This is a genomic window from Allobosea rubneri (assembly GCF_032464875.1).
GTDB classification, from domain to species: Bacteria; Pseudomonadota; Alphaproteobacteria; order Rhizobiales; family Beijerinckiaceae; genus Allobosea; species Allobosea rubneri.
Genome location: NZ_JAWDID010000038.1, coordinates 1 through 53,961 on the forward strand (window position 1 = coordinate 1; position 53,961 = coordinate 53,961).

The 53,961-nt window shown below is 66.4% G+C and carries 51 protein-coding genes and 1 pseudogene; 28 read left to right on the top strand and 24 right to left on the bottom strand.

Translation table 11 applies throughout. The features are described 5' to 3' along the window. Together RKE40_RS20670 and RKE40_RS20675 are read right to left on the bottom strand one after the other, a co-directional pair. Positions 1–1,440, bottom strand: a 1,440-nt coding sequence (locus RKE40_RS20670) for an ABC transporter permease (RefSeq protein WP_316020103.1), incomplete at its 3' end; no start/stop codon positions are given. Then, a complete protein-coding gene (locus RKE40_RS20675) occupies positions 1,437–2,450 on the bottom strand; it encodes an extracellular solute-binding protein (protein WP_316020104.1) in 1,014 nt (337 codons plus the stop codon). The genes RKE40_RS20670 and RKE40_RS20675, both read right to left, overlap by 4 nt. A gap of 530 nt (positions 2,451–2,980) precedes the next feature. On the opposite strand from RKE40_RS20675, the gene ilvD reads away from it, so the two are divergent. Continuing rightward, the gene (gene ilvD / locus RKE40_RS20680; RefSeq protein ID WP_316020105.1) at positions 2,981–4,711 is read left to right on the top strand and encodes a dihydroxy-acid dehydratase; all 1,731 of its coding nucleotides are present in this window, start codon (positions 2,981–2,983) and stop codon (positions 4,709–4,711) included. Then, the gene (locus RKE40_RS20685; protein ID WP_316020106.1) at positions 4,698–5,657 is read left to right on the top strand and encodes a tetratricopeptide repeat protein; all 960 of its coding nucleotides are present in this window, start codon (positions 4,698–4,700) and stop codon (positions 5,655–5,657) included. Before ilvD ends, RKE40_RS20685 begins: the two co-directional genes overlap by 14 nt. 168 nt (positions 5,658–5,825) lie before the next feature. Here RKE40_RS20685 and xth read toward each other — a convergent pair whose 3' ends face one another. Continuing rightward, positions 5,826–6,605: an exodeoxyribonuclease III gene (xth, locus tag RKE40_RS20690; RefSeq protein ID WP_316020107.1), complete on the bottom strand. Its 780-nt coding sequence runs from the start codon at positions 6,603–6,605 to the stop codon at positions 5,826–5,828. A gap of 154 nt (positions 6,606–6,759) precedes the next feature. On the opposite strand from xth, the gene RKE40_RS20695 reads away from it, so the two are divergent. Further along, the gene (locus RKE40_RS20695) at positions 6,760–7,596 is read left to right on the top strand and encodes a nucleotidyltransferase domain-containing protein (protein WP_316020108.1); all 837 of its coding nucleotides are present in this window, start codon (positions 6,760–6,762) and stop codon (positions 7,594–7,596) included. Positions 7,597–8,010: 414 nt separating this feature from the next. Then, positions 8,011–8,166, top strand: coding sequence for a hypothetical protein (locus tag RKE40_RS20700; protein ID WP_316020109.1), 156 nt, complete (start codon positions 8,011–8,013; stop codon positions 8,164–8,166). Between the two features lie 171 nt (positions 8,167–8,337). On the opposite strand, the gene RKE40_RS20705 is transcribed toward RKE40_RS20700, so the two are convergent. Next, on the bottom strand, positions 8,338–8,781 hold the full coding sequence (locus tag RKE40_RS20705; RefSeq protein ID WP_316020110.1) for a BA14K family protein: 444 nt from the start codon (positions 8,779–8,781) through the stop codon (positions 8,338–8,340). 232 nt (positions 8,782–9,013) lie between these two features. Between RKE40_RS20705 and RKE40_RS20710 the strand changes: the two genes are divergently transcribed. Beyond that, a complete protein-coding gene (locus tag RKE40_RS20710) occupies positions 9,014–9,586 on the top strand; it encodes a TIGR00645 family protein (protein WP_316020111.1) in 573 nt (190 codons plus the stop codon). 79 nt (positions 9,587–9,665) lie between these two features. Here RKE40_RS20710 and RKE40_RS20715 read toward each other — a convergent pair whose 3' ends face one another. From RKE40_RS20715 to RKE40_RS20730, 4 genes are all read right to left on the bottom strand, one after another. Then, the gene (locus tag RKE40_RS20715; RefSeq protein ID WP_316020112.1) at positions 9,666–11,174 is read right to left on the bottom strand and encodes a helicase HerA domain-containing protein; all 1,509 of its coding nucleotides are present in this window, start codon (positions 11,172–11,174) and stop codon (positions 9,666–9,668) included. A gap of 263 nt (positions 11,175–11,437) precedes the next feature. Continuing rightward, positions 11,438–11,728 carry an Atu4866 domain-containing protein gene (locus tag RKE40_RS20720; protein WP_066470207.1) on the bottom strand — a complete coding sequence of 97 codons (291 nt, stop codon included), beginning with the start codon at positions 11,726–11,728 and terminating at the stop codon, positions 11,438–11,440. 74 nt (positions 11,729–11,802) lie between these two features. Beyond that, positions 11,803–12,264 carry a carboxymuconolactone decarboxylase family protein gene (locus tag RKE40_RS20725; RefSeq protein ID WP_316020113.1) on the bottom strand — a complete coding sequence of 154 codons (462 nt, stop codon included), beginning with the start codon at positions 12,262–12,264 and terminating at the stop codon, positions 11,803–11,805. Between the two features lie 10 nt (positions 12,265–12,274). Next, complete coding sequence (locus RKE40_RS20730) at positions 12,275–13,000, bottom strand: SDR family oxidoreductase (protein WP_316020114.1); 726 nt, start codon at positions 12,998–13,000, stop codon at positions 12,275–12,277. 117 nt (positions 13,001–13,117) lie between these two features. Here RKE40_RS20730 and RKE40_RS20735 point away from each other — a divergent pair, with 117 nt between their 5' ends. The 3 genes from RKE40_RS20735 (at position 13,118) to RKE40_RS20745 (ending at position 15,515) form a co-directional block, all read left to right on the top strand. Further along, a complete protein-coding gene (locus tag RKE40_RS20735) occupies positions 13,118–14,032 on the top strand; it encodes a LysR substrate-binding domain-containing protein (protein WP_316020115.1) in 915 nt (304 codons plus the stop codon). A 159-nt stretch (positions 14,033–14,191) separates the two neighbouring features. Continuing rightward, positions 14,192–14,905, top strand: coding sequence for a DNA helicase (locus tag RKE40_RS20740; RefSeq protein WP_316020116.1), 714 nt, complete (start codon positions 14,192–14,194; stop codon positions 14,903–14,905). 61 nt (positions 14,906–14,966) lie between these two features. Then, positions 14,967–15,515 (top strand): AAA family ATPase, encoded by a 549-nt coding sequence (locus tag RKE40_RS20745; protein WP_316020117.1) that lies wholly within the window; start codon positions 14,967–14,969, stop codon positions 15,513–15,515. On the opposite strand, the gene RKE40_RS20750 is transcribed toward RKE40_RS20745, so the two are convergent. Beyond that, positions 15,512–15,793, bottom strand: coding sequence for a YARHG domain-containing protein (locus RKE40_RS20750; RefSeq protein WP_316020118.1), 282 nt, complete (start codon positions 15,791–15,793; stop codon positions 15,512–15,514). The genes RKE40_RS20745 and RKE40_RS20750 overlap by 4 nt on opposite strands. A 193-nt stretch (positions 15,794–15,986) precedes the next feature. On the opposite strand from RKE40_RS20750, the gene RKE40_RS20755 reads away from it, so the two are divergent. The 7 genes from RKE40_RS20755 (at position 15,987) to RKE40_RS20785 (ending at position 22,551) form a co-directional block, all read left to right on the top strand. Then, positions 15,987–17,420, top strand: coding sequence for a M48 family metalloprotease (locus RKE40_RS20755; protein ID WP_316020119.1), 1,434 nt, complete (start codon positions 15,987–15,989; stop codon positions 17,418–17,420). 36 nt (positions 17,421–17,456) lie between these two features. After that, entirely contained in the window at positions 17,457–18,245 is a 789-nt protein-coding gene (locus RKE40_RS20760; RefSeq protein WP_316020120.1) for a DsbA family protein, read from the top strand. Positions 18,246–18,495: 250 nt separating this feature from the next. After that, entirely contained in the window at positions 18,496–18,957 is a 462-nt protein-coding gene (accB, locus tag RKE40_RS20765) for an acetyl-CoA carboxylase biotin carboxyl carrier protein (RefSeq protein WP_066469695.1), read from the top strand. A 29-nt stretch (positions 18,958–18,986) separates the two neighbouring features. Then, positions 18,987–20,351 carry an acetyl-CoA carboxylase biotin carboxylase subunit gene (gene accC, locus RKE40_RS20770; RefSeq protein WP_316020121.1) on the top strand — a complete coding sequence of 455 codons (1,365 nt, stop codon included), beginning with the start codon at positions 18,987–18,989 and terminating at the stop codon, positions 20,349–20,351. A 197-nt stretch (positions 20,352–20,548) separates the two neighbouring features. Then, complete coding sequence (aat, locus tag RKE40_RS20775) at positions 20,549–21,241, top strand: leucyl/phenylalanyl-tRNA--protein transferase (RefSeq protein WP_316020122.1); 693 nt, start codon at positions 20,549–20,551, stop codon at positions 21,239–21,241. Between the two features lie 83 nt (positions 21,242–21,324). Next, positions 21,325–21,786, top strand: a complete 462-nt coding sequence (locus RKE40_RS20780) for an Rrf2 family transcriptional regulator (protein ID WP_316020123.1) — start codon at positions 21,325–21,327, stop codon at positions 21,784–21,786. Between the two features lie 81 nt (positions 21,787–21,867). Continuing rightward, positions 21,868–22,551, top strand: a complete 684-nt coding sequence (locus RKE40_RS20785; protein ID WP_316020124.1) for a class I SAM-dependent methyltransferase — start codon at positions 21,868–21,870, stop codon at positions 22,549–22,551. On the opposite strand, the gene RKE40_RS20790 is transcribed toward RKE40_RS20785, so the two are convergent. Together RKE40_RS20790 and RKE40_RS20795 are read right to left on the bottom strand one after the other, a co-directional pair. Then, entirely contained in the window at positions 22,542–22,928 is a 387-nt protein-coding gene (locus RKE40_RS20790; protein WP_316020125.1) for a VOC family protein, read from the bottom strand. The genes RKE40_RS20785 and RKE40_RS20790 overlap by 10 nt on opposite strands. A 3-nt stretch (positions 22,929–22,931) precedes the next feature. Next, complete coding sequence (locus tag RKE40_RS20795) at positions 22,932–23,546, bottom strand: DUF2155 domain-containing protein (protein WP_316020126.1); 615 nt, start codon at positions 23,544–23,546, stop codon at positions 22,932–22,934. Between the two features lie 182 nt (positions 23,547–23,728). Here RKE40_RS20795 and RKE40_RS20800 point away from each other — a divergent pair, with 182 nt between their 5' ends. After that, positions 23,729–25,075, top strand: a complete 1,347-nt coding sequence (locus RKE40_RS20800; RefSeq protein ID WP_316020127.1) for an Nramp family divalent metal transporter — start codon at positions 23,729–23,731, stop codon at positions 25,073–25,075. A 40-nt stretch (positions 25,076–25,115) separates the two neighbouring features. Here the strand turns inward: RKE40_RS20800 and RKE40_RS20805 are convergent, their stop codons facing one another. Continuing rightward, a complete protein-coding gene (locus RKE40_RS20805; RefSeq protein WP_316020128.1) occupies positions 25,116–25,706 on the bottom strand; it encodes a CGNR zinc finger domain-containing protein in 591 nt (196 codons plus the stop codon). A 165-nt stretch (positions 25,707–25,871) separates the two neighbouring features. On the opposite strand from RKE40_RS20805, the gene RKE40_RS20810 reads away from it, so the two are divergent. Then, positions 25,872–26,765: an alpha/beta fold hydrolase gene (locus RKE40_RS20810; RefSeq protein ID WP_316020129.1), complete on the top strand. Its 894-nt coding sequence runs from the start codon at positions 25,872–25,874 to the stop codon at positions 26,763–26,765. Positions 26,766–26,893: 128 nt separating this feature from the next. On the opposite strand, the gene RKE40_RS20815 is transcribed toward RKE40_RS20810, so the two are convergent. The 3 genes from RKE40_RS20815 to RKE40_RS20825 form a co-directional block, all read right to left on the bottom strand. After that, positions 26,894–27,304: an NADH:ubiquinone oxidoreductase subunit NDUFA12 gene (locus RKE40_RS20815; protein ID WP_066469679.1), complete on the bottom strand. Its 411-nt coding sequence runs from the start codon at positions 27,302–27,304 to the stop codon at positions 26,894–26,896. A gap of 34 nt (positions 27,305–27,338) precedes the next feature. After that, the gene (locus RKE40_RS20820; RefSeq protein ID WP_316020130.1) at positions 27,339–28,403 is read right to left on the bottom strand and encodes a serine hydrolase domain-containing protein; all 1,065 of its coding nucleotides are present in this window, start codon (positions 28,401–28,403) and stop codon (positions 27,339–27,341) included. 79 nt (positions 28,404–28,482) lie between these two features. Continuing rightward, positions 28,483–29,178: an NIPSNAP family protein gene (locus RKE40_RS20825; protein ID WP_316020131.1), complete on the bottom strand. Its 696-nt coding sequence runs from the start codon at positions 29,176–29,178 to the stop codon at positions 28,483–28,485. Positions 29,179–29,892: 714 nt separating this feature from the next. Here RKE40_RS20825 and RKE40_RS20830 point away from each other — a divergent pair. After that, entirely contained in the window at positions 29,893–33,621 is a 3,729-nt protein-coding gene (locus RKE40_RS20830; RefSeq protein WP_316020132.1) for a vitamin B12-dependent ribonucleotide reductase, read from the top strand. Positions 33,622–35,188: 1,567 nt separating this feature from the next. Here the strand turns inward: RKE40_RS20830 and RKE40_RS20835 are convergent. After that, the gene (locus RKE40_RS20835; protein WP_316020133.1) at positions 35,189–36,307 is read right to left on the bottom strand and encodes an AraC family transcriptional regulator; all 1,119 of its coding nucleotides are present in this window, start codon (positions 36,305–36,307) and stop codon (positions 35,189–35,191) included. Between the two features lie 194 nt (positions 36,308–36,501). Between RKE40_RS20835 and RKE40_RS20840 the strand changes: the two genes are divergently transcribed. The 6 genes and pseudogenes from RKE40_RS20840 to RKE40_RS20865 form a co-directional block, all read left to right on the top strand. Next, positions 36,502–37,815 (top strand): hypothetical protein, encoded by a 1,314-nt coding sequence (locus tag RKE40_RS20840; RefSeq protein WP_316020134.1) that lies wholly within the window; start codon positions 36,502–36,504, stop codon positions 37,813–37,815. An 89-nt stretch (positions 37,816–37,904) separates the two neighbouring features. After that, a complete protein-coding gene (locus RKE40_RS20845; protein WP_316020135.1) occupies positions 37,905–39,449 on the top strand; it encodes a serine hydrolase domain-containing protein in 1,545 nt (514 codons plus the stop codon). A gap of 36 nt (positions 39,450–39,485) precedes the next feature. Continuing rightward, complete coding sequence (locus RKE40_RS20850; RefSeq protein ID WP_316020136.1) at positions 39,486–39,833, top strand: hypothetical protein; 348 nt, start codon at positions 39,486–39,488, stop codon at positions 39,831–39,833. 14 nt (positions 39,834–39,847) lie between these two features. Further along, positions 39,848–41,425, top strand: coding sequence for a D-alanyl-D-alanine carboxypeptidase/D-alanyl-D-alanine endopeptidase (gene dacB, locus RKE40_RS20855; RefSeq protein ID WP_316020137.1), 1,578 nt, complete (start codon positions 39,848–39,850; stop codon positions 41,423–41,425). Positions 41,426–41,442: 17 nt separating this feature from the next. Further along, positions 41,443–42,402 carry an alpha/beta fold hydrolase gene (locus RKE40_RS20860; RefSeq protein ID WP_316020138.1) on the top strand — a complete coding sequence of 320 codons (960 nt, stop codon included), beginning with the start codon at positions 41,443–41,445 and terminating at the stop codon, positions 42,400–42,402. Between the two features lie 49 nt (positions 42,403–42,451). Then, positions 42,452–42,721, top strand: a pseudogene (locus tag RKE40_RS20865) (tyrosine-type recombinase/integrase); the annotation flags it as partial. Between the two features lie 137 nt (positions 42,722–42,858). Here RKE40_RS20865 and RKE40_RS20870 read toward each other — a convergent pair. Then, the gene (locus tag RKE40_RS20870) at positions 42,859–43,770 is read right to left on the bottom strand and encodes a LysR family transcriptional regulator (protein ID WP_316020139.1); all 912 of its coding nucleotides are present in this window, start codon (positions 43,768–43,770) and stop codon (positions 42,859–42,861) included. A gap of 104 nt (positions 43,771–43,874) precedes the next feature. Between RKE40_RS20870 and RKE40_RS20875 the strand changes: the two genes are divergently transcribed. From RKE40_RS20875 to RKE40_RS20885, 3 genes are all read left to right on the top strand, one after another. After that, on the top strand, positions 43,875–44,534 hold the full coding sequence (locus RKE40_RS20875) for a L,D-transpeptidase (protein WP_316020140.1): 660 nt from the start codon (positions 43,875–43,877) through the stop codon (positions 44,532–44,534). Positions 44,535–44,648: 114 nt separating this feature from the next. Continuing rightward, positions 44,649–44,795, top strand: coding sequence for a hypothetical protein (locus tag RKE40_RS20880; RefSeq protein ID WP_316020141.1), 147 nt, complete (start codon positions 44,649–44,651; stop codon positions 44,793–44,795). A gap of 55 nt (positions 44,796–44,850) precedes the next feature. Beyond that, the gene (locus tag RKE40_RS20885) at positions 44,851–45,246 is read left to right on the top strand and encodes a RidA family protein (protein ID WP_316020142.1); all 396 of its coding nucleotides are present in this window, start codon (positions 44,851–44,853) and stop codon (positions 45,244–45,246) included. A 149-nt stretch (positions 45,247–45,395) separates the two neighbouring features. Here the strand turns inward: RKE40_RS20885 and RKE40_RS20890 are convergent, their stop codons facing one another. The 7 genes from RKE40_RS20890 to psrA form a co-directional block, all read right to left on the bottom strand. After that, positions 45,396–46,136, bottom strand: coding sequence for a metallophosphoesterase family protein (locus tag RKE40_RS20890; protein ID WP_316020143.1), 741 nt, complete (start codon positions 46,134–46,136; stop codon positions 45,396–45,398). Between the two features lie 116 nt (positions 46,137–46,252). Then, positions 46,253–47,704, bottom strand: coding sequence for a phosphonoacetaldehyde dehydrogenase (gene phnY / locus RKE40_RS20895; RefSeq protein ID WP_316020144.1), 1,452 nt, complete (start codon positions 47,702–47,704; stop codon positions 46,253–46,255). A gap of 3 nt (positions 47,705–47,707) precedes the next feature. Continuing rightward, complete coding sequence (phnA, locus tag RKE40_RS20900; protein WP_316020145.1) at positions 47,708–48,961, bottom strand: phosphonoacetate hydrolase; 1,254 nt, start codon at positions 48,959–48,961, stop codon at positions 47,708–47,710. A 25-nt stretch (positions 48,962–48,986) separates the two neighbouring features. Beyond that, the gene (phnE, locus tag RKE40_RS20905) at positions 48,987–49,790 is read right to left on the bottom strand and encodes a phosphonate ABC transporter, permease protein PhnE (protein WP_316020146.1); all 804 of its coding nucleotides are present in this window, start codon (positions 49,788–49,790) and stop codon (positions 48,987–48,989) included. 19 nt (positions 49,791–49,809) lie between these two features. Further along, a complete protein-coding gene (phnC, locus tag RKE40_RS20910) occupies positions 49,810–50,625 on the bottom strand; it encodes a phosphonate ABC transporter ATP-binding protein (protein WP_316020147.1) in 816 nt (271 codons plus the stop codon). A gap of 29 nt (positions 50,626–50,654) precedes the next feature. Further along, on the bottom strand, positions 50,655–51,533 hold the full coding sequence (gene phnD / locus RKE40_RS20915) for a phosphonate ABC transporter substrate-binding protein (RefSeq protein WP_316020148.1): 879 nt from the start codon (positions 51,531–51,533) through the stop codon (positions 50,655–50,657). Positions 51,534–51,611: 78 nt separating this feature from the next. Beyond that, complete coding sequence (gene psrA, locus RKE40_RS20920) at positions 51,612–52,700, bottom strand: iron-containing alcohol dehydrogenase PsrA (protein WP_316020149.1); 1,089 nt, start codon at positions 52,698–52,700, stop codon at positions 51,612–51,614. A 107-nt stretch (positions 52,701–52,807) separates the two neighbouring features. Between psrA and RKE40_RS20925 the strand changes: the two genes are divergently transcribed. After that, on the top strand, positions 52,808–53,734 hold the full coding sequence (locus tag RKE40_RS20925) for a LysR substrate-binding domain-containing protein (RefSeq protein ID WP_316020150.1): 927 nt from the start codon (positions 52,808–52,810) through the stop codon (positions 53,732–53,734). Positions 53,735–53,961 lie beyond the last annotated feature (227 nt).

Genomic DNA, 53,961 nt, shown 5'->3' on the forward strand with positions numbered 1-53,961 from the left:
TCGACGATGCCGCCCGCTCGCTCGGCGCCCGGCGCCGAGCGAGCGGGCGGCATCGTCGATGCGCGGCGAGATGCGCGCGAGGCCGCTCTGGGTGCCCGCCAGTGCGATCGACAGGAAGCGGACGAGATAGGCGATGATCAGCGCCGCGCCCGAGCCGAGCAGGATCAAGCCAGGGCTGACGCCAAAGGCAGCGCGGCTGGCATCGGCGACGAGATTGTCGAAGGCGGCGAGGGGGACGAGAAGCCCCAGGGCCAGCACGGTGCCGGGCAGGGCGTAGCCGAGCGAGGCCACTCTTGCGACAGTCGGCAGCCAGGGCTCGCGCCCGAGCCTGACCGCCGCCGCGACGCCGAGGCCGACGGCGACGACGAGCGCGGTGGCGACGGCCGAGATCGCGAGCGTGTTGGCGAGCGAGCGCAGCATCGCCGCATCCAACTGTGCGATGAGGTCGCGGCGCAGGAACTCGCCGAAGAGAAAGGCGAGGGGCAGGAGCGCTCCGAGCAGGACCGGCAGAGCGCAGGCGACAGTCGCCGCGAGGGCCCAGCCGCGCGGCAGCTTGCTGCGCCCGACCGGCCGAAGCCGCTTGACTGGCAGGGCGAAGCGGCGGGAGCCGCGGGTGCGGATTTCAGCGACGATCAGGCCGACCACGACCAGCAGCATCACGCAGGCGATCTGTGCCGCGCCCGGAAGTGAGGAGCGGTTGAGCCAGGTGGTGTAGACCGAGAGGGTCAGCGAGCGGACGCCGAGATACTCGCTGGCACCGATGTCGTTGAGGGTCTCGAGCAGCGCGAGCGTCAGGCCGGCGACCAGGGCCGGGCGGGCCATGGGCAGGCCGACGCGGCGGAACAGCGTCCAGCGCGAGGCGCCGAGCGTGCGCGCGGATTCGACGATCGCGGCGCTCTGCATGCCGAACAGCGCCCGGACGCTGAGATAGACGTAAGGATAGAGCACGAGGCCGAGGATCAGGATGGCGCCGGTGAGGTTGCGCGGATCGGGGAACCAGTAGTCGCGCAGCGTGCGCCAGCCGGTCAGCGCCCGCAGGGCGCTCTGCAGCGGTCCCTGGAAGCCGAGGATCTCGACATAGACATAGGCCGTTATGTAGGTCGGCATCGCCAGCGGTAGCACGAGCAGCCATTCCAGGCTCTGCCTGCCGGGGAAATCGTGCTGGGTCACCAACCAGGCGGTGCCGACGCCGACGATACCGCAGAAGACGGCGACGCCAGCGAGCAGCAGCAGGGTGTCGCCGAGCGCAGCCGGCAGGACATTGGCGGTGAGATGCGGCCAGACCGCCAGAGCCTCGCGCGAGAGCGCGGTGAAGCCGAGCGAGAGGACTGGCAGGGCAACGAGCCCGGCCGCGAGCGCGGCGAGCCAGGCAAGACGCGTCGACGGCCGCCACGCGAGTGACGGCCGCCGGTCAAGGGTGCTGAAGGCACCCGAGCTCAATTGTCGAAGCCGACCTTGTCGACCAGCTCGGAAGCGGCCTTACGGTTCTTGGCGACGTCGCCGAGCGGGGTCGTGTCGGGGGTGAGGGCGCCGAGCAGCTTGACCGAGGCGGCTTCCTTCACGTCGGCGTTGACCGGGTACTCGAAATTGCCGTCGGCATAGAGATGCTGGGCCTTCTCGCCGAGCATGTACTCGACCAGCTTGACGGCGTTCTCCTTGTTCGGCGCGTTCTTGGCGATCGCCGCAGCCGAGACGTTCACATGGGTGCCGCCGCCGGCAAAGCTGCTCTTCAGCGGCTTGATCGCGTCGTACCAGCCCTTCTGCTCGTTCTTCGCCTGGCTCATCAGTCCGATGTAGTAGGTGTTGATCACGGCGATGTCGCACTGGCCGGAGAGAATGTCACGCGCCACCTCGCGGTCGCCGCCGCCCGGCTTGCGGGCGGTATTGGCCTTGAGGGCCTTCAGGTACGCCTCGGTCTTCTCGGCACCGTTGCGGGCGAGATAGGCGGCGAAGAAGGCGTTGTTGTAGGGGTGCTGGCCGGCGCGGATGCAGAACTTGCCCTTCCACGTGGGATCGGCGAGCTCCTCATAGGTGATCGCGTCCTGCTGCACCCGGTCCTTCGAGGCGACGACGATGCGGGCGCGCTGGGTCAGCGTGACCCAGTTGTTGCCGGGGCCGCGCAGCGCGGCGGGGACGGTCTTGTCGACGAGCGCCGACTGGATCGGCTGGGTGATGCCGGCATCGGCGGCCTCGTTGATCTGGCCGACATCGACCAGCAGCATCACGTCGGCGGGGCTGTTGGCGCCCTCGGCCTTGATACGCTCCTGCAGGCCGTCCTTCAGGAAGACGGCGTTGACCTTGATGCCGGTGTCCTTGGTGAAGGCCTCGATCACCGGGTTGAGCAGGGCCGGTTCGCGCGTGGTGTAGAGATTGACGCTCTGTGCGAAAGCCGGGCCGGCGAGCAGGCAGGAGGTCAGCGCTGCGGCATAGAGGCGGGACTTTACGGACATTGCTCACTCCTGGAACGGTCCCCGAACAAGGTCGGGTGTCCGCTCGGGGTAGTCCGCGGAAGGCGCCTGGTCAAGGAAATATGCTTTGTAATCAATGAGTTATATCTATTCTAAAGTAATCTCTCTTTCTAGAAATTCTAAAGTGCTTCGTTCTGCCGAGAGGTGTCCTGCGCCGCGGTCCGGTTCTGGCACGTCAGGCTGCGCCCGCAGACGGTTTCCACAGTCTGGAGGCTGCCGGCAAATCCGTTCGTTTCCCTCCGGAAATTCGTGATATTTCTACAACAATTGTTCGGATTGCAGCGTGCCAAAAGCTGCCTGCCGCGATTGCCGCGAAGCCGCCACAAAGCGCTCTCAGCAAATGATCCCGTCAATTCGTCGCGTTAGGGAAGATTTGAGATTGATTTTCCGGATTTCCGGAAAGGATTTCATGCTTCCTGGAGGTGGCGAGGTGACGTTGCGCCCCGCGCTGGCCGCGTGGCACATCCAAGCCGCGCAGAAGGCGCGGTCTGGGGTCAGGAAGACAGAGTACGATGGACGGACGCGTTTTCGATAAGTCTAGGCTGCCCAGCCGACATGTGAGCGTCGGCCCGGCCCGCGCTCCGCACCGCTCCTATTATTACGCGATGGGGATGACCTCCCGGCAGATCGCGCAGCCCTTCGTCGGCGTGGCCTCCTGCTGGAACGAGGCTGCGCCCTGCAACATCGCGCTGATGCGCCAGGCCCAGGCCGTGAAGAAGGGCGTCGCCTCGGCGAGCGGCACGCCGCGCGAGTTCTGCACCATCACGGTGACCGACGGCATCGCCATGGGCCACCAGGGCATGAAGTCCTCGCTGGCTTCGCGCGAAGTGATCGCCGACTCGGTCGAGCTGACCATGCGCGGCCATTGCTATGACGCGCTCGTCGGGCTCGCCGGCTGCGACAAGTCCCTGCCCGGGATGATGATGGCGATGGTGCGGCTCAACGTGCCCTCGATCTTCATCTATGGCGGCTCGATCCTGCCCGGCAATTTCAAGGGCAAGCCGGTCACCATCCAGGACGTGTTCGAGGCGGTCGGCAAGCATTCGGTCGGCGCGATGTCGGACGAGGACCTGAAGGAACTGGAGGAGGTGGCCTGCCCGTCCTCCGGCTCCTGCGGCGCGCAGTTCACCGCCAACACCATGGCGACGGTCGCCGAGGCGATCGGCCTGGCGCTGCCCTATAGCTGCGGCGCGCCGGCGCCCTACGATGTCCGCGACACCTTCTGCTACACCGCCGGCGAGATGGTGATGGAGCTGATCGCCCGGAACATCCGGCCGCGCGACATCGTCACCCGCAAGGCGCTCGAGAACGCGGCCATGGTCGTCGCGGCCTCCGGCGGCTCGACCAATGGCGCGCTGCACCTGCCGGCGATCGCGCATGAATGCGGCATCGACTTCGATCTCTTCGCCGTCGCCGAGATCTTCAAGAAGACCCCGTACATCGCCGACCTGAAGCCGGGCGGGAAATACGTCGCCAAGGACATGTTCGAGGTCGGCGGCATCCCGCTGCTGATGAAGACCCTGCTCGACCATGGCTACCTGCATGGCGACTGCATGACGGTCACCGGCCGCACCATCGCGGAGAACCTCGCCTCGGTGAAATGGAATGACGAGCAGGACGTGATCCGCCCGGCCAACAAGCCGCTTTCAGACAATGGCGGGGTCGTCGGCCTGGTCGGGAACCTCGCCCCCGAGGGCGCGATCGTGAAGATCGCCGGCATGCCGCCGGAGAGCCTCGTCTTCAGCGGCCCGGCGCGCTGCTTCGACTGCGAGGAGGACGCGTTCAAATGCGTCGCCAATCGCGAATACCAGGTCGGCGACGTGCTGGTCATCCGCTATGAGGGGCCGAAGGGCGGCCCCGGCATGCGCGAGATGCTGGCGACCACCGCCGCCCTCTACGGCCAGGGCATGGGCGACAAGGTCGCGCTGATCACCGACGGGCGATTCTCCGGCGCGACGCGTGGTTTCTGCGTTGGCCATGTCGGTCCCGAGGCCGCCGTCGGCGGGCCGATCGGACTGATCCGCGACGGCGACATCATCGAGCTCGATGCCATCACAGGAAAGCTCGCAGTCCGCCTTTCTGATGCCGAACTTGAGGAGCGTCGTAAGGCCTGGAAGCCGCGCAGGACCGACTACAACTCCGGCGCGCTCTGGAAATACGCGCAGACCGTCGGCTCCGCCAAGGGAGGGGCCGTGACCCACCCGGGAGGGGCGGCCGAGACCCATTGCTATGCGGATATCTGAAACCATCCTCGCCGGGTTCCTGTTCACCCTGGGCTGCCAGTCGGTAGCCTGGGCACAGGAGGCGTCCGGCCAGTCGCGCGGGCTTCTGCCGCCGCGGCCGATTCCCGGCATCGCCCTGCCGGAGCCGGAGGATGGCGCGGTCGGTGAACCTGCTCCGCTGGCCGGCGGCCGTGCCATCGCGGCCCCGCCGAGCGGGCCCGCCGCCCATACGGCCTTGCCGCTCGCGCCCTTCACCAGCGCCCGCGACGCGCTGAAGGCCTGGATGCGCGATTCCTCGGCCGGCGATCAGGTCGGAGCGGTGCGCGCGCTTGAGTTCGCCGCCTCGCGCGGACATCTCGCCGCGCAGTTCAAGCTCGGCCGCGTCTATGCCAGCGGCGACGGCGTGCCTGTCAACGATCTCAAGGCTTTCGAGTATTTCTCGAAGATTGCGGATGAGAATGCCGACCAGATTCCCGGCACCTCCGATGCGCGGATCGTCGCCAGTGCCTTCGTGGCGCTCGGGGGCTATTTCCTCGACGGCATCAAGGGCACCTATGTGAAGCCCAATGCCGACCGGGCTTTCGACATGTTCCACTACGCCGCCTCCTATTTCGGCGACCCGGACGGCCAGTACAATCTCGGCCGGCTCTACATGAACGGCACCGGCGCACAGCGCGACCCGCGCCAGGCGGCACGCTGGATGAAGCTCGCCGCAGAGAAGGGCCACGCCCCGGCGCGGGCCGTCTTCGGCGACCTGCTGCTGCGTGGCGGCGATGGCGTTCCGCGCCATCCGATCCTCGGCCTGATGTGGCTGGCGCTGGCCCGCGAGGGGGCCGACGAGACCCGCGAGGGCTGGATCGTCGAGCGCTACGATGCGGCCTTCGCGGCCGCGAGCGCGGCCGACCGGACCGCGGCGCTGGCGCTGGTCGAGCGTCAGCAGGTTGCGGGCCGCGGCGCGCGGCGCTGACGGCCTGGCACTTCTCTCACCGCGACTTACCCAGTCCGCTTGGCGGGGCAGGGTAGTTTCCGTGCGCGGCGCTTCCTCATCTGCCACACGCTCATGGGGATGATGGCATCCTCCTGCCGCTAGTGGCGGTCGATCAGATGCGCCCGCCGGGCAAACGGCTGACTGAGCTCAGTTCAGCTCGATCAGCACCGGGACGTGGTCGGAGGCCTTCTCCCAGCCGCGGACATGCTTGGCGATCGAGACGCCGGCGAGGCGGTCGGCCGCCTGCGGCGAGAGCAGCAGATGGTCGATGCGGATGCCGTTGTTCCGTTGCCAGGCGCCGGCCTGATAGTCCCAGAAGGTGTAGAGGCCGGGCGCATCGGTCGTCGCCCGCAGCGCCTCGGTGAAGCCGAGATTGACGAGCTTGCGGAAGGCGGTGCGGGTCGGCGGCAGGAAGAGCGCGTCGGAGACCCAGGCGGCGGGATCGCGGGCATCGCGCGGCTCCGGGATGACGTTGTAGTCGCCCGCAAGCACCAGCGGCTCCTCATGGGCGAGCAGGCCGCGCGCATGCACCGCCAGCCGCTCCATCCAGGCGAGCTTGTACGGGTACTTCTCCGTGTTCGGCGGGTTGCCGTTCGGCAGATAGATCGAGGCGAGGCGGACGACACCGTCGCCATGGGGCAGGACGCCCTCGAGATAGCGCGCCTGCTCGTCGCCATCATCGCCGGGCAGGCCGCGGCGGACATCCTCGAGCTTGCTGCGCGAGAGGATGGCGACGCCGTTGAAGGCCTTCTGGCCATGGCTGGTCACCTGCCAGCCGGCCTCCTCGATCTCGGCGCGCGGGAAATCGCCATCGACGCATTTCAGCTCCTGCAGACAGAGCGCATCGGGCTCGGCCTCCTTCAGGAAGGCGAGCAGATGCTGAAGCCGCTGGCGGACCGAGTTGACGTTCCAGGTGGCGATACGCACGGGCTGAACTCCGGATTCTCTGGAGTGCACCATAAGGACCGGGGTGGGCGACAAGGCAAGTCAGCATGCATTCCGGAAGAACGGCCTTACCGGTGGGCGGGTTGCGCGGAGAGCTTCGGGTATTGCATTCTGGGGTGCTGGCCAGGAGAAACACATGCCCAGCAGCCTCCCCCCGATTCATGCAGAATTCCTACGGCGCGCCTGCGATGCAGTTGCTCGCGACGGACGGCTCAGCGCACTTCTGATTGGCGGATCGTATGTTCACGGATGTCTGGATGAGAATTCGGACCTCGATTTCGTGATCGTCGTCGAAGAGGACAGCTTTGCGCAGGTGATGGCATTCCGCACGGTCTTCGCCGATACGCTGGGCGAGCTCGTCAGCGCCTTCACCGGCGAACATGTTGGCGAACCACGGCTCCTGATCTGCCTCTTCGGCCCTCCGCTGCTTCATGTCGATCTGAAGTTCGTTCTTCCGTCCGACCTGGACAACCAGATCGAGCGGCGGACGATCCTGTTCGCCCGCAATCCCGAAGCGATCGAGAAGCGCGTCCGGAACGGCAGCGTGGCCTGGCCAAACCGGTCGTCCGACTGGTTCGAGGCGCGCGCCTGGATCTGGCTGCACTACGCGTCCACCAAGCTTGCCAGGGGTGAACTCTACGAAGCCATAGGGATGCTCGCCTTCTTCCGTGAGCAGGTTCTCGGCCCGCTGCTCCACCGCCGCTCCGGCCAGAACCAGCGCGGCGTGAGGCGCCTGGAAGCAATGGGGCTGGACGGGCAAGCCAGGTTGGCTGCTACCATCGCCTGTCATGACGCCGGCTCGGTCCGGGACGCGATCACGGCAGCGATCGACTGCTACCTCGAGCTGCGTGCCGATGATCCGCCGTCGAAGCCAACGAGCGGGATGCCGGAGCTTCTTGTCGATCTCATCGATCGGGGGGAGCCGAGCCACGCCGGCGCGCACCGGACGCGAGAGCCGGAGAGCGCGGCATAGGCTTGCCTCCTGATGCGGCCGCTTGCAGCGCGCGGCAGGGCTTCTGTTATCGCTGCCAGCCCACCGCCTCCGATCCAGCCGAGGCTGTCCATCCACGGTCTCCGAGCGGGCCATCTGGCGCCCGCCCCGGGGGCTGAAACTGCTCTGTGAGAGAGATCACGGTCCTCGGGCCGATCGAGGAGCATGGTGAGGCCGGGTTCGTAACCGCGATCCAATTGCATGGTGCTACGCAGACGCTGTTCTGCCCGCGATCCGTCCGCCGAGGCGGGCCGCGGCCAGGGAGCGCTGCGCTCTACGGCACCATTCTCGATCGCGGGTCGGCCCGTTCGCTCAAGTGCCGGAAACCCAGGTGGAGGAGTGTCCTCGATGGCCGAGACCAGAATGCCGAGGCCCATGCGCCTCATTGGAGCATGCGTGCTCGCCGCCGCAATGATCCTGATCGTCGCGCAGCATGCGTCGGCCCCATTGGGGGCGTTCCTGACGGCGACGACGGCGGAGACGATGTCGCCGCTCGACATCATGACGATGCAGGACAAGCCGTTGCCGCCCGAGGAGTGGGATTCCTTCTGAAGCCGTGTTGCCGGCCCTAAAGGCCGACAGGATTCTGAAGTCGCTGGTGTGCCCCCGGGGCGTCTGACCCCGGCAGCTATCTCGGACAAGAGCTGTGCGCGCCGCAGCTCCAAAAGAAAAGAGGCCTCCCGCCGGGGAGGCCTCGATGCGTTCGGAAGGCGGACCCTGCGCTTACGGGCAGGCGCGGACCACGCCGCCGGTGCCGATATAGGTGCCGGTCTCCGGGTCGTAGCTGCGGAAGCGGCGCGAGCAATAAGCGATCGCGTCGGCATCCGGCGTGGCGTAAACCGGCCCGCGATAGGGCGGCGGGACCGGCTCGGCATAGACCGGGCCGGGCGCCAGCAACGCGCCAGCAGCGAGCGCGCCGATCGCGCCGGCTGCAATGCCGGCACCGACCGCTGCGCCGCGATTATAGCGATAGCCACCATAGTACCCGCCGCGATAGCCATAGCGCGGGCCGTAATAGCGACGATATTGGACCGTCTCGACCAAGCCCTGGCCGGCGGCCGTAGCGACGGCTGCCGTCGCCGGAGCCAATGGGGCGGCTGCCGCGGGAGCGGCGAGGGCGAAGGCCCCCGCAACGGCGGCGGCAGCGATCATCGTGGTCCTGAACATCGAAAAACTCCTTTCCTCTCCAACGCGAGAGGAACGCTGACTGTTCCCCCAGAGGCAGCCGCCGCAATCAGCCGCGGCGGCGCATGCTCGAAGCACTAAGAGACAAAAGCGGCGGAAATTCAACGTTATCGGCGATAATTCGGCATTTCTGCTTGCGAATGTCGCAGAAGCGCACCATTTCGCGCTGCACAAGGCGCCCTGCGTCCGATTCCCTCAGAGGTCCGAACCCGACATGTCGCACCCCGTCGAACCCGCCGGCGCGCCGCCGCCCTCCGCCGTGCTCAAGCCGCTGCCAATGATCATCTTCGCCTCGCGCTGGCTGCAGGTGCCGCTCTATCTCGGTCTGATCGTGGCGCAGTGCGTCTACGTCTTCCTGTTCCTGAAGGAACTCTGGCACCTCGTCACCCATTCCTTCGACTTCACCGAGCAGCAGATCATGCTGGTCGTGCTTGGCCTGATCGACGTAGTGATGATCTCGAACCTGCTGATCATGGTGATCGTCGGAGGCTACGAGACCTTCGTCTCGCGCCTGAAGCTCCAAGGGCACCCCGACCAGCCGGAATGGCTCAGCCACGTCAACGCCTCGGTGCTGAAGATCAAGCTCGCCATGGCGATCATCGGCATCTCGTCGATCCACCTGCTGCGCACCTTCATCGAGGCGGGCAATATCGGTGGCCCGGTGGCCACGAACTACACCACCACCGGCGTGCTGCTTCAGACGCTGATCCACTCCATCTTCATCGTTTCGGCGCTTGGCATCGCCTGGGTCGACAAGATGACGGTGGGCAACGGCAAGGGGCATTGATTTGAAGCGCGTCATGCTTGGGCTTGACCCGAGCATCTCTGGCCCTGCTCTATGCTGCGGCCGAGAATGACGTGCGGAACTAGCCCCGTGCCCGCCGCGGCGGCAGGCCCTTGATCTGCGGTGAGGCGAGGCCGGCGGCGGTCTCGACGCCGAGCGTCGGCAGGGCGAGCGTGCGCTGGCCGCGGAAATCGACATGGCAGACGAGGAGCCCGCGCTCCTCGATGTAGCCGAGCAGGCGGCGGGCGCGGCTCGGCGAATGGCTGCCATAGGCCTCGGCCAGTTCGGCATCGGACGGGCAGGGGACGCCTTCGATCGCGCTGCGGGCGATGAACAGGAAGAGGCCGTGCAGGTCTTCCGGCAGCGTCTCGGCGGCGGTGAGCGCCTTCTCCCAGGCATCGGAGGAGAGCACCGCCTCGCTCGCTCCGGCGCGGGCGACGGCGAGCCGCTTGCGGAAGGCGTCCAGGTTGGTCTCCGGGCCGCTGACGCGGCGCATGCGGCAGCGCACGGTGAAGTCCTGATAGAGCACGGCGACCGGCCGGTCGCGCGCCTCGGTGTCGTCGAGCAGCTCGTTCAGGATTTCGACGAGCGCCGCCTCGCGCTCCTCCGGCTCCATCTCGATCTCGGGCTCGGGCGGCGGTGACGGCGGCTGATGCGTCTCGATCCGGCGGATGATCTCGGGGGCGACGACCGGGCGGGGCCGCGGCTGGCGCGGCCAGGGCGCCGGGGTCGCCTCGCCCTCGCTCGGGGTGAAGATCAGCTTGCTTGCATCCTCGGGCGCCTGGTCGGGCAAGGGCAGCAGGCTCGGCGCCCCGCCACGGTCGACCGAGGCGACGGAGCCGATCCGGACCGGCAGGGGCCGCCGCGACAGGGCCGGGCCGAGCGCGACGAACTGGCCGCGTTCGAGATCGCGGAACATCTCGGCCTGGCGCCGGTCCATGCCGAGCAGGTCGGCGGCGCGCTGCATGTCGATGTCCAGAAATGTGCGGCCCATCAGGAAGTTCGAGGCCTCGGCCGCGACGTTCTTGGCGAGCTTGGCGAGGCGCTGGGTCGCGATCACGCCGGCGAGGCCGCGCTTGCGGCCGCGGCACATCAGATTGGTCATGGCGCCAAGCGAGAGGCGGCGGGCCTCGTCGGAGGCTTCGCCCGCCATCACCGGGGCGAAGAGCTGCGCCTCGTCGACGACGACCAGCATCGGATACCAGCAGGAACGGTCGACATCGAACAATCCGCCGAGGAAGGCGGCGGTGGCGCGCAACTGCTCGTCGGCATCGAGCTCCTCGAGATTGAGGACGACGGAGACGCGGTGCTGGCGCACGCGCAAGGCGATCTTCTGCAGTTCGTGCGGGCTCGCCGTGCCGTCGACCACGACATGGCCGAACTGGTCGGCCAGCGAGACGAAGTCGCCTTCGGGATCGATCACTGCCTGCTGCACCAGCGGCGCGCTCTGCTCGAGCAGGCGGCGCAGCAGATGCGATTTGCCCGAGCCGGAATTGCCCTGGACCAGAAGCCGCGTCGCCAGCAATTCGGCGAGATCGAGCTCAGCGGGCTCGCCGCTGCGCGTCGAACCCATGTCGATGCCAGTCTTCATGCCTGCTTGCGCGTCGCTTTCGGTCCTAGGGCACGCGCCGGCCGGATTGCTGCGCAAGCCGGCCAGAAACTGCGTGCCCTATCAATCATTTGGAAGCGGATTCGCCGGCCAGGACGATTCAGCCTGACCGGATCCGGCTCCCGCGGCCCGATTCGGTGCGGATCGGGCGGGCGCGAGGTCTAGCATAGGCGGCGCCGGCAAGAAGCGCTGCCGAACGCCGCATCCACAAAATACCGGAGCGCCTCGGGCATAAAGCGAGGCCGCTATTCACGCCGGTAGAGCACCATGCCGCCATGGTGGAGGACGCCGTCGATGAAGGTTCCGTCCGCGGTGAAGCCGGTATCGTCCCAATAGTCGATATGGTCGCCGGTGACCCTGTAGCGGCCGCGATAGGCGCTTTCGCGACTGCCGCGGGCCTCGTCATAGCGGCCATTGGGCAGGAGGTTGTGCCGGACATGGCCGTCCTCGGTCACCCACATGCCGACATAGGGGTGGCTCTGCGGGGTCTGGGCCGAGGCGGCGCGCGTCACCGTCATGCGGATCGGACCTTCCATTGCGAGATCGATGGTCATGGCCGCGGCGCAGGCGCCGGCCACCGCCAACAGGCGGTTCTTGTTCGAGCTTCTGGTCATTGCTGGCTCCGGCGTTCGGCGAAGAGTTCGGACAGGGCCTGCGAAGCGGCCAGTGCGCGCGGAAAGCCGGAGGTCACGGTCACCAGATAGATCGCCTCCTTCAGCTGCTCCTCGCTGACGCCGATATTGAGCGCGTAGCCGGCATGGACCTTCATGATGGGCAGCTCGCCCAGCGCGGCGAAGGCGGTGACGGCCGCGAGCTGCCGCGTCCGGCTGTCCAGCGCGGTACGGGACCAGACGTCGCCGAGCGCATAGCCTTCGGTCGCTTCGGCGAGGAAGGGAAACTCCCGCCGCAGGCGCTCCAGTGCCGGCTGCGGTGCGCCCTTGTTGAGGCTGCGGATCACGGCATCGCCGCGCTTCAGGCGCTCCTCGGTGGTCTCTGCGGCGGCAGGCAGCGGAGCGGCCAGGAAAAGGGCCGTGGCGGCGATCTTGAGCGGTGTACTGATGTGAGCGTTCATTGCGATCTCCTCAGCGGGCGGCGGTGGGGCGGATGACGATCTCGTTGACGTCGACGTCGCCGGGCTGCTCGATGGCGAAGCGCACCGCCCGGCCGATCGCGTCGGGCTGGAGCGCGATGGCGCGGTAGCTGCGCATCAATGCCGCCGCCATCGGATCGGTGATCGAATCGGCCAGCTCGCTCTCGACCACGCCGGGATGGACGCAGGTGACGCGCAGCTCCTCATGCTCCTGTCTCAGCCCGTCGGAGATCGCACGCACCGCGAACTTCGTCGCACAGTAGACGGCTGCGGCCGGCGAGACGTCGAGCGCGCCGATCGAGGCGATGTTGATCACATGACCGGAGCCTTGCGCCGTCATCTGCGGCAGCACCGCTGCGATGCCGTAGAGCACGCCCTTGATGTTGACGTCGATCATCCGGTCCCATTCCTCGACCTTGAGCGAGGCCAGCAGCGAGAGCGGCATGACGCCGGCATTGTTGACGATGACGTCGATGCGGCCGAACGCGTCGCGGCCTGCGTCGGCGAAGGCTGCGACATCGCTGCGGTCGGTCACGTCGAGGCGGCGGATGCGAGCCTCGCCGCCTGCGGCCCGGATCTCCTGGGCGAGGGCATCGAGGCGGTCGGTACGTCGCGCGCCGAGCATCAGCCTGGCGCCGGCGGCGCCGAGTTCGCGGGCAATGCCGGCGCCGATTCCGCTGGAGGCGCCCGTGATCAGGACGACCTTGTCGAGAGGCATGTCGAAGCTCCGTGCTTGTTCCTGTCACCGCGAATTGCGGTTGCCCGAAAGCTAGACGCACGGCATTGTTGCGATAAGCGACCTTGTTCTTTCTGATCCGGAGAGAAATTCTAACCAATGGAGCCCGATCTCAATGCGCTCGCCGTGTTCGCCCTCGTCGCTGAGGAGAGTAGCTTTCGGGGGGCGGCCGACCGGATCGGCGTGACGCGCTCGGCCGTCAGCCAGACGATCAGGAAGCTCGAGGAGCGGCTTGGCATCGCGCTCGTCCGCCGCACGACGCGCAGCGTCAGCCTGACCGAGGCAGGCGAGCGCCTTCTCGCCGATCTCGCGCCGGCATTGTCCGATCTGCGCGCCGCCGTGGAGGCGACGCGGGATCTGCGGGCCGGACCGCGCGGGCGCCTGCGCCTCGCCGTCTCGTCGATCGCCGAGCGCTTCCTGTCGGGGCCGTTTCTCGCGAGCTTTGCGGCGGCCAATCCCGAGGTCGAGCTCGACATCACGGTGACCGACGAGGAGTTCGACATCGTCGCCGCCGGCTACGATGCCGGCGTTCGGCTTGGCGAGGTCATCGAGCAGGACATGATCGCGGTTTCGATCGGTGGCGAGGAGCGCCAGCTCGCAGTCTGCTCACCGGACTATCGCGAGCGTTTCGGCGTGCCGGCTCATCCAAGGGAACTCGCCGCGCATCGTTGCATCGGCTGGCGGCCGGCGCCGAAGCTCGCGCCCTATCGCTGGGAGTTCGCTGAGGGCGGCAATGAGTTCAGCGTCGCGGTTGAGCCCGAGATCACGACCAACGACATGGCGCTGATGATCAAGCTCGCGATTGCCGGCGCCGGCATCACCTTCGGCATGGAGGAGAGCTTTCGCCCGGCGATGGCACGCGGCGAACTCGTCCCACTGCTGGAGGCGTTCTGCCCGAGCTTCGCGGGATTCTATCTCTACTACCCCGGGCGCCGCGCCATGGCGCCGAAGCTGCGCGCCCTCGTCGACCATCTGCGGCGCTTCGAATGGAGCAGGCACGCGGCGACGGCCTGAGCGGGATCGGCTATGATCCGATTCCAGGCGCTGCCCGCGCCTCCACCCTCCAATCGGGAAGCACGCTGCCGTGCAGGGCCGATCCGATCATCGAACCGACTGTTCGAGCGCTGCGCATAAGGAGGGGTTGCGGATGTAGCTCGCATCAGGAGGTCACCGATGAAGCTTTCCGCACCCGTCTACCGCTTGAAGCGCAAGGCCAGGGAACTGGCGCGCAAGGAGAACATCCCGCTCCATCTCGCGCTCGACCGCATCGCCATCGGCGAAGGTTTCGGCGCCTGGAGTCTGCTTTCGGCCAGATCGGCAGAAATGTTGTCCGCCGCCGGGCTCCTTGATCGCCTCGCACCGGGAGATCTGCTGCTGATCGGCGCGAGGCCAGGGCAGGGCAAGACGCTGCTGAGCCTCCAGCTTGCCGTCGAGGCGATGAAGGCCGGCCGCCGGGCGGTCTTCTTCACACTGGAATATACGGCCAGGGACGTGCTCGGCCGCTTCCGGGCGCTCGGCGTCGAGCCGGCTCAATTCGAGGCGCTGTTCACCTTCGACGATTCCGATGCGATCAACGCCGATCACATCATGCAGGTGCTGGCCGATGCGCCTGATGGCACGCTGGCAATCGTCGACTATCTGCAACTGCTCGACCAGAAGCGCGGCAATCCCGAGCTTGGCGCGCAGATCAGCGCGCTCAAGGCCTTTGCGCGGGAGAGGGGGCTGATCCTGGGCTTCATCTCGCAGATCGACCGATCTTACGATCCGGTGACGAAGCCCTGTCCCGATCTCGACGATGTCCGCCTGCCCAATTCGCTCGACCTGTCGCTGTTCAGCAAGGCCTGTTTCCTGAATTCAGGCGAGGTCCGCTTCCAGGCGGCGGGATAGCGCTGAGCGGCAGGCGCCGGGTGATCTGGCTGGCCGCGCAGATCGGCCCTAAAAGGGCGGCATGTTGGTTTGCGCCGGCCAGATCCTCATCCTCACCGGCTCGCCCGGTTCCGGCAAGACGACGGCGGCACGTGCCCTCGCCAGCTTGCCGGGCTCGGCCAAGGTGCATCTCCACGCCGATGATTTCTGGCATGCGATTGGCCATGGCGCTGTCGCACCCTTCCTGCCGGAGGCGCACGCCCAGAACGCGGTCGTGATGGAGGCGCTGGCGGCCGCCGCCTTCTCCTATGCGCGCGGCGGCTATTTCGTCGTCGTCGACGGCATTATCGGCCCCTGGTTCCTGGCGCCGTTCGGCCGGGACGGCGCAGCGGTGCATTATGTCGTGCTCCACCCGCCGCTCGACGAGGCGATCCGGCGCTGCCGGGAGCGGGGCGGCGATACGCTGACGGATCCGCAGGTGATCGCGGCCCTTTACCGCCAGCTCGCCGATCTCGGGGAGCTTGGGCACCATGCCCTTCCAGTGGCTGGCCTCGATGCCGGCGGCGTCGCGGCTGCTATCCTGCGCGCCGTCGAAAGCGGGCGTTTTCGGTTGGCCCCGGGGCGCACCTAGAGCGGGCAGCCATAGGCGCGTTCCTCGCGCTGGATCTCGGCGACGAGGCGGCGCTGGTTCGCCGAGAGCGGGACGTCTTCCATATTGTCGTACTGGCAGCCGGCATTGCCGAAGGCGCGGATGCCGCGCTGGGTGCGGAAGCAGTAGCCCTGCGCCTTGTAGATCTCGTTGCGCTGGTACCAGAGCGCCTCGCAGCTCTGGGCCGCGGCTGGCGTCGCAGCCGAGAGCAATGGCAGGGCGAGGCCGATGGCGGAGGCGAGCAGGATGGGCTTCGACATGGTGCGCCTCGGATGTTCGAGCTTCATAGTGATCGCTCCCTTGTGCGGGGCACAAGGGTTTTCGCTGGCGGGGCCGGGCTTTCGCTGCCGCAATTGCCGGGCTGCCATGCCTGCATCACGATCGTGCTGCAAAGGGCTGGCAAAGCCGTGAATTGACGGCGCGCCTCGCATCGGACGACAAGAACCGAAGGTCATGACAGCCGCACGAACCCTCAGCCCGCCACGATCGCCCGCCCGGAGCCTGCCGGCTTCCGCGCGTCGCCGGGTCGTCGCCGCGCTGAGTGGCGCGCTCACGGTCGCTGTGCCGCCTGCGGCCGAGGCGCAAAAGCGCTCGATCTCGCTGATCCGCGATGCCGAGATCGAGCAATTGCTGCGCGACTACGCGGCGCCGATCTTCAAGGCAGCCGGAATCAATGCCCGCGGCACCCGAATCATCCTGATCAACGACCGCGCCTTCAACGCCTTCGTCGCCGACGGCAAGTCGATCTTCGTCAATATCGGCGTGCTGATGGATGCCGCGACGCCGAACGAGGTGATCGGCGTGCTGGCGCATGAGAGCGGCCACCTCGCCGGCGGGCATCTCGCCCGGCTGCGCCAGGAGATCCAGGGCGCGCAAATCCTCTCCATCGCGGGCCTTCTGGCAGGCGCAGGGGCCGTGGTCGCCGGCGCCCGCAGCGGCGGCGGCTCGATGGGTAATGCCGGCATCGGCGCGATGGGCGCCCTGACCGGGCCGCAGGAACTGGTGCGGCGCTCGCTGCTTGCCTATCAGCGCTCCGAGGAGCAGGCGGCGGACCGGGCCGCGGTGCGCTATCTCGGTGCTGCCGGCATGTCGGCCAAGGGCATGCTCACCGTCTTCGGGCGCTTCGCCGAGAACAGCGCCTTCCTGTCGCGGAGCATCGATCCCTATACGCTCAGCCATCCGATGCCGACCGAGCGCATCGCCCAGCTCGAGACGCTGGCCAAGGCGAGCCCGCATTTCAACAAGCTCGATCCGCCGGAGCTGCAGGCGCGGCACGATCTGATGCGCGCCAAGCTGATGGGCTTCGTCGAGCGCGAGGCCGGCGTCGCGCGGCGCTACGGCATGGCCGATCGCTCGATGGCGGCGCGCTATGCCCGCGCCATCAGCGATTACCGCTCGGGCCGGATGGCGCAGGCGCTCGCTGCGATCGACCAGCTCAGCGCCGAAGAGCCGCGAAACGCCTATTTCCTCGAGCTCAAGGGGCAGGCGCTGCTCGAGGCGGGTCGCGCCCGCGAGGCGGTGCCGGTGCTGCGCCAGGCGGTCGCGCTCGCGCCCAATGGCGGGTTGATCCGGCAGATGCTCGGCCATGCGCTGCTCTCGACCGGGCAGCCGGCCCTGCTCGACGAGGCGATCCGCGAATTGTCGAACGCCGCCTCGCGCGAGCCGGATTCCGCCGATGCGCACCAGCATCTCTCGAATGCCTATGCCGCCAAGGGCAACATCGCGATGGCGGAACTCTCGGCGGCGCAATATGCCTTCGTCAAAGGCGACTGGACGGTCGCGCATACGCAAGCCAGCCGGGCGCTCGGCAAATTGCCGAAGGGTTCGCCGGCGGCGCTACGCGCCCGCGACATCGTCGACTATGTTCCTCCCGACAAGCAACGCTAGCGGCCAGCCGCCGCAGCCCTGAAAGGACCTTCACCCATGCTGCTTTCCCCGCTTCGCCGCCTCGCCATGGCCGGCCTCGCTGCGGCCGCGCTCGGCCTCGGTGCCATGCCGGCCAAGGCCCAGGCTCCGGCGCTGACGCCCGAGCAGCGCCAGGCCGTGGTCGATCTCGTCCGCGAGACGCTGCTGAAGAATCCGGAGTTGATCCAGGAGGCGATGGTCGAGCTGGAGCGCCGCAATCAGCTCGCCCAGGTCGAGGCGCAGCGCAACGCCCTTTCGGCCGAGAAGGCGAGCCTCGTCGATCCCGCGAGCTCGGTCATCGCCGGCAATCCGCAGGGCGACGTCACCATCGTCGAGTTCATGGATTACAATTGCGGCTTCTGCAAAAGGGCGATGGAAGACGTCAACAACCTGGTCAAGGCCGATCCGAAGCTGAAGGTCGTGATCAAGGACTTCCCGATCCTCGGGCCGGATTCGGTCGAGGCCAGCCGGGTCGCGATTGCCGCCAAGGCGCAGCTCCAGGGCCAGAAGTACTGGGACTTCCACCTCAAGCTGATGGGCACCAAGGGCCGCATCAACGGCGCCAAGGCGATGGAGATCGCCAAGGAGGCCGGCGCCGATATCGAGCGCCTGAAGAAGGACATGGATGCGCCGGCGACCCGCGCCGTGATCGAGCACACGGTCGCGCTCGGCGACCGGCTCGGCCTGACCGGCACGCCGGCCTTCGTGATCGGCGACGAGGTGGTGTTCGGCGCGGTCGGCGCTCCCGCCCTGAAGCAGAAGATCGAATCGGTCCGCAAATGCGGCAAGGCGACCTGCAGCGGCTGAGCGGCAGAGCCAGTCGAGCGGGGAAGGATCGGAACCCCCGCCGCGCCTTTTTGGGGTGCGGCGGCGGCTTTCGGCCTGCAAATGGGGGAAAGCGCTCGCCTTCTCCCTTTCCCTGAACCGCCGTTCCGGCTAAGACCCGCCGACGCGGCGCGGCCGCCGGCTTGATCCGGCGCCATTCATTCGCATATCCGCTTCTCCTTCGGGACGTGCCGTCCCATCCATCGAGCTCACAAAGACGGTGAAGTCCGCCATGGCGACCAAAAGCCCCATCGATCCGGAACTCGTGCGCGAAATGGCGCAGCTGATCAACGAGACGGACCTGACCGAGATCGAGGTGCAGAAGGGCGATCTGCGCATCCGCGTGGCGCGCACCATCACTGCGACCGTGATGGCCCCCGTCGCCGCGGCTCCGGCATATGCCGCCGCGCCGGCGCCGGTCGCCGCAGCGCCCCTCGAGGCCAAGGCCGCCGCTGCCCATCCCGGCACGGTGAACTCGCCGATGGTCGGCACCGCCTATCGCCGGCCCTCGCCGGAGGCCAAGCCCTTCATCGAGATCGGCCAGGAAGTTAAGGCCGGCGAGCGCGTGCTGCTCGTCGAGGCCATGAAGACCTTCAACGACATCGTGGCGCCCCGCGCCGGCAAGGTCATCGCCATCCTCGTCGAGGACGGGCAGCCGGTCGAATACGGCGAGCCGCTGCTGGTGATCGAGTGAGGCCGGCGCCGGACGGGAGCGGGCTGAAGATGTTCGATAAGATCCTGATCGCAAATCGCGGCGAGATCGCGCTCCGGGTGCTGCGCGCCGCCAAGGAGCTCGGCATCGCCACCGTCGCGGTGCATTCGACCGCCGACGCCAACGCCATGCATGTGCGCCTCGCCGATGAGAGCGTCTGCATCGGCCCGCCGCCGGCGCGCGAGAGCTATCTCAACATCCCGGCGCTGATCGCCGCCTGCGAGATCACCGGCGCCGACGCGGTCCATCCCGGCTATGGCTTTCTCTCCGAGAATGCCCGCTTCGCCGAGATCCTCGAGCGGCACAACATCACCTTCATCGGTCCCAAGGCCGAGCATATCCGCAGCATGGGCGACAAGATCGAGGCCAAGCGCACCGCCAAACGCCTCGGCATTCCCTGCGTTCCGGGCTCGGAAGGCGGCGTCGCCGATGACGAGGAGGCGCTGCGCATCATCAGAGAGATCGGCCTGCCCGTCATCATCAAGGCGGCGTCCGGCGGCGGCGGCAAGGGCATGAAGGTCGTGCGCAGCGAGGACGAGATATCCGTCCTGCTCGCCACCGCCCGCAGTGAGGCCAAGGCCAATTTCGGCGACGATGCCGTCTATATCGAGAAGTATCTCGAGAAGCCGCGCCATATCGAGATCCAAGTACTCGGTGACGGCAAGGGCCGCGCCATCCATCTGGGCGAGCGCGACTGCTCGCTGCAGCGCCGCCACCAGAAGGTCTGGGAGGAGGGGCCATCCCCGGCTCTCAACGCCGGCGAGCGCGACCGGATCGGCAATGTCTGCGCCAAGGCGATGGCCGAGATGGGCTATCTCGGCGCGGGCACGATCGAGTTCCTCTACGAGGACGGCGAGTTCTACTTCATCGAGATGAACACCCGCATTCAGGTCGAGCATCCGGTCACCGAGATGATCACCGGGATCGACCTGGTCAACGAGCAGATCCGCATCGCCGCCGGCGCGCCGCTCTCGATCCGCCAGGAAGACGTGATCATCGAGGGCCATGCCATCGAGTGCCGCGTCAATGCCGAGCACCCGTCGAGCTTCCGGCCCTCGCCGGGGAAGATCGCCTCGTTCCATACGCCGGGCGGGCTCGGCGTACGCGTCGATTCCGCGGCTTATCAGGGCTATGTCATCCCGCCGCATTACGACTCGCTGGTCGGCAAGCTGATCGTGCACGGCCGCAACCGCGACGAGTGCCTGATGCGCCTGCGCCGCTCGCTCGACGAGTTCGTCGTCGACGGCGTCGATACGACCCTGCCGCTGTTCCGCACGCTGGTGCGCAACCAGGACATGCTGAACGGCGACTACAACATCCACTGGCTGGAGAAATTCCTGGCCAATGGCGGCATGGGGCAGCCCGGCGAGGGCTGAACCTTTCCTTCTCCCCTTGCCGGGAGAAGGTGGCGCACGGCCCGGAATGAGGCGGCGTTCCACGCCTTCTGCTTCGGCACGAAGGCGATAGTGCAAAGGCCGCGGGACCCCTCAGCCCAGCCCTCTCCCGCAAGGGGAGAGGGGGGTGGTCGCGGCCCTGGTTTGACAGGCTCGCGCGCCCGCGCTCCCATCACTGCATGAAGGCCCGTTCCACACCCGTGCGCGCGCCCACGATCACGCCGGAAATCCTGCTGCGCGCCTATGCGGGCGGGGTTTTTCCGATGGCCGAGAGCGCCGACGATCCCGGCCTGTTCTGGGTCGAGCCCGAGATCCGCGGGGTGATCCCGCTCGACGCCTTCCATGTCCCGGGCCGGCTGCGGCGCACCGTCCGCTCGGACCGTTTCGAGATCCGGGTCGACCACGCCTTCGAGCCGGTCATCGCCGCCTGCGCCGAGAGCCGCCCGGACCGCGAGGAGACCTGGATCAACCGGCGCATCCGGGCGCTGTATGGCAAGCTCTTCGCGCTCGGTTTCGTCCACACCGTCGAGTGCTGGCGCGAGGGCCAGCTGGTCGGCGGGCTCTACGGGCTTTCGCTGGGCGGGGCTTTTTTCGGCGAGAGCATGTTCCATCGCGAGACCGACGCGTCGAAAGTGGCGCTGGTGCATCTCGTGGCGCGTCTGCGGCGGGGCGGCTACCGGCTGCTCGATGCCCAGTTCCAGACCGCTCATCTCTCCCAGTTCGGTACGCGCGAGCTGCCGCGGGAGATCTATCGCGCCCTGCTCGAGCCGGCGATCGCCTCCGAGGCGGAATGGTGGAGCTGGCCGCGGGAGAAGTGCGTCAGCGGCAGCGAGGCGCTGGCGGAGCTGGAGAGCGTGCCCGGCGCGCGGTGACGATTCGGCAGTCACGGGAGGGGGCGGCTCGCGGGAAGGCGAGGGGCTTGACCTTGACCATATCACGCAACATATGAAGCTTCATGAAGCGCGATAGCCGATTGTCCGGGGTGCTGCATGTCCTGCTGCATATGGCGGAGCTGGATGGCCCGGTGACCTCCGAGGTCCTCGCCAGGGCGATGGCGACCAATCCCGTGGTGATCCGGCGGGTGATGGCGGGCCTGCGCGACCAGGGCTATGTCCGCTCCGAAAAGGGGCATGGCGGCGGCTGGACCATCGCCTGCGACCTTTCGAAGGTGACGCTACGCGACATCTACGATGCGCTCGGCAGCCCCTCGCTGCTGGCCATCGGCAACCGGACGGAGGCGCCCGGCTGCCTTATCGAGCAGGCGGTGAACGCGGCGCTCGACCAGGCCTTCGCCGATGCCGAGGCTCTGCTGCTCGCCCGCCTCGGCGAGGTGACGCTGGCTGCGCTGAGCGCCGGCTTCCATGAGCGGCTCGTCGCCCGTGGCGGCCGCCACGATCTGGAAGCTTCTCATGGCTGAAGCAGCCTGCCATCGCCTTGCCGCGCCGCGGTGCGGCGTCGCCACTCGCTGCTTCCGGCCGCTGAAGACGAGGCCGATCTCATGAACGCATTGATGGCGCCATTCTCGGACCCTGCGGCGGTCGCCCGCTATGCGGAAGGCCCGCCGCGCTTCGTGCCCGGTTTCCACGATCTGCATAAGATGACCGGCATCCTGCTGGCCGAGTGCGCTCCGGCGGCGGCTCGGGTGCTGGTCCTGGGGGCAGGGGGCGGGCTCGAGCTCAAGGCCTTGGCGCAGGCTCAGCCGGACTGGATCTTCGACGGTGTCGATCCGGCGGCCGAAATGCTGAAACTGGCCGGCCAGACGCTGGGACCGCTCGGCACGCGCGTAGATCTTCACGAGGGCTATATCGAGGATGCGCCGGAAGGGCCGTTCGATGCCGCGACCTGCCTGCTGACCCTGCATTTCCTGGCGCCCGAAGACAGGCGGCGCACAGCGAGCGAGATCCATCGCCGCCTGAAGCCCGGCGCGCCCTTCGTCGCCGCCCATGCCAGCTTCCCACAGGGAGAGGGCGAGAGGGGGCTCTGGCTCTCGCGCTACGCCGCTTTCGCCACGGCCTCGGGCGCGGAGCCGGCCAAGGCGGAGAATGCCCGCGCGGCGGTCGCTGCGCATCTCCACTTGCTCAGCCCCGAGGAGGACGAGGCGATCCTGCGCGCTGCCGGGTTCTCGCAGGTCAGCCTGTTCTACACCGGCTTCAGCTTCCGCGGCTGGGTCGGCTACGCCTGATCTTCAGGGGCAGCGAAAGCCTGCGGCGCGGGCTGCCAGAGCTCGATCGGATTGCCCTCGGGATCATGGATGCGGCAGAAGTGGCCGACTTCTGAATCCCATTCCGGGCGGGTTTCCACGGCGATGCCGGCGGCCCTGAGCGAGACCATCATCGCGTCGAGATCGTCGACGCGGAAATTCACCATCCATTGCTGCCCGGGCCGGCCGAAATAGTCGGTCGTCGCGGCGAAGGGGCCGAAAATGGTCGGCCCGGCATCCTGGCTCCAGACCGCCTTGGCGAGATCGTCGATGCCGAGATGGCGTTCGTACCAAGCCGCGAGCATCTGCGGGTCACCGGCGCGGAAGAAAAGACCGCCAATGCCGGTGACGCGCGCCATGGCTCAGTTGCCGCCGGTCGGGTCGCGGCCGCCGCCGGCGGGATTGGTCGGGAAGAAGCGCTGCGTCGGGGCGCGCGGCTGCACCGGCACGCCCTGCGGCGGCGCGACGTCGATGCGCTGCCCGGCGGGCGGCGGGGGCGTCTCGCGCGCCGGACGTACCGGGCGCTCGGGGCGCTGGCCGGCTGTCGGCGGCGGGGTCGGCTCCGGCTCCTTCGGATCGACCACCAGCTCGGTGCCGCCTTTGCAGTCGGTCAGCCAGACGTCGTAAATCGCGTGCTCGACGCCGTGCAGGCCGGGGCTCGCCGCATACATCCAGCCGGTGAAGATGCGCCGGTACTCGTTGTTGAAGGTGACCTCGTCGACCTCGGTGAAGCTCGTGGTCTGTGGCGCTTCGGTCGGCGGGCGCGTCCAGCAGACACGCGGCGTCAGCTGCAGCGCGCCGAACTGCACGGTCTCGTCGATCGCGACCTCGAAAGAGATGATGCGGCCGGTGATCTTGTCGAGGCCGGCGAAGACCGCGACCGGATTGCGGATGCGGTCGGCCTTGGCCGGCGCGGCCAGCGCGAGCGCGGCGCCGGAGAGGGCGGCAAAGGCGAGGACTCTGCGGAGCGAGGGCATGCTGGCTTGTGATTCTCTTCCAGCGCGGCGCGGCCGCGTCGGCGCGGACGTAGCACGGCAATCGCAGCGGAAAAAGGGCGGACGACGGAGAGGCCGAGGGGCGGGGAGCCGCAACAGCGCTCTTGCGATCCATTCGCAACTGTTTATCTTGCGAATAGATCGCAGTTGCAGATTGGACGGCAATGGACGCACGGGTCGACAGGCCGCAGCCCGGCTGGCGCAGCGAGCGGGGCGAAGCCTCCCTCTCAGACGTCCACCGCTCGATCGCGGTGCGCCAGACCGGCCCCGGCTGGCGGCGCGCCGCCGCCTTCGTCGGGCCGGGCTATCTTGTGGCCGTCGGCTACATGGATCCCGGCAACTGGGCGACCTCGCTCGCGGGCGGCTCGAAGTTCGGCTACACGCTCCTCGTCGTCGCGCTGGTCTCCAACATCATGGCGATCGTGCTGCAATCGCTGTGCGCGCGCCTCGCCATCGCCTCCGGCCGCGACCTCGCCCAGGCCTGCCGCGACGCCTATCCGAAGCCGGTTTCCTTCGTCCTGTGGCTCCTGGCCGAGATCGCGATCATCGCCACCGACATTGCCGAGGTGATCGGCACGGCGATCGGGCTGAACCTGATCTTCGGCATTCCGCTCGAGCTCGGCGTCATCATCACGGCGCTCGACGTCTTCCTGATCCTCTATCTGCAGAAGCTCGGATTCCGCTGGGTCGAGGCTCTGGTGATCACGCTGCTCGGCGTGATCGCGCTGTGCTTCGCGATCCAGATCGCGCTCGCCGATCCCGATTGGGGGCAGGTGGTTCGCGGTTTCGCGCCGACGACCGAGATCGTCCGCAATCCGGAGATGCTCTACCTCGCGCTCGGCATCCTCGGCGCGACGGTGATGCCGCATAATCTCTACCTGCATTCCGGCATCGTGCAGACCCGCGCCTATGGCAAGAGCCTGCCGGAAAGGCGCCAGGCGCTGAAATACGCGACCATCGATTCGACGGTGGCGCTGATGTTCGCGCTGACCATCAACGCCTCGATCCTGATCCTGGCGGCCGCGACCTTCCACAAGACCGGCCAGACCGGCGTCGCCGAGCTCGGCGACGCCCACAAGCTGCTCGGCCCGCTGCTCGGGCTGGCGATCGCCCCGACCCTGTTCGGCATCGCGCTGCTCTGCTGCGGCATCAACTCGACGGTGACGGCGACGCTCGCAGGGCAGATCGTGATGGAGGGCTTCCTCAAGATCAGGCTGCCGCCCTGGCTGCGCCGTCTGATCACCCGCGGCATCGCCATCATCCCGGCGGCGGCGGTGACGATCTGGTATGGCGACAGCGGCACGGCGCAGCTGCTGATCCTGACGCAGGTGGTGCTCTCGCTGCAGCTCTCCTTCGCGGTCTTCCCGCTGGTGATGTTCACCGCGGACAGGACGAAGATGGGCGAACTCGTCGCGCCGCGCTGGCTTGTCGCCTTCGCCGTGCTGATCGCGCTCGTGATCGCGGCGCTGAACCTCAAGCTGCTGGTCGACTTCGCCGGCTGGGCGGGTTGAGCGACGCGCGATTCCAGCGAGGCGCCGACGGAGAGCGGTCCTAGCGGGCGGCACGCCGGGCGCGGAAGCGGGCGACCTTGTCGCGGTTGCCGCACAGGCTCATCGTGCACCAGCGCCGGGTGTTGTTGCGGCCGCGATCGTAGAAGACGAGCGTGCAGTCGTCGGCGGCGCAGCGCTTCAGCCGCGCCGGCTCGGCCTCGCAGACGAAGCGGGCGAGATCGAGCACGATCAGCGCGGCCGGGCCGGCGGCGGCGTGATCCAGCGATAGTCCAAGCGTCGGTCCGTTCTCCCCAGGGCGCAGAGCGTAATGGCCGCTGATGCCGGCCAGCCTTTGGTTCACGGACGCCAGGACGGTGTCGGACAGGGCTTCGCCCCGCTGGAGATCGTCGAAGACCGGCCGCAGCTCCGCGCGCAGGGCGCGCAGATCGGTCAAGGCTTCGTTTCCATCACCGGCAGCATCGCCCAGCCCGGCTGCGGTGAGCCAGGCGCGCGCGCGCTCCGATCCGTCGAGTAGTTCCTTGGGCTCGGCTTCGCCGGCCGGCGTGGTGTTCAGCAGATCGAGCCAGATCGCACCGCCGACGAAGGGGAAACCGTCGCGGAACTCGCTGGAAGCGTCTGTCGTGAGCGCCATCTCGGATCCCGCAAACCTGTGTCGATTGTAACCGCTAATTTATCTATTGACAGGTTTCAAATCAAGAGACACCGTTGAATCATAGAAACAGAGGTTACTCACTCCGTGAGTGACCCGCTCCCTCCCCCGCCTTGCTGCCACCCCCTTGTCGCAGGAGTTCCCGCCATGACGTCCGTGACCGCTGTCGAGCCTGTTCCGACGCATTTCCGTACCGCCACGATCGCCGGCACCGAGGTCTTCTATCGCGAGGCAGGGCCGCAGGACGCGCCGGCGCTCCTCTTGCTGCACGGCTTCCCATCCTCCTCGCACATGTTCCGCGACCTGATCCCGCGCCTTTCCGGGCAATACCGGGTGATCGCGCCGGACTATCCCGGCTTCGGCCATAGCGGCGCGCCGTCGCCGGCCGCCTTCGACTACAGCTTCGACCGCCTCGCCGATGTGGTCGAGGAGCTCGTCGATCGGCTCGGACTGGAGAGCTATGTGCTCTATCTGCAGGATTATGGCGGCCCGGTCGGATTCCGGCTGGCGCTGCGCCGGCCCGAGCGCGTACGCGGCCTGATCATGCAGAACGCCGTCGCCAATGCCGAGGGCTGGAACCCGGAGGTCACCGCGTCGATGGGGCCGTTCTGGCGCGAGCGCAACGCCGAGACCGAGAAGCCCTTCGCCGATCTGCTGAAGCCGGAGACGACACGCTTCCAGTACACCCATGGCGCTTCGCGGGCCGAACGGCTCTCGCCCGATGCCTGGACGATGGACCAGGCAGGGCTGGACCGGCCCGGCAACCGCGAGATCCAGCTGCGGCTGCTGCACGACTACCAGAGCAATTTCGCGGCCTATCCGGTCTGGCAGCGCTATCTCGCGGAGCGGCAGCCGCCGATGCTGATCGTCTGGGGCAAGAACGACCCGTTCTTCACGCTCCAGGGAGTAGACTATCTGAAGCAGCAGGTGCCGAGCGCCGAGGTGCACCTGTTCGATGCCGGCCACTTCGCGCTGGAGACGCATGCCGGCGAGATCGCCGAGCATATCCGCGCGTTCATGGCGCGGTTGCCGGCGAGATAGGCGGGGGTGGTGAGGCCCGGTCAGCGCCGCGGCTGGCCGGGCGTTGGGAAGCCGATCGAGCGGGAGACGCCAGTCCTAGCGGAACGGCTCCTCAGGATGCGGGATCTCGAAACGCTCGAACTGGCGCTTCAGCGCCCGGGCGTCCAGGCTTCGTAGTCGCCAGTCGCCGGCGGGCGCTCGTTCTCGGCCAGGGTCGAGCCGGACGGGCGATAGGCGAGGGCGGTTCCTGTATGGTTGGGCTGATGCGGCTGTTCCCAGTCGCGCGCCGCATACTTCTCCTCGGAAGGCGCGACATCGACGGTGTGGTGCAGCCAGCCATTCCAGCCCGACGGGATCGTCGACGCCTCGATCGGGCCGTTATAGACGACCCAGCGACGCTGGAGGCCGAGGGCCTTGTCCTTGGCGCCGCCCTTGGTGCGGTAATAGACGTTGCCGAACTGGTCCTCGCCGACCTTCTCGCCGAAGCGCCAGGTGTGGAAACGGGTGCCCATGGTCTGGCCGTTCCACCAGGTGAAGATCTGAAGCAGGGTCTGGTTCATCGCTCGTGTCCGGAGGCGCTCGGGCTCGGGCGACTTATGTCGTCCAGCGCACGCGATGTCCAGTGCGGCCGGGCGCAGCAGGCATGCATCGCAACGGCGCTGCCGCCACGATCCGCCGCAGCAGGCCGATGAAGTCGCGGGTGCGGGTTCCTCTTCGGCTGTTCCCGGATTCGGCGGTCTGGACCACCACCAGGCGCTTGCCCGGGACGATGGCGAGCAACTGCCCGCCATAGCCGGAGGCGAGCGCCGCGCCTTTGCCGAAGCCGTCTTCCGGCAGGGTCCACCACATATAGCCATAGCCCTGTGCCGGCCGGTCGGTCGCTGAATGGGAGGTGGTCGATTCGCGCACCCAGGCTGCCGGCACGAGCTGGCGCCCGTCCCAGCTGCCGCCATTGGCGAAGAGCACGCCGAAGCGGGCGAGATCGCGCGCGCTCATGCGGAACGGATAGGCCGGGTGCCGGGAGGCAGGCGATTGCGCATAGCGCCCGTCCGCGGCCGAGAAGTCCTGCATGCCGATCGGCGCGGCGATACGGCGGGCGAAGCTCTCGAAGATGTCCTCGCCGGTGCGCTGGCGATAGATCGTGCCGAGCGCGTTGAAGTCCCAGTTGTTGTAGAACCAGAAGGCCCCAGGTGCGTGGCTGCCGCGGGCCGGCCGCTTCTCCCTGATCTCGGAGGTCTCGTGCGCCGCCGGGAGATAGATGCCGGAGCGGGCGGTCAGCAGGTTGCGGACGGTCGCGCCCTTCTCCTGCTCCGAGAGCCCGGGCGACTTCTCGTCGATGCCGAGTTCACCGAGCGTCGAGTCGAGGTCGATCCGTCCTTCTGCGACCGCGATGCCATAAAGCGCGCTCAGCAGGCTCTTGCGGACCGAGGCGACGCCGACCTTGCGAGCTGGATCGCCGAAGGAGGCGATGACGGCGCCGTTCTGGACCAGCAGCAGGGCGGTCGGCTTGCGCAGGTCGGCATAGTCCCGCAACGGCTGCAGCGCTGCTGCTGCCCAGCCGGCTGCGGCGGGATCGGCGGTCCGCCACTCCCTGTCGGGCTCGGCCCGTGCCGGCAACGCCCAGAGACAGAGCACGATGATTGCGAGCAGGCGTTGCATCGGTACGGCCCCTGGTGTCCTGCGCGCATCAGGCCGGGCAATCCCGGCGACTATGCGGCGCCGAAACCGCCTTCCGGACTCAGCGCAGCAGCGAGCGTGCGGTCGGGATGAGGCGGGCGATATCCGGGGAGCGGCCGCCGCCCACCGAAATCTCGCGCAAGGCCCCCTCGAGGGCGGGTATCGCCTGCGAAACCGCTGGCCGCACGAGCGTGACCGCGACGCATTCCCCTTCGCGCACCGGCAGGCGCGCGAATCCGTTCCTGCTGTGGTCGCTGATCAGGCTGGCGAGGATCTCACCACCTTCCGCCCGAACCGCTTGCGCAACCAGATTTGCGGCCTCGGCCGCTTCGGTGTCGCTACGCGTCGGCGCGAGATGGTGGATGGCGACCAGATGTGTCCGCCCGTCTTGGCGATCGACGGTTCCCGCGGGCAATCGCCCGAGCCTGCTCGTGTCGAAGCCAAGGCCGGGCGCGGCGGGCTTCAGCATCAGCACGTCATGCCAAGCCAGCATGGTCTCGTTCGCGGCGGGGCCGTGCTCCGCCCAGACCGGCCCGCCATAGAAGGCGGGGAGGGCGCGGCTGCGGGCGTCCTGATCGGCAAAGCCGCGGAACCAGACGAACTGGTCCGGCGCCGCGGGATCGCGGAACTGCGCCACGACGCTCATCCCGGCCGCTTCCTGCGTCTCGACGAGATAAGTGTCGAAGACGCGGATCAGGGTTTCCCGTGCACCGGGCTTCAGGCTGTAGCGGCGCAGTTCGAAGACGGTGTCGGTCATGGCGTTCCTTTGGCTGGCGTTCCCCTGGCTGGTGCTTCCGCTAGGCGGAGGGGCAGCCCAACTCCGTCAGCAGCGTCGTTGGAGCCTTCGCCACGATTCGGTCACGGTTCGGGAAGCGTCCGCGGCCGGTTGCAGGTTCACGCCAGCCGGCCAAGCATCGCGCGGATTCAAGCACTTGTGGCGGCTGCCGCAGAGAACGCTTCCAGTAGTGGGTCAGGCGGGCGGCGGTTGAGGGCCGGTTAACCACGGTCCTGTGGATTTTAGGGATTTCGCGCGCCGGCGGATCGTTGCAATCTGGCAACGCAGCGCCGATTCCCCATGCGATTCCTTGGGTTTAGCCGGCTCCTTGAAACTTATCCCCATGATCCACATCTTCCTACCAGATGTCGTGTCCACACTCTTTGTGGCGCACTAATCCTTGACGGCGCGGCCCGATCGGGACTAAATTTTGACGGTCGCGAGACGGCTGGCGGAGACGCCTTCGATCCCGGCGAAAGAGTTCCCAGACGGGTCGAAGCGATCACCGCGGCGCGCCGATATCGGCGACGGCGAACGGCGACGTGCGGCCTGGCTGGCCGCTACAGGCGTTTCGACGGCGGGACCACACCGCCGCGGAATCCAGGGCATCAAACCGAGTTGGGCTGACATCAGGAGCCGGTGAGCAACCGGCCGCGCGAGGCTTCCGGGCCCGCGGCATGCATTGGGGATGAAGACATGCGCATCGAGCGCCGCCATACCGCCGCCGGCCAGTCGCCATACCAGGCGATTCCGTTCCGCTCGGCTGTCAGCGAAATCCGCAATCCCGACGGCTCGATCGTGTTCAGGCTCGAGGGCATCGAGGTGCCCGAGGCCTGGTCGCAGGTCGCGAGCGACGTGCTCGCGCAGAAGTATTTCCGGAAGGCGGGCGTGCCCGCCGTCCTGAAGAAGGTCGAGGAGAACGACGTTCCCTCCTTCCTCTGGCGCTCCGCGCCGGACGAGGCGGCGCTCGCCGCCCTGCCGGAGGACACGCGCTACGGCTCCGAGACCTCCTCGAAGCAGGTCTTCGACCGGCTTGCCGGCTGCTGGACCTATTGGGGCTGGAAGGGCGGCTATTTCTCCTCCGAGGAGGACGCCGCCGCCTTCCATGACGAGCTGCGCTTCATGCTGGCGACCCAGATGGTCGCGCCGAACTCGCCGCAATGGTTCAACACCGGCCTGCACTGGGCCTATGGCATCGACGGGCCGAGCCAGGGCCACTTCTACGTCGACTTCAAGACCGGCAAGCTGGTGAAGTCGAAGTCGAGCTATGAGCACCCGCAGCCGCATGCCTGCTTCATCCAGGGTGTGCAGGACGACCTCGTCAACGAGGGCGGCATCATGGACCTGTGGGTGCGCGAGGCGCGCCTGTTCAAATACGGCTCGGGCACGGGCTCGAACTTCTCGATGCTGCGCGGCGAGGGCGAGAAGCTCGCCGGCGGCGGGCGTTCCTCCGGCCTGATGTCCTTCCTGAAGATCGGCGACCGGGCCGCCGGCGCGATCAAGTCGGGCGGCACGACACGCCGGGCCGCCAAGATGGTGGTGGTCGACGTCGATCACCCGGACATCGAGACCTATATCGACTGGAAGGTGAAGGAGGAGCAGAAGGTCGCGGCGCTCGTCGCCGGCTCCAAGATCGTCCAGAAGGCGATGAAGGCCGTGATGAAGGCCTGCGTCAATTGCGAGGCCGCGGACGAGGCCTGCTTCGATCCCGAGAAGAACCCGGCGCTGAAGCGCGAGATCAAGCTCGCCCGCAAGGCGATGGTGCCGGACAACTACATCAAGCGCGTCATCCAGTTCGCCCGCCAGGGCTATACCGACATCCAGTTCGACACCTACGACACCGACTGGGATTCGGAAGCCTATCTCACCGTCTCCGGCCAGAATTCGAACAACTCGGTCTCGCTGACCGACGACTTCCTGCGCGCCGTCGAGTCGGATGACGACTGGAACCTCGTCGCCCGCACCACCGGCAAGGTGACGAAGACGCTGAAGGCCCGCGACCTCTGGGAGAAGATCGGCTACGCCGCCTGGGCCTCGGCCGATCCCGGCCTGCACTTCAACACCACGATGAACGACTGGCACACCTGCCCGGCCTCGGGACGCATCCGCGCCTCGAACCCGTGCTCGGAGTACATGTTCCTCGACGACACCGCCTGCAATCTGGCCTCGGCCAACCTGCTGCAGTTCTACGACCGCGAGACCAAGGCTTTCGACGTCGAGGGCTATGAGCATCTCTGCCGGCTCTGGACCGTCGTGCTCGAGATCTCGGTCGCGATGGCGCAGTTCCCGAGCCGCGAGATCGCCGAGCTCTCCTACGAATACCGCACGCTCGGCCTCGGCTACGCCAATATCGGCGGCCTCTTGATGACCATGGGCCTCGGCTATGACAGCGACGAGGGCAGGGCGCTCGCCGGCGCGCTGACCGCGATCATGACCGGCGTCTCCTATGCCACCTCGGCGGAGATGGCCGGCGAGCTCGGCCCGTTCCCTGGCTACAAGAAGAACGCCAGCCACATGCTGCGCGTCATCCGCAACCACCGCACCGCCGCCCATGGCCAGGCTGACGGCTATGAAGGCCTGCAGGTCACGCCGGTGCCGCTCGACCATGGCACGCTGGCGCGCCTCGGCGGCTCCAGCATCAAGCTCTCCGAGCGCGCCCGCATCGTCTGGGACGAGGCACTGTCGCTCGGCAAGATGTACGGCTACCGCAACGCCCAGGCGACGGTGATCGCGCCGACCGGCACGATCGGCCTCGTCATGGACTGCGACACCACCGGCATCGAGCCCGATTTCGCGCTGGTGAAGTTCAAGAAGCTCGCCGGCGGCGGCTACTTCAAGATCATCAACCGCGCCGTGCCGGATGCGCTGCGGGCGCTCGGCTATCGCGAGAGCGAGATCGCCGAGATCGAGGCCTATGCGGTCGGCCACGGCACGCTGGCGCAGGCGCCGGGCGTCAACCATGGCTCGCTCAAGGCCAAGGGCTTCCCGCAGGACAAGATCGACGCGATCGAGAAGGACCTGAAGGCCGCCTTCGACATCAAGTTCGTCTTCAACAAGTGGACGCTGGGCGAGGACTTCCTCACCGGCACGCTGAAGGTCCCGGCCGAGAAGCTCGCCGACATGTCGTTCGAGCTCCTGCCTTTCCTCGGCTTCTCAAAGGCCGAGATCGAGGCCGCCAACGTCCATGTCTGCGGGGCGATGACGCTGGAAGGCGCGCCGCACCTGAAGAAGGAGCACTACAACGTCTTCGACTGCGCCAACCCCTGCGGGCGCATCGGCAAGCGCTACCTTTCGGTCGACAGCCATATCCGCATGATGGCGGCGGCGCAGCCCTTCATCTCGGGCGCGATCTCCAAGACCATCAACATGCCGAACGACGCGACCGTCGAGGACTGCAAGAGCGCCTATCTGCTCTCCTGGAAGCTGGCGCTGAAGGCCAACGCGCTCTACCGCGACGGCTCCAAGCTGTCGCAGCCGCTGAACTCGGCCCTGATCGCCGATAACGACGACGATGCGGACGATGCGGTCGAGGCGCTGCACCAGCAGCCCATGGCGGCGCGCGCCACGCAGGTCGCCGAGAAGATCGTCGAGCGCATCGTCGAGCGGGTCGAGCGGGTGCGCGACCGCGAGAAGATGCCGGCGCGTCGCACCGGCTACATCCAGAAGGCGGTGGTCGGCGGCCACAAGGTCTATGTCCACACCGGCGAGTATGCCGATGGCCGCCTCGGCGAGATCTTCATCGACATGCACAAGGAGGGCGCTGCCTTCCGGGCGATGATGAACAACTTCGCCATCGCGGTCTCGCTCGGCCTGCAATACGGCGTGCCGCTCGAGGAGTATGTCGAGGCCTTCACCTTCACCCGGTTCGAGCCCTCGGGCTTCGTCCAGGGCAACCAGTCGATCAAGAACGCGACCTCGATCCTCGACTACGTCTTCCGCGAGCTCGCCATCTCCTATCTCGGCCGGCACGACCTCGCCCATGTCGATCCCTCGGAGATCGGCCATGACGTGATGGGCGGCGGTGTCGAGCAGGGCAGGGCGGCGCCGGACGCCGTCGCGCCGATCACCTCGACCCCGCTGGCCTCCTCGGGCTTCCGCCGCGGCAAGCCGATCAACCTGCTCGCCATCCAGGGCGGCACGGCGGCGAACGATGCGGTCGCCCGCTCGGGCGGCAGCGTGACCGCGCTTGCCACCGCCGGCGCCACCGCGCTGAAGGAGGAGCCGGAAGCCTATGGCGAAGAGCAGATGAGCAAGCTCGGCTTCGCCGCTCCGGCCGCCCAGCCGAGCGCTTCCGAGCGCCGGGCCGAGGCGATCATGAAGGGCTATGTCGGCGACAGCTGCGGCGAATGCGGCAACTTCACGCTGGTCCGCAACGGCACCTGCCTGAAGTGCAACACCTGCGGAAGCACTACGGGGTGTAGCTGACTATTCCGACCGCGCTAAAGGCGGACCCAAAGTTCTGCACCTTGCAGCCAAAGTTTTGTTCTTGTGAGTGGAACCATAGTTTGCCTTATTGACGCATCAGCGCACCACAATTGACACATCAGCCTGCCGCACCTCGCGGCAGGTGTGAGTGGAACCAAGTTTTGCCTTTTTGACGCATCAGCTCGACGCAATTGACGCAATAGCCTGCCGCAGTCGTAATGGCTTCGGCGCACACAAAAAAGCCCGGCTTCGGCCGGGCTTTGAATTTTTAGATATGTGCTGGACTTGTCGCCGGGAACTGGGCGTATCCTGATGTCAGACGGATTTGCGCGTCAAAGCGCCTACTCTTAGGGACCTCACGACACAGCAGGACAGGGCATCCGCGAACTGTCGCCGCCTTCTGGCCAACATTCGCCCTCGAACACGCAAGCGCGGCAGCAGACGTGGGTCTCGACCTCCTTGATGCGGCAGCGGTCAGCGCGCAGCGCCAGCATGCCCGCGTGCGCGCAGTGCCTGTCCTGACCGTCCTCGGTGAAAGATCCCGTCGTAAAACCTTGGTGAGGGGCCTTCTCGGCAAGCGCGGTGTCGCGGGCGGCCTTCCAGTAATGGAAGGAGCACGGAACTCATCGTGCTATGTCCGTCTTGTAAAAGCGATGGATCCCGACGGCGACCACGAACTCGTGCGCCGCCGCGTCCGACACGGTCATAAACGCCCGGGCCGCAGGCGCGGCCGGTGCTATGTCGGCGGTCGAACCAGGGGTCGGTTCGAATGGTCCGCGCAGCGGATTCGACGTCCGACGCGCCTTGGGGAAGCCGGCGAACGCTTCAAGCGGCGACGGATTGATCGCGGAGCCGAACAGGGCTGCAACCCGTTGCTCAAGGTGACCTTGTCAGAAATCGCACGCCAGATGGCGTGACGAGCGCCTCGGCAAGGTCCGCTTCTGGGCAGTGATCCAGAGTCTGCTCTCGGCCCTTAGCGGGCTTTCGGAATGTCTGCTTCCCGCCAGTTTGATCACGTGTGCAAACCAGCCGCTGCAGCTGCCCATCAGATCTTTTCGCCCGCGGTCGTCGCCCGTATGCACCGAAATCGCATGGCGGGTTCGGAGCAGGCCCCGTGCGCCGAAGAGCGCGCAGTCTGCCGCTGAGGCGAAGATCCGCGCGTAAATGTGGGTGGGCGACGAGAAGTTCGGCGGTATCCACACTGGTTGCCCGTGCTTGCCGGGGTCGGGCACAGGCAGCGACCGGCGGTGCCGCGCGTTCGTCAGCAGCGGGTACGCGCAAGAGTACTGGCGTCGGCCCTTTCGGCATGCCGCTGGCGCGTTGCCCACTTGGACACAACTCGCAGACTGCTGCGGAATCCCCGCGCCCGCATCACGCGCCGGGAACGGCACCTATCGTCGGTACCCCGTTTGGTAGGCCGCTTGTCCATGGTCAGGCAGAGGGACTGACAGGGCCTTGCGCGCGAGTGAGGCATCTGGAGTTCAGCGTCCGGTTATCGGAGCTGACCCCACGCGGATATTCGCAACGAGAATTTCACGGCGGTCACGCCCGATCGGGCGGTCGCGGGCTACCAATCTTTCGCTGGACCGCCCGGCCGGGGTTTCATGCGAATGGATGCACTCCGGGCGGTTTCGGTGGGTGTCTTGCCGAACCGCCGGCGAAAGGCGGTAGCGAACCGTGCCGTGTTGGTGAAACCGTAGCGCCGGGCGACGGTGGCGACCGCGGCGTCGCAGGTCCCCAGAACGAGGTCGGCATGCGCCAGATCAAGCCGGATGGCGTGCAGCACGGCCAAGGGTGTATGGCTGCGGAAATGCTTGAACACCGCTGTCAAGGTCCGCAAACTGCAGCCGGCGGCTGCAGCGACATCCGCCATCCGGATCGGCTGTGCGCCCTGAGCGCGCATGAAATCCTCAGCACGTCGAACATAAACGGGAACTGCGCAGCCGGCCGTGTCTGCTAGCCTGTCCGTATAGTTGTGAGCGGCGCCGCGCAGGACCAGCGAGACAAGCAGGTCGGTCAGAGATGCCAGTGCGACCGGGCTGCTGGTCACGCCGTCTCCCCGCTGAAACTCCTGCATGACGAAATCGAGCTGGTGTTTCAGGCTGAACCCGAGCCCGGTGGTCCAATCGAGACCCGGCTCGAAATCGAGAGCCTCGTGCAGTTGTTCATCCAGCATGTGCTCCAGCGCGCTCTCAATATCCGCCACCTTGAAGAAGATGTTGGTTCGCGCGTTGTCGTTGCTCATCGAGAGACGGCCGCCTGGAGCGGGTCTCCAGACAAGGCCGGATCGACTTGTGGCTGTCGCGGACTTTCCCTTCTGCTCCAGCGTCGTATGGCCCGTGAGCATCGTTGTGAAGCAAAACAGACCTCCGTCGTCGCCATCGACGAAGCCATTGGTGGCGAAGCTGCTGTCAGCGTAGCTTGCGATGATCGAGCCGACGGCGCGCGTCGCGAGTGTAAAGATCGGCTGTTCGAAGCGCAGGCGCCACAGCGCGCGATCCTGCAATTGATAGGTATAGGTGCGGCGTGATTGCGGGACCCGTTCGGTGACGCGGAATGCGCCGCTCAGATCCTCTGAATGTCTTGCCCGGACGACATCGAACGTCGCGAGCAGGGCCGGATCAATCACAGGCACAGCCATCGGCACCCCCAGCTCCGGCCTTGATTGCCCGGTTTCAAGCCACATTAGACAATTTCGGCAACGGGTCGACACATTCGGCAATGAAAATCGGGTCCTCACCGAACACCTCATCCCCCGCGTCGTCCGATATGGCACATACCCGCGCAGGGCAGCGATGGAGAGCCTGATGGCGATCCGGGCAGCTTTGTGGGGGAAGAGAACCTTGTCTTGCGACTGCCGGCGCCGCGCCTGCCTGCGCATTGCTGCGACTGAACGTCAGGCTCGACTTTGCATGCGTCGATCGGGCGTTGGCCGGTGCACGGCACCGTGGCGCGGCCCACGAAGGCATCGGGCCGGTCATGGTGGCGAGGTTTGCCGAGGCCAGTGCGGGTCATCCCGCGGCAGCATCCGATGAACGGCAGCGCGCGGGCGCGTTCATCTTTTGGTTTGGAAGCCAGTTCGACCAGTCGCCCAATGTTCAGTTCAACCGTTTGGGGAATGCGGTGAAGCAATTCAGGCTGGATGGCGGCGTAGCTCGACTGGCTGACATGGATCGCCGGCAGCCGATTGCCGAAGCTTCGCGCCACCTCGCGCTGAAGCTGAGGCTGACTTCTTTGGTGCTGTGCTGTTCGACCCATAAGGAGCTCTGCGCGCGCTTCGCCACCAGCAATCAGACGACGCAGTTCGTGCCCCAGAACGCTTATAAATGGCTGAGCGGCAAGGCCATGCCGCGCGCATCGAGCGTCTATGAAGATTGGGCACGGGTGCTCGGTGGCGCGCTGACCGCGCCCTTCCTCGCCTCGTCCTCCTTCGAAGAGTTTCAGGACGCCGTATGTGCCCATTTCGTGGTGCCGGAAGCCGCGCTTTCTGCGCTGAGAGCCGAGGCTGGTCGGCCGCGGAGTCCGGCCCAGGTCGTTGCCATCTCGTCGCTGACGAGAGGGAGCGAGCGGCAGCCTAGCGGGCTTTGGCTGGAGGGTGCTTACCTCGCGATCTCGCCAGCCTGGTCTCGAGCCGATGCGGGGCGACTGATCATCGGGGCGGTGAGCATCCACACCGACGCGATACAGCGCCTGCAGATCAGTTACGGCGAAAGCCTGCCCGACCGTCAGGTTCTCATGAGCGGGCTATTGCAGAGCGATGGCCGCAGCGCGCAGAGCGCCCTGACCTGCTCCCACACGGGCCGGCTGTCCGTTCTGGGGCTGAATGTACCCAAGCCACCGCCCAATCTCATCGGCGGCATTCTCAGCGGCGCAGCCGTTCATGACGCTGACACCCGGGTCGCCGCCAGCCGCATCCTGCTTCTGCGGTGCCATGGCGCCCGCGCCGAGGGCCTGCTCGCGCGCGCGGGCTATCTCGATGCGAACGGAGCCCTGGTCGAGAGCGAGTTGGCCGCGCTCGGCTATCGCGACGATGCCGCAAGGCCTGCGCTGGGCGCCGGCATCGTCGATTTCCTGACCGCGCCGTCGTCCTCCAGCCTCTGCGAGGTTCGACTTAGAGATATCGCGCCGCTCGAGATGATGACCGATCGCCTCGCTCCACCGGCGCTATCGCACAAGGCAACCGCCTGGCACTAGCGCCAAACAACCACGGCCTCCCGGCCTTCCAGCTTCAGTATCCAGGGCAATTGATCATGCAGGACAACCCTTCGAAAGGCCCGGCCCGAATGAAAATCGCTATCAAGCACCGCAGCAACCTTGTCGCGGCGCTTGTTACGCTCGCCTCCGTTCTACCGTCCAAAGCAGAAATCACAGGCGAAAAGCTTCAGGCCCTCCTGCCCGGCCTCGAGCAGCAGGTCACCGCCGGGATGAAGGAGTTCTCGGTTCCCGGCGTCGCCATCGGCATCGTCTTCGACGACAAGCTGGTCTACAGCAAGGGCTTCGGCGTCAGAACCATCGACAAGGCCGACCGCGTCACGCCTGACACCATTTTCCAGGTTGGCTCGACGACCAAGGCGTTCCTGGCGACAGCGCTCGCCCAGGCCGTCGATGCGGGCAGGCTGAAATGGACCGACCCCGTGGTGGATTACATGCCCGCTTTTCAGCTGGCCGATCCCTGGGTCACGCGCGATTTCCGCATCCTCGACCTCGCCGCGCAGCGCGCCGGACTGACCCCTTACGTCCATGACGACCTTACCTTCCTGGGCTTCGACAAGCCGACGCTGATCCGGTCGATGCGCGTCGCGCCGCAGACCGGCATTTTCCGCTCGCAGTTCGGCTATCTCAACATTCCGCACATGGTCGGCGGCGAGGTGCTGGCGAAGGTTGACCGCTCGGCGAGCTGGTACGACTCGGTCAAGAAGACGCTGCTCGATCCACTCGGCATGTCATCGACGACCGCTACCCTGGAAGCCATCACGCAAAGCGCCGATCATGCCACCGGCCACAGGTTCGGCGAGCGCCCGGTCGCAATCCCGTTCCACGCAGCCATGCCCTATACACACGGCCCGGCTGGCGCCTTCAATTCCAACGTCAAGGATATGGCGCAATGGCTGCGCCTGCAGCTCGGGCGTGGACATTTCGGCGGGAAGGTCCTCGTCTCTGAGGAGAATCTCGACGTGACCTGGACGCCCCGCGTCGCGATGAGCGAGCGTGTGAGCTATGCTGTCGGCTGGGTCGTCAACGCCACTCCGAACGGCCGTGTGATCTGGCACAATGGCGGAACAGCGGGCTTCGGTGCCCATGCCGGCTTCCTGCCGGATGGCCGCACCGGCATCGTGATCCTGACCAATGTCGGCAACGCGGCGATGGCCGATGCGCTCGCCCAATGGTTCTATGACCGGGCTCTCGGAAATCCGGAGGTCGACAATATCGCCCTCGCCGCCGCTGCCGTGCGGGCGAACCGAGAGCTGCAGCGCAAGCAGGCGGCAGCCTTCATCGCAGGGCCGCTATCTGCCTCTGCCAGCGCACTTGCCGGCAGCTACCTCTCGCCAGTTCTCGGCACGGCAACGGTCGCTATCGTCGAGGGGAAACTGCGGATGACCCTGGAACAGACCGACGCTGTCGCTGTGCTCGAACCGAACAGGGATGATCCGAACCTGTTTTCTGCACGGCTCATCGCGACGGCCGGCTATGAGCCGCTCGTTGCCATGGCCGGCGATGTTCCCTTCAGCCAGATCCGGTTCGAGCGCGACAGCCTCGGCGACATCACCCAGTTGCGCTGGCTGGCTCCGGAGCTGCCGCATGCCTTCACGCGCCAGCCCGCCCATTAGGCCTGGGCCATTTCGCGCCAATTCGAGGACAAACCCATGAGCATTTTCTCCAGCAATCTGGCCCGGGCTTCATTGGCCCTCGCCCTGAGCACAACTGCTGCCACGGTTCACGGAGCCCCTGTTTCCGCTCCGTCGTCGTCGATGAATCAGCAGGGGCATATCGTCCCGGCCCGCAATGCGCTTCAGGGCATCATCGACTTCCTGGGCGACGGCGACAATTACGTCCACGACGATCACTACGACTGGCAGCGTTACCGGGACACGACGTCCCGGAAGGAGCGGATCCGCGATTACTATCAAATGCAGCAGGACGCGCAGAAGGACTACTGGCATCACCAGAAGGAGGCGCAGAAGCGCATGTTCAAGCAGCAGCGCGGCTGGTGAGGCAGGCACGGGCAATGACCGTGATCAGTCGCGTCGCGATCGCTCTCGTGGCGGTGCTGTCGGCGGAGGGCGCAGCCATCGCTGATCCCGCCGCTTCGGTATCCGCAGAAGTTCCGCCTTCCGTTGTCCAGGCCATAAGGGATTTCGAAGCCAAGCCGGTCTTTGCCCATATGAGCTGGGGCATCCACCTCGTCGATCTTGCGACCGGCAAGGTGTTGATCGATCAGGCCGGGAACAAGTCATTGCTGCCAGCCTCGGTCATGAAGACCTACAGCGTCGCGACCGCCCTTGACCTCTATGGCGCCGACTACCGTTTCCGGACCTCGGTCTATAGGCTCGGCACCGTCAAGGGCGACGTGCTCGACGGAGATCTCGTCCTCGTCGCGTCCGGCGATTTCAGCTTCGGGCTCCGTGAGCAGCCCAACGGCAAGCTGGGCTTCAACAGCCTGCCGGAGGTCGACCACAACACCACCTATACCGGCTTCCCGGGCGGCGCCTATGTCAGGAACAGCGATCCGCTCGCGGCGCTCGATGCCCTGGCCGCGCAGGTCAAGGCCGCGGGGATCCGCGAAATCACCGGCGATGTGATGATCGACGATCGTCTCTTCGAGACCTATCGGGGGTTCCCGTCCGGGCCGATCGCTCCGATCTGGGTCAACGAGAACGTCATCGATATCATGGTGACACCGACGAAACCCGGCGAGAAACCCAAGGTCGATTGGCGTCCGAAGAGTGCTGCCGTCACCGTCGAGAACGAGGTCACCACGGTTGCCGGCACGGCCGGGCCGCTCGAGGTGACGACACAGGGTGGCGGGGTGGTTCGGGTCAGCGGAAAGATCGCTTCGGACGGGCCGCCGATCCTGACGATGTCCCAGATCGCCGATGCCACTGGCTTCGCGCGCACCGTCTTCATCGAGGCGCTGGTGCGGGCCGGGGTCAGGGTCGCCACGCGTCGACCCGGCCCCGCCGGGTCGCTGCCCGTTGCCGGCGCCTATAGCGCCGGCAACCGGGTGGCGGAACACGTCTCGCCGCCCCTGTCCGAGTTCGTCAAGGTGATCCTGAAGGTGAGCTACAACCGCGGCGCCGACCTCATGGTCTGTCTTGCGGCGGTGAAGGCCGGAAGTCGCGATTGCGGCGAGGGGCTGGCCGAGATGCTGAAGCTGCTCGCCCGGCATGGCGTTTCGTCAACCGGAACCTATGTCTTCGACGGTGCCGGAAGCAGCCATAACAGCCGGACGACGCCGTCGGATCTCGCAACCTTCCTCAGGGAGATAACGACCACCCCCTGGGGGAGCGCCTTTCATGATGGCATGGCCGTTCTCGGTGTCGACGGCTCGCAGGCGCTGAATGGCGCGGGATCGCCGGCGGCCGCGCAGGTTCGGATCAAGGACGGCGACATGGTCGCCGGAAGTGCTGCCGGGCAACTTGTCGCGCTTGCCACCACCCAGACGGGATACATCGCTGCCAAGAGCGGACGCCTGCTTGTCTATAGCCTGATGGTCAACAACATCCCCTTCCTGTCGCTGCAGGACTACTCCACCGCCCGGGCCGATGTGGCGGCCGTCGTCGTCGCGATCCAACAGGGCTATTGAAGCGACCGGAGATCGTCATGCCCTCTGCAGCACGCTCCCGCTCATGTCTTTCCCTGGCCACGGCGCTCATCCTCATCACTGCGGACGCATCGGCTGCCGAAGGCTTTTCGGGCTCGGTCGACATTGGCGCTGGCCGCAGGATCTACCTCGAATGCAGAGGCACCGGGTCGCCGACGGTCATGCTGATCTCGGGCAAGGGGAACGGCGCTGCCGACTGGAGCGAAACCCTCGCTCCCGCCGACCCGATCCACAAGGCCGATTATGACGCCTTGGCCTGGGGAAAGGGCACTCTCCGCAGGAGCGAATCGGCGGTCTTTCCGATGGTGTCGCGCTTCACCCGTGTGTGCGCCTATGACCGGCCTGGGGTGAGGCTGGACGGGCCGGATCAGTCCACGCCGGTCGCCCAGCCGCATCCGGCCGACCAGGCGGCCGACGATCTCCATCGGCTTCTGACGGCAGCAGGCGAACCCGGCCCTTACGTTCTGGTCCCCCATTCCTACGGCGGGCTGATCGCCGCACTTTTTGCACGGACCTGGCCCGACCAGGTCGGCGGCCTCGTCATGGTCGACGCCGTGACGCCGCTGATGCGCGAGGTGGCAAGCCCGCAGCATGTGGCGAAATGGGACGCACTCAACAGGACGTCCGTACCGGCGGCTCCCGAGGCCATCATGCTCCTCGATGCCTTCGCCAAGATCGACGCCGCCGCTCGACCGCGCGAAGTGCCGGCCATCGTGCTTGCCAGCGACAAGCCATGGCAGCCGCCATCGACCCAACCGGAGGGCGACCCAGCCGGCGGCGTCTCCTTCGCGGACTGGAAGGCGTCGGAGACGCTGCTCGCAACGTCACTCGACGCCAGGCTCGTCACGAACACGAACAGCGGCCACAACATTCATGCCTATTCGCCGCAACTGGTGATCGATGCGATCCAAGAGGTCGTGGATGCCGTGCGCGCGGGCAAAGCACGTATCAAGCCCTGAAGAACCCTCATCCTACCGTCCCACTCGGCCTCATCGGCTCTGCCCGACCTTTGCGAGCCGCAGCCGGCCGGGTGATCACGTGACAACTCGTCAATATGGCCGCCTGCTCGATGGATGGCGTGCCCTCGTCGGCCTGGATCCAGCGCTCTATGGTACGCACAGCCTTCGGCGGACGAAAGTTGCCTTGATCTACAAGCGCACCGGCAACCTTCGTGCCTGCCAGTTGGTGCTGGGGCACTCCAAGCTGGAAAGCACCGTCCGTTACCTCGGCATCGAAGTCGATGATGCTTTGTTCCTGTCCGAGCAGACGGACCTATGACTACACCAGCGCGACGGGCACCGTCGCGCTGGACTCTCTAGCCTGCGGTCGCGGGATCTCCCGCATGTCCGCAATGGGTCTCGCGACCCGGCCACGTTCGCTTTCCGGGCTTCCCTGAATGTCTGGAGATGGCGCATTCAGGCGGTGACGCTGATGCCGTCGACGGCGCGGAGGCGAGCGATGGCAAAATCCGTGAAGGCCCTGATCACGGGCCGCATGTACCGCACCGATGGATAGGCAAGGAATGCTTCTGTGGACTTGATGTTGTAGCCGGGCAGCACACGAACGAGCCGCCCCGCAGCGAGATCATCGGCCACAAGGGGATGCTGCACTGGCCCGACACCGCGGCCGTCGCACAACGAGGCAATCAGCACCTGTGCATTGTTCGTCCGAAGGATCGGGCTCACACGCACGCTCAAATCACCCTCCTCATGCTGAAGGCTGAGAATCTCAGAGAGCGCCGGAATGGCGCTCGCCATGATGATATCGATTTCCGAGAGGCGCCGAGGGTCGTCCAGCCCGCTGATCTTAGCCAAGTAAGATGGCGCCGCGACGAGAAAGCGCCGAATGAACCCGATGCGACGCACTATGACGTTCCGAGCCTCTGGCCGCCCATAGCGAACCGCCAGATCGAAATCCTCATGCACCAGGTCGATGACGCGGTCTTCGAGGACGAGTTCCATGCTCACACCTGGATGGGCCGCCTGGAAGTCGTTCACAATCGGATGGATGTGCTTCGACCCGATACAGCTTGGGACATGGAGGCGAACCCGCCCCTCGATGACGCCGGCCTCCCGCCGTGAATCTTCCAGCGCGGCATCGATTGCGCCGATGGCCGGCTGTGTGACCTCGTAAAGTCGATGCCCCTGCGGGGTCGGCCGCACGAGCCGCGCCGAGCGCTCCAACAATCGTGCCCCGACATGCGCCTCCAGATTTCGCAAATGCTTGCTGATGGCGGGCTGGGACACGCCAAGGTCGCGCGCGGCAGCGGTCATGGAGCCGCGGTCGACAGTGCGGACGAAGGCGCGAAGAGCGAGCGTGAGATCCATCTATACCATCTGGCTATGATCGTAATCACTGCATAGCCAATGGACATGGCGATTGCGAGGCGCTTCTGTCGGGGTCGTCCCGTATCGAGAGCCGATCTTTACCCATGCCTTTGACCCGTCGTACCGTTCTCGTCGCAGCGCCGACCGTCCTTTCGGGCTGCATCGCCCGGCCGACAGTCGACCAGGTAGGTTTGCTTCCTCCCGCCGTCGATGCAGGCCAGATTGCTATGTACGCCGCTCTCGATGGCGAGCCGTTTCCTGTTCCTGCGGTCGACACATCGGAAATGGACCCGCGCTTCCTCAGGCAGGTCGTGCCGTATCAGACGAGACATTTACCCGGGACCGTCGTCGTCGATCTGGCGCAGAGACATGCGTATCTCGTCGGCGAGAACGGAAGCGCGCTGCGCTATGGCGTGGGCGTCGGCAAGGAGGAGGCATTCAATTTCCGGGGCGCCGCACTGGTCGGTCGCAAGGCTCAATGGCCGCGCTGGACCCCTACGCCGAACATGATCCGGCGTGAGCCGGATCGCTATGGCCGCTTCGCCGGCGGTCTGGCCGGCGGGCCGGATAACCCGCTTGGCCCGCGGGCGCTCTATCTCTACCGGGAAGGCGCCGACACACTCTATCGACTGCATGGAACAGTTGAGCCGTGGACGATCGGCACGATGGTTTCGTCAGGCTGCGTCCGGCTGATCAACCAGGATGTGATCGACCTCTATCGCCGCGTCCCGGTGGGCTCCAGAGTTGTGGTGCTGCCGACGTAAACCGCCCTGCCATCGAGTTCGTTACAAGCCGACGTCTGGCCCGCTGATCGGTCGCTTTCACCGACGTCGCCGACAAGGCCAGTGCCGTCCTTCAATCAGGAAAAGGAGAGAGCCATGCAATGGGAATATCTGGTGGTCGAGAATACTCTGGATGCTGGCGCCCTCGGGAAACTCGGTGCTGACGGCTGGGAGCTCGTTGCAGTCGTCTCTCCGGGCCACTTCGTGCTGCACTACTTCTTCAAGCGAGAGGTCCACATCTGACGGACATCGGTCCGTCAGCACCGCTTTCGAGCGGCCCACAACAGGAGAAATCCATATGGCCCCGCGCGACGCCGTTTTTCCCGCCGGTCGGCAAGATCTCTACACGTCGCAGACCTACTCGGCTGCGATCAGATCAGGCGATCTCCTATTTGTCTCTGGCCAGGTCGGGAGCCGCACCGATGGTTCGCCCGAGCCGGACTTCGAGGCTCAGGTCCGGCTGGCCTTCATCAATCTCGTAGCGACGCTGAAGGCGGGTGGATGCGGGCTCGACGACATTGTGGATGTCACGACGTTTCATACCGATCCCGAACGTCAGTTCGGCACGGTCATGACCGTCAAGGGTGAGGTTTTCCCGCAGGCGCCCTACCCGAACTGGACGGCGGTCGGCGTGAACTGGCTCGCGGGCTTCGACTTCGAGATCAAGGTCATCGCCCGCATTCCGGGCGCCTGATATGCCTGCGCCCGAACCTGCGCTGCCCGGCGCTATCGCCAAGGCGGCGTCCCGGAGCCCGTCCTTGATGTTTTAGATGGGCACCGCGCCAAGCCGATATGGGTCGGAAACGCTCCTTTAGCCTGATCCAGTGACGTCCGCTTCTGGCGCTATCGCGAAGTCAACACCTGACCAGTTCTCAAGGCGTGGGCCCAGTCCGCCCGGCCATTGGCCTCGGCTCGCCTTGCCGCATGTTCCCAATCATAGGCGATGGCGTGGTGCTCGACTGTGACCGCATCCGCTATTTCCACTATGGCGAAACGCGCATCCGGCGCACCGCTTTCCGAGACGTGGATGCTCGGCTCGGTGGCGTGATAGGCCGGGTTGCCGACGCTGCCGGGATTGACGACGACGCGACCATCATCGAGCCGCAGCAGGCGCGGCTGATGGCTGTGCCCGCACAGGATTACGGCAGGGTGGGCGGGCCCGATCAGCGCCTCGACCGCCGCGGGGGTGGCGGCGACCAGGCGTCCGTCCTCGATGGCGTCGAGCAGATAGGTGTCATCGTCCTTGGGGCTGGCGTGAACGCAGCGCGCGCCGCCGATCGTGAGCTCGAAGGGCAGGCCGGCCAGCCAGCCACGCGCCTCGGCATCGAGATTGCGCCAGGCATAGCTGTCGGAGGCGCCGAGACCGTCCGGAGAGGCCGCGCCGAGCGCCCGATCGTGATTGCCGCGCACATGGCTCATCGGCGTGGCGCGCAGCAGCCGCATCGTCTCGGCCGGCCAGAGCGGGCCGGAGGCGCAGTCGCCGAGATTGACGATCCGATCGACGGAGAGCCCGGCGAGGCTGGCGAGCACGGCTTCGAGTGCCGGCAGGTTGCCGTGTACATCGGCGATGACGCCTAGCCGCATGTCGCAAATCCCGAATCTTCAGCCGGTCTTACGCCAGCCAATCTTGTGATGGCGCGTCCCGGGCTTCGCGCCAAGGCCCGGGACGGCCTGCGTTCCGGGCGGATCTGGCCGGACGATCACGCCGCCCAGGGCAGCGACCAGGTCTTGACGTTGGTGAAGGACTTCATGGCCTCGACGACGCCTTCCTTGTAGCCGAGGCCGGAGTCCTTGATGCCGCCGAAGGGCGACATCTCGATGCGGTAGCCCGGAACTTCCCAGAGGTTGACGGTGCCGACCTCCAGTTCCGCGACGAAGCGTTGGATATAGTCGAAGCGGTTGGTGCAGATACCGGAGGAGAGACCGTAGGCGGTCGAATTCGAGATCGCGATGACCTTGGCGATATCGTCGGGCACGCGCACGATCGGGATCACCGGGCCGAAGGTCTCCTCGTGGACGAGCTCGCAATCATAGGGGATGTGGTCGACCACTGTCGGGTGGAACAGCGCGCCTTCCGCCCGCTTGCCGTGGAGGACCTTGGCGCCCTTGGCGACGGCATCGTCGACGCGGGCCTGGAAGAGCGCGGCCGAGCGGGCGTTGATGACCGTGCCGACATCGGTCGCCGGGTCCATCGGGTCGCCGCAGGTGAGCTTTTTCGCCTTCTCGACGACGAGCTTGGCGAAGGCGTCGGCGACACTCTCGACCACCAGGATGCGCTTGACCGCGGTGCAGCGCTGGCCGGAGTTCTTGGTCGCGCCGGTGACGGCGAGTTCGGCCGCCTTGTCGAGATCGGCGTCCTCCATCACGATCAGCGGGTCGTTGCCGCCGAGCTCGAGCACGATGCGCTTGTAGCCGGCCGTATTGGCGATGTGCTTGCCAACCCGGACCGAGCCGGTGAAGGTCACCAGATCGGCATCGGGGTCGGTGATCATCGCATCGCCCATGGTCGAGGGATTGCCGGTGACGACCGACAGCATCTCCGGCGGCAGGCCGGCCTCGTAGAGCACGTCGGCCAGCGCCAGCGCCGTCAGCGGCGTGAGTTCCGTCGGCTTGAGGACGAGTCGGTTATTGGTCGCGATCGCCGGGGCGAGCTTGTGGCTGACCATGTTGAGCGGGTGGTTGAACGGGGTGATCGCCGAGATCACCCCGAGCAGCGGCTGGCGCGTCGTGAAGATCTTGCGGGCCTTGCCGTTCGGCGAGATGTCGCAGGAGAACATCTCGCCATCGTCCTTGATGGTGAGCTGGGCCGCGAAGGACCAGACGTCATAGGCCCGGCTGGCCTCGTAGAGCGAATCCTTCCAGCACAGGCCGGCTTCGGCGGTGATCAGCCGGGCGAACTCCTCCTTGCGGGCGAACAGGAGCTCGGCCGTCTTCTGCAGGATGCGCTGGCGCTCATAGCGGGAGAGCACCGGCTTGAACGCTTTGGCCTTGGCGAAGGCGTCGCGGACATGCTCGGGCCGGGCGGCCGGGATGAGCCCGACGACGCTGTCGTCATAGGGATTCTTGACCTCGACCATGTCCTCGGTCGAGACCAGCTTGCCGGCGATGCGCATCGCCTCGCGCCGCACCGGTGGCTTCACGGTCGCGTTCATCGGTCAGCTCACCAGGTTGAGGGCGACGTCGAAGACGTCGAAATTGCGGAGCGTGCGGCCCTCCGGGACGGTGATCGGCCGGTTGGCGATCATCGGCACGCGCTGCTCGGTGATGCCGCCATGCGAGCGCAGCGGCTCGGTCAGCCCGGAGAGGTCGTGCCGGTCGGGCGAGGTGCCGATCACCTTCTGCCGGGTCGAGATCGCGACGACGTCGCCGATCCGGTCGGCCGGCAGCTCGAAGCGCTCGCAGGCCTCGGCCGCGGTCACCGCCAGCGCGATGCCGTCGAGGCCGGAGATGCGGGCAGCGACCTCTTCCTGGCTGGCGCCCTCGGGCAGGTAGACCGTGGCGAAGGAGCCGAGCGCGCCGTGATGCACCACGTAAGGGTCGGTGATCGGCAGGATCACCCGCATCACGCCCTTGCCGTACCATTCGTCCATCAGGCTCTGCAGATAGACGACATCGGGCTCGCCGTTCGCCAGATGCTTGTCGTTCATGCCGTGGTCGGCGGTGATGACCAGCGTGCAGCCGAGCGCGTCGAGCCTGCCGACATAACCGTCGAACATCGCATAGAAGCTGTCGGCCATCTCCGAGCCCGGCGCCGCCTTGTGCTGCACATAGTCGGTGGTCGAGAGGTACATCAGGTCCGGCTTGAAGCTCTCGAGCAGCTTGACGCCGGCGGCGAAGACGAACTCGGACAGGTCGGCCGAATAGACCGAGGGCACCGGCATGCCGACGAAGTCGAGGACATCAGCGATGCCGTTCTCGGTCTTGTTGGCCTTGTCGGCCTTCTCGGAGGAGAAGGCGATCGCGGTGCCCGATCCGAAGTCGAGGCCCTTGCCGAGCAGGGTCCTGAGCTTGTCCTTGGCGGTGACCATCGCGACCTTGAGGCCGGCCTTCTGGAACTCGGCGAGGATGGTCGGGGCGCGCAGGAAGCGCGCATCGTTCATCATCACCTCTTCCCTGGCCTCGCGGTCATAGAAGAAGTTGCCGGCGATGCCGTGGACCGCCGGCGGGCGCCCGGTGATGATCGAGAGGTTGTTCGGGTTGGTGAAGCTCGGGATCACCGAATAGGCGTGGGTGCTCGCCCCCGTCTTCATGATCTTGTCGAGATTCGGGGTCAGCCCCTTGGCGCTGGCCGCCTCGATATAGGCTGGCTCCGAGCCATCCATGCAGATCACCACCGTCGGGCGAACCGGACGCGCATAACCACGCCCGTTCGCAACGACATCAGAGCCAAGCTTCGAATGCATGTTCATCACGAACTCCTTGGGTCGGCGCCGATCAGCGGATCAGGGCGCGGACGCGGGACGAGACCAGGTCGGCGATCAGGACCATGGCGAGGATCACGAGGATGCAGGTCGCGGTGTCCTGGTATTTGAAGAGCTTCATCGAGGAGACGAGCTCGAAGCCGATACCGCCGGCGCCGACCATGCCGAGCACCGTCGACTGGCGGACATTGGTCTCGAGCCGGTAGAAGATCGTCCCGAGCCAGGCCGGCAGGACCTGCGGCAGCACGCCGAAGAAGAAGGTCTTGAACGGGCCGACGCCGGCCGAGCGAAAGGCCTCCAGCGGCCCCTCGTCGATATCCTCCATCGCCTCGGCGAAGAACTTGCCGAGCATGCCGGCGCCATGGATGGCGAGCGCCAGCACGCCGGCGAAGGGGCCGAGGCCGATCGCCGCGACGAAGATCAGGGCGAGGATGATCTCGTTGATGCCGCGCATGCAGTTCAGGATCTGCCGCGTGGCGTGGTAGATCAGCGGGCTCGGGCTTAAGTTGCGCGCCGCGAAGAAGCAGACCGGCAGGGCGATGACGACGCCGAGCAGCGTACCCCAGACCGCGACCTGAAGGCTTTCCAGCGCCGGCTTCCACAGCCGCTCCAGGAACTCGGGATTGGGCGGCATCATCCGGACGAGGAAGTCCCACATATAGGGAATTCCGTTCCAGAGATTGCTGGCGTTGATCTGCGAGCCGAGCGCGGCCCACCACAGGAAGACGAGGATCGCGAGCGCCAGGAAGCTGACGCCCCACCAGCCGAAGCGACCCTGCGGCGGGCGAAGGACGAGTTGCAAGCTACCGATTGACATGACCGGAATCCTGTCTGGCTCAAGCCGTCGCGACGGCGATCATGGGAGTGGCGGCGGCAGCGGGCTGGCCGACGGGCCGGGGCTTCAGCACGCGACTGATTCCGGGGTCCTCGAGGCCGGGATAGATCTTGTGGACGATCTCCGCCGTCAGATGGTCCGGCGTATCGTCGAAGATCACCTTCCCGCCGCTGAGGCCGACGATGCGCTCGCCGAACTCGACGGCGTAGTCGACCTGGTGGAGGTTGCAGATCACCGCGATGCCTTCCTCCTTGCAGATCGCCTTGAGGTAGCCGAGCACGACGCGGGAGGTCTTCGGATCGAGGCTCGCCACCGGCTCGTCGCAGAGGATCACCGCCGGCTGCTGCGCCAGCGCGCGGGCGATGCCGACGCGCTGCTGCTCGCCGCCGGAGAGTTGATCGCCGCGCGAGTTCGCCTTGTGGGGCAGCTCGACGCGGGCGAGCGCTTCCATCGCGATCTCGACATCGCGTTTGGGGAAGAGCTGCAGCATCGAGAGGAAGGACGACAGGCCGGCCATGCGGCCGACCAGCACGTTCTTCAGCACCGACAGGCGCTTCACCAGGTTATGATGCTGGAAGATCATCGCGACCGGCCGCTGGCCGCCCGCATTGCGCCTGGCGTCGAACACCGTGCCGTCGATCACCGTGCGCCCGGCATCGGGTTGCGCGAGGCCGTTGATGCAACGCAGCAGGGTCGATTTTCCGGCGCCGCTCGGCCCGAGCACGACCAGGAACTCGCCGGCCTTCACCGTCAGGTCGATGCCTTGCAGCACCGGGCGCCCGGCATAGGACTTTTTCAGTCCTTCGATCTTGATCATCTTGCTTTCTCCGTCGGCGCCGGGCGCGGCTACTTCATCTTGCCCAGGTCGAGCTTCAGCGTTTTCGCAGTTTCGCGGATGATGTCGTAGGCTTGGTCGTTGGTCTCGACGAAGCGGTTGAGCTTGCCCTGGTCGGCCCAGGTGATGTCCTTGATGTTCAGGAAGGCCGTCTTGATCTGCTTCTTCAGATCGTCGGGCAGGTTCTTGCGCCAGCAGGTCGGCGATTCCGGGATCGGGTCGGAGCGCCAGACGACCTGGATGTCGGCGGGGTCGACCAGCTTCTTCTGCACGGCGGCATCGAAGATCCGGTCGGCGATGGTCGCCGCGTCGACGCGCTTGTTGGCGACGGCAAGGGCATTGGCGTCATGCGAGCCGGTGAAGAGCACGCGGCCGAAATCCTTCTCCGGGTCGAAGCCGATCTTCATCAGCCCGGCCTTGGGGAAAAGATGGCCGGAGGTCGAGGACGGATCGACGAAGGCGAAGGTCCGGCCCTTGAGGTCCTTGACCTCTTTGATGCCGCTGTCTTTCCGGGTGATGATCTGGCTGTGGTAGAAGGTCCGGCCGGATTTCGCCGTCTCGGCCGTGGCGAAGGCCTCGATCGGCGCGACCGTCGTGCCCAGCACGTAGGAGAACGGGCCGAGATAGGCGACCTCGACATGGCCCGAGCGCATCGCCTCGATCACGCCGTTATAGTCGGCGGCGACGAAGCCCTGCACCTTGATGCCGAGGTTCTTCTCCAGCGCATCCAGCAATTGCTGGCTGGATTCGAGCATGGCGCGCGAATCTTCCGAGGGGATCAGCCCGACACGGACAACCTTCGTCTGGGCCCGGCCGATATGCGGAATGGCTAGCAGGGCTCCCGCTGCCGCGACGGAGCCAGTCATCACCTTCCGACGAGAAATGTTCATGTCATCCTCCCAGATGATCCGGTGGTCTTTGACCTTGCCGGTGAACGCGTGGGCAGGATTGCCCGGATATTCCCTGTTTCAGGCGGCCTTTGCGGCTTGCCTCCCGATGAAGTTGCGGCCGCGTTCGCCTTCGAGCGCCTTACCGAGGAGGCGGTCCCATTCCGCAGCCGAGACGCCATAGGCGGAGGGTGCGGTGTCGACGCCGAGGTTCTTGAGGAAGGCTTCGAGCCGTTCGGCGCCGGCCTCCAGATCAGGCCCGAAAACGCGGCGCAGCGCAGCGTCGCATTGCGGCTGCACGCCCATCGCCCAGCGCATTACCATCGGCAGCGAGAAGGAGCAGGCGATGCCATGGATCGTACCGCTCTTCAGGGTTATGTCGTAGGAGATGTTGTGGGCCAGCGCCGTCTTCGTGTTGGAGAACGCAAGGCCGGCGAGCAGGCTGGCGCGCATCTGGCGCAGCCGCAGCTCGGGATCGTCCAGCCGGTCGAGCAGGCGCGGCAGCGTCTCGATGATCTCGCGGGCGGCCTCGACAGCGTAATTGGCCGAGACGGGATTACTGTTGACGTTCCAGATGCTCTCCAGCGCATGCGAGAGGGCATCGAGCCCGGTCGCCAGCGTCAGCCCGCGCGGCGCACCGATCGTCAGCGCGGGATCGAGCAGGGCGGTTTCGGGATAGAGTCGCGGATGGGCCAGGGAGTACTTGCTGCCATTGGCGGCGTCCCAAACCGTCGCCCAGGAGGTGACCTCGGAGCCCGTGCCGGCTGTGGTCGGAACGGCGATGATCGGGATGATCGAGGCCTCGTCGAGCGGCTTCTTCTCGGTCAGGTGCCGGCGCACGGTCTCGAAATCGCCGTCGCTGGCCGCGAGCACCTTGGCGGCGTCGATCATCGAGCCGCCGCCGAGCGCGACGATGACCTCGGCCCGCTCGGCCGCGCCGAACCGGCGGCAGGATTCGGCGAGATCGGCGTAGTCCGGATTGGTCTCGATATTGGTGATCGACACGACCGGCGCGCCGGCGACCATAGTCAAGCGGGCCGAGAGTTCGCGAAATAGTGGCTGGTCATAGGTGACGAGCGCCCAGCGCCTCCCAGCGATCACCCCGGGGACCTCGTCGAGGAGACCGTTCCCGAACCGGATCTTCACAGGGTTCCAATACGCCCAGTTCATGCGGTCCATCCCTCGTAATGCGCCTTGCCGGCTTTGTTGAGAGATGCTCACAGACCTCCGAGCTCATAACAAATTGATTTTTTGATCCGAATGGATAGTAATTATCTATGCGTTATACGCAGCTCAGGTCCTTCCACAACGTCGCGAACGCGGGCGGCTTCAATGCTGCGGCCGAGGCGTTCAACATCAGTCAGCCGACCCTGACTGCCCAGATCGGCGCGCTGGAGGGGGAGTTCGGCGTCGAGCTCTTCGTCAAACGCGGCCGACGGCGCGAGTTGAGCGATACCGGCCGCCAATTGCTGGCGATCACCACCCGCCTCTTCGCCGAGGAGGCCGAGGCGCTCGCCTTCCTGACCGAGACGCGCGAGCTCAGGACCGGCCGGCTTTCGATCGGCGCGGTCGGGCCCTTCCATGTCACCGAGATGCTCGCCGCCTTCAACCAAGCCTATCCGGGTATCGAGCTGGCGGTGAAGATCGGCAACTCGACCGAGGTGCTCGATGATCTCATAAGCTACCGCTGCGACGTCGCGGTCCTCGCCTATATCGACGAGGACGACCGGCTCCTGACCATCCCCTATCGCCGCCACCCGGTGGCCGTCTTCGTGCGGCGTGACCATCGCCTGGCCGGGCGCCGCAGCGTCCGGTTAACGGAACTGGACGGCGAGCCGGTGATCGCGCGCGAGCGGGGCTCGACGACGCGCCGCGCCTTCGAAAGCGCATTGGCCAAGACGGGCACGAAGCCTCGCCTAGTGATGGAGATCGGCAGCCGCGAAGCCATTCGCGAGGCCGTGATCCGCGGGCTCGGGATCAGCTATGTCTCGGAGGCCGAGTTCGTTCCCGACGACACGCTGCGGCTGATCCCGATCGAGGGTGCGGAGGTCTATACCTACGCGCATGTCGTCTTGCTGAGACAACGGCAAACCAGCCGGATCATCAGGGCCTTTCTTGAGGTCGTGCACCGCACAAGAGGGCTTTCGACGCTCACTTGCGGGGGGATGCCTGAGGCTTCCAACACCGGCGCGCAAGACCAGTGACAGGTATCTCACTCGTGGACCTGCTTCCTGAATCTGGAGATGGACTGGAACTGTCTTGAAGGTCCGGTTCGCGGCGGTGATCCAATGTCAGCTTGTGGCGGATACCGTTGAAAAAGTCGGCCAGCTGAGCGTCGCCGCGGTGTGGCGGATTTGGCCGACTGAGGCTCGCCCTCTCATGCTGGCCTGATCTGAGGTCCATTCGGCAGGAGCTTGGCGAGCTTTCTGAG

Coding starts and splice junctions, on each gene's coding strand:
- RKE40_RS20675 (WP_316020104.1), bottom strand. CDS start 2,450: ATGTCCGTAAAGTCCCGCCTCTATGCCGCAGCGCTGACCTCCTGCCTG.
- ilvD (WP_316020105.1), top strand. CDS start 2,981: ATGGACGGACGCGTTTTCGATAAGTCTAGGCTGCCCAGCCGACATGTG.
- RKE40_RS20685 (WP_316020106.1), top strand. CDS start 4,698: ATGCGGATATCTGAAACCATCCTCGCCGGGTTCCTGTTCACCCTGGGC.
- RKE40_RS20695 (WP_316020108.1), top strand. CDS start 6,760: ATGCCCAGCAGCCTCCCCCCGATTCATGCAGAATTCCTACGGCGCGCC.
- RKE40_RS20705 (WP_316020110.1), bottom strand. CDS start 8,781: ATGTTCAGGACCACGATGATCGCTGCCGCCGCCGTTGCGGGGGCCTTC.
- RKE40_RS20710 (WP_316020111.1), top strand. CDS start 9,014: ATGTCGCACCCCGTCGAACCCGCCGGCGCGCCGCCGCCCTCCGCCGTG.
- RKE40_RS20715 (WP_316020112.1), bottom strand. CDS start 11,174: ATGAAGACTGGCATCGACATGGGTTCGACGCGCAGCGGCGAGCCCGCT.
- RKE40_RS20720 (WP_066470207.1), bottom strand. CDS start 11,728: ATGGAAGGTCCGATCCGCATGACGGTGACGCGCGCCGCCTCGGCCCAG.
- RKE40_RS20725 (WP_316020113.1), bottom strand. CDS start 12,264: ATGAACGCTCACATCAGTACACCGCTCAAGATCGCCGCCACGGCCCTT.
- RKE40_RS20730 (WP_316020114.1), bottom strand. CDS start 13,000: ATGCCTCTCGACAAGGTCGTCCTGATCACGGGCGCCTCCAGCGGAATC.
- RKE40_RS20735 (WP_316020115.1), top strand. CDS start 13,118: ATGGAGCCCGATCTCAATGCGCTCGCCGTGTTCGCCCTCGTCGCTGAG.
- RKE40_RS20740 (WP_316020116.1), top strand. CDS start 14,192: ATGAAGCTTTCCGCACCCGTCTACCGCTTGAAGCGCAAGGCCAGGGAA.
- RKE40_RS20745 (WP_316020117.1), top strand. CDS start 14,967: ATGTTGGTTTGCGCCGGCCAGATCCTCATCCTCACCGGCTCGCCCGGT.
- RKE40_RS20750 (WP_316020118.1), bottom strand. CDS start 15,793: ATGTCGAAGCCCATCCTGCTCGCCTCCGCCATCGGCCTCGCCCTGCCA.
- RKE40_RS20755 (WP_316020119.1), top strand. CDS start 15,987: ATGACAGCCGCACGAACCCTCAGCCCGCCACGATCGCCCGCCCGGAGC.
- RKE40_RS20760 (WP_316020120.1), top strand. CDS start 17,457: ATGCTGCTTTCCCCGCTTCGCCGCCTCGCCATGGCCGGCCTCGCTGCG.
- accB (WP_066469695.1), top strand. CDS start 18,496: ATGGCGACCAAAAGCCCCATCGATCCGGAACTCGTGCGCGAAATGGCG.
- accC (WP_316020121.1), top strand. CDS start 18,987: ATGTTCGATAAGATCCTGATCGCAAATCGCGGCGAGATCGCGCTCCGG.
- aat (WP_316020122.1), top strand. CDS start 20,549: ATGAAGGCCCGTTCCACACCCGTGCGCGCGCCCACGATCACGCCGGAA.
- RKE40_RS20780 (WP_316020123.1), top strand. CDS start 21,325: ATGAAGCGCGATAGCCGATTGTCCGGGGTGCTGCATGTCCTGCTGCAT.
- RKE40_RS20785 (WP_316020124.1), top strand. CDS start 21,868: ATGAACGCATTGATGGCGCCATTCTCGGACCCTGCGGCGGTCGCCCGC.
- RKE40_RS20790 (WP_316020125.1), bottom strand. CDS start 22,928: ATGGCGCGCGTCACCGGCATTGGCGGTCTTTTCTTCCGCGCCGGTGAC.
- RKE40_RS20795 (WP_316020126.1), bottom strand. CDS start 23,546: ATGCCCTCGCTCCGCAGAGTCCTCGCCTTTGCCGCCCTCTCCGGCGCC.
- RKE40_RS20800 (WP_316020127.1), top strand. CDS start 23,729: ATGGACGCACGGGTCGACAGGCCGCAGCCCGGCTGGCGCAGCGAGCGG.
- RKE40_RS20805 (WP_316020128.1), bottom strand. CDS start 25,706: ATGGCGCTCACGACAGACGCTTCCAGCGAGTTCCGCGACGGTTTCCCC.
- RKE40_RS20810 (WP_316020129.1), top strand. CDS start 25,872: ATGACGTCCGTGACCGCTGTCGAGCCTGTTCCGACGCATTTCCGTACC.
- RKE40_RS20815 (WP_066469679.1), bottom strand. CDS start 27,304: ATGAACCAGACCCTGCTTCAGATCTTCACCTGGTGGAACGGCCAGACC.
- RKE40_RS20820 (WP_316020130.1), bottom strand. CDS start 28,403: ATGCAACGCCTGCTCGCAATCATCGTGCTCTGTCTCTGGGCGTTGCCG.
- RKE40_RS20825 (WP_316020131.1), bottom strand. CDS start 29,178: ATGACCGACACCGTCTTCGAACTGCGCCGCTACAGCCTGAAGCCCGGT.
- RKE40_RS20830 (WP_316020132.1), top strand. CDS start 29,893: ATGCGCATCGAGCGCCGCCATACCGCCGCCGGCCAGTCGCCATACCAG.
- RKE40_RS20835 (WP_316020133.1), bottom strand. CDS start 36,307: ATGTGGCTTGAAACCGGGCAATCAAGGCCGGAGCTGGGGGTGCCGATG.
- RKE40_RS20845 (WP_316020135.1), top strand. CDS start 37,905: ATGAAAATCGCTATCAAGCACCGCAGCAACCTTGTCGCGGCGCTTGTT.
- RKE40_RS20850 (WP_316020136.1), top strand. CDS start 39,486: ATGAGCATTTTCTCCAGCAATCTGGCCCGGGCTTCATTGGCCCTCGCC.
- dacB (WP_316020137.1), top strand. CDS start 39,848: ATGACCGTGATCAGTCGCGTCGCGATCGCTCTCGTGGCGGTGCTGTCG.
- RKE40_RS20860 (WP_316020138.1), top strand. CDS start 41,443: ATGCCCTCTGCAGCACGCTCCCGCTCATGTCTTTCCCTGGCCACGGCG.
- RKE40_RS20870 (WP_316020139.1), bottom strand. CDS start 43,770: ATGGATCTCACGCTCGCTCTTCGCGCCTTCGTCCGCACTGTCGACCGC.
- RKE40_RS20875 (WP_316020140.1), top strand. CDS start 43,875: ATGCCTTTGACCCGTCGTACCGTTCTCGTCGCAGCGCCGACCGTCCTT.
- RKE40_RS20880 (WP_316020141.1), top strand. CDS start 44,649: ATGCAATGGGAATATCTGGTGGTCGAGAATACTCTGGATGCTGGCGCC.
- RKE40_RS20885 (WP_316020142.1), top strand. CDS start 44,851: ATGGCCCCGCGCGACGCCGTTTTTCCCGCCGGTCGGCAAGATCTCTAC.
- RKE40_RS20890 (WP_316020143.1), bottom strand. CDS start 46,136: ATGCGGCTAGGCGTCATCGCCGATGTACACGGCAACCTGCCGGCACTC.
- phnY (WP_316020144.1), bottom strand. CDS start 47,704: ATGAACGCGACCGTGAAGCCACCGGTGCGGCGCGAGGCGATGCGCATC.
- phnA (WP_316020145.1), bottom strand. CDS start 48,961: ATGAACATGCATTCGAAGCTTGGCTCTGATGTCGTTGCGAACGGGCGT.
- phnE (WP_316020146.1), bottom strand. CDS start 49,790: ATGTCAATCGGTAGCTTGCAACTCGTCCTTCGCCCGCCGCAGGGTCGC.
- phnC (WP_316020147.1), bottom strand. CDS start 50,625: ATGATCAAGATCGAAGGACTGAAAAAGTCCTATGCCGGGCGCCCGGTG.
- phnD (WP_316020148.1), bottom strand. CDS start 51,533: ATGAACATTTCTCGTCGGAAGGTGATGACTGGCTCCGTCGCGGCAGCG.
- psrA (WP_316020149.1), bottom strand. CDS start 52,700: ATGAACTGGGCGTATTGGAACCCTGTGAAGATCCGGTTCGGGAACGGT.
- RKE40_RS20925 (WP_316020150.1), top strand. CDS start 52,808: ATGCGTTATACGCAGCTCAGGTCCTTCCACAACGTCGCGAACGCGGGC.